General features: G+C 43.0%; 52 protein-coding genes and 8 pseudogenes (2 of these 60 cut by a window edge). 38 read left to right on the forward strand and 22 right to left on the reverse strand.

Annotated elements, in window-relative coordinates; translation table 11 throughout:
- Positions 1-479: the final stretch of an NAD(P)/FAD-dependent oxidoreductase gene (locus tag G399_RS0107315; protein ID WP_026843550.1), read on the forward strand. It extends 727 nt beyond the left edge of the window; only the last 479 of its 1,206 coding nucleotides appear in the window; its start codon lies beyond the left edge, outside the window; its stop codon occupies positions 477-479.
- A gap of 72 nt (positions 480-551) precedes the next feature.
- Complete coding sequence (locus G399_RS0107320) at positions 552-2,300, forward strand: arylsulfatase (RefSeq protein ID WP_006008694.1); 1,749 nt, start codon at positions 552-554, stop codon at positions 2,298-2,300.
- A gap of 97 nt (positions 2,301-2,397) precedes the next feature.
- Here the strand turns inward: G399_RS0107320 and G399_RS0107325 are convergent, their stop codons facing one another.
- Positions 2,398-3,282 (reverse strand): LysR substrate-binding domain-containing protein, encoded by an 885-nt coding sequence (locus G399_RS0107325; protein WP_006008696.1) that lies wholly within the window; start codon positions 3,280-3,282, stop codon positions 2,398-2,400.
- Between the two features lie 176 nt (positions 3,283-3,458).
- Between G399_RS0107325 and G399_RS0107330 the strand changes: the two genes are divergently transcribed.
- Positions 3,459-4,916 (forward strand): NAD-dependent succinate-semialdehyde dehydrogenase, encoded by a 1,458-nt coding sequence (locus G399_RS0107330; RefSeq protein ID WP_006008698.1) that lies wholly within the window; start codon positions 3,459-3,461, stop codon positions 4,914-4,916.
- Positions 4,916-6,253: a 4-aminobutyrate--2-oxoglutarate transaminase gene (gene gabT / locus G399_RS0107335; RefSeq protein WP_006008700.1), complete on the forward strand. Its 1,338-nt coding sequence runs from the start codon at positions 4,916-4,918 to the stop codon at positions 6,251-6,253. The genes G399_RS0107330 and gabT overlap by 1 nt, the downstream gene beginning before the upstream one ends.
- 59 nt (positions 6,254-6,312) lie before the next feature.
- Here gabT and G399_RS20320 read toward each other — a convergent pair whose 3' ends face one another.
- The gene (locus G399_RS20320; RefSeq protein WP_006008702.1) at positions 6,313-8,529 is read right to left on the reverse strand and encodes a sensor domain-containing protein; all 2,217 of its coding nucleotides are present in this window, start codon (positions 8,527-8,529) and stop codon (positions 6,313-6,315) included.
- Positions 8,530-9,143: 614 nt separating this feature from the next.
- On the opposite strand from G399_RS20320, the gene G399_RS21225 reads away from it, so the two are divergent.
- The 3 genes from G399_RS21225 (at position 9,144) to G399_RS0107355 (ending at position 11,599) form a co-directional block, all read left to right on the forward strand.
- Positions 9,144-9,536: a hypothetical protein gene (locus G399_RS21225; protein WP_006008704.1), complete on the forward strand. Its 393-nt coding sequence runs from the start codon at positions 9,144-9,146 to the stop codon at positions 9,534-9,536.
- Positions 9,537-10,025: 489 nt separating this feature from the next.
- Positions 10,026-10,724, forward strand: coding sequence for a hypothetical protein (locus G399_RS0107350; protein WP_006008706.1), 699 nt, complete (start codon positions 10,026-10,028; stop codon positions 10,722-10,724).
- Positions 10,725-10,837: 113 nt separating this feature from the next.
- Positions 10,838-11,599 (forward strand): DnaJ domain-containing protein, encoded by a 762-nt coding sequence (locus tag G399_RS0107355; RefSeq protein WP_006008708.1) that lies wholly within the window; start codon positions 10,838-10,840, stop codon positions 11,597-11,599.
- A gap of 388 nt (positions 11,600-11,987) precedes the next feature.
- On the opposite strand, the gene G399_RS0107365 is transcribed toward G399_RS0107355, so the two are convergent.
- Both G399_RS0107365 and G399_RS22495 read right to left on the reverse strand, forming a co-directional pair.
- Positions 11,988-12,182 carry a hypothetical protein gene (locus tag G399_RS0107365; RefSeq protein WP_006008712.1) on the reverse strand — a complete coding sequence of 65 codons (195 nt, stop codon included), beginning with the start codon at positions 12,180-12,182 and terminating at the stop codon, positions 11,988-11,990.
- 639 nt (positions 12,183-12,821) lie between these two features.
- Positions 12,822-12,944 (reverse strand): annotated as a pseudogene (locus G399_RS22495) (integrase); the annotation flags it as partial.
- Between the two features lie 46 nt (positions 12,945-12,990).
- On the opposite strand from G399_RS22495, the gene G399_RS22950 reads away from it, so the two are divergent.
- Together G399_RS22950 and G399_RS0107375 are read left to right on the forward strand one after the other, a co-directional pair.
- Positions 12,991-13,407, forward strand: a complete 417-nt coding sequence (locus tag G399_RS22950; protein ID WP_226988911.1) for a Fic/DOC family N-terminal domain-containing protein — start codon at positions 12,991-12,993, stop codon at positions 13,405-13,407.
- Positions 13,408-13,813: 406 nt separating this feature from the next.
- Positions 13,814-13,999 carry a hypothetical protein gene (locus G399_RS0107375; RefSeq protein WP_006008714.1) on the forward strand — a complete coding sequence of 62 codons (186 nt, stop codon included), beginning with the start codon at positions 13,814-13,816 and terminating at the stop codon, positions 13,997-13,999.
- A 104-nt stretch (positions 14,000-14,103) separates the two neighbouring features.
- Here the strand turns inward: G399_RS0107375 and G399_RS22750 are convergent, their stop codons facing one another.
- The gene (locus G399_RS22750; protein WP_006008715.1) at positions 14,104-14,226 is read right to left on the reverse strand and encodes a hypothetical protein; all 123 of its coding nucleotides are present in this window, start codon (positions 14,224-14,226) and stop codon (positions 14,104-14,106) included.
- 576 nt (positions 14,227-14,802) lie between these two features.
- A complete protein-coding gene (locus G399_RS0107385) occupies positions 14,803-15,195 on the reverse strand; it encodes a DUF2177 family protein (protein ID WP_006008717.1) in 393 nt (130 codons plus the stop codon).
- Positions 15,196-15,417: 222 nt separating this feature from the next.
- Here G399_RS0107385 and G399_RS22955 point away from each other — a divergent pair.
- The 8 genes and pseudogenes from G399_RS22955 to G399_RS20330 form a co-directional block, all read left to right on the forward strand.
- Positions 15,418-15,548: pseudogene (locus G399_RS22955) on the forward strand (IS110 family transposase); the annotation flags it as partial.
- 318 nt (positions 15,549-15,866) lie between these two features.
- Positions 15,867-16,283, forward strand: coding sequence for an MAPEG family protein (locus tag G399_RS0107395; RefSeq protein WP_006008721.1), 417 nt, complete (start codon positions 15,867-15,869; stop codon positions 16,281-16,283).
- Between the two features lie 28 nt (positions 16,284-16,311).
- Positions 16,312-17,196, forward strand: coding sequence for an IS982 family transposase (locus tag G399_RS0107400; protein WP_006008723.1), 885 nt, complete (start codon positions 16,312-16,314; stop codon positions 17,194-17,196).
- Positions 17,197-17,281: 85 nt separating this feature from the next.
- A complete protein-coding gene (locus G399_RS0107405; protein ID WP_026843553.1) occupies positions 17,282-17,914 on the forward strand; it encodes an SDR family oxidoreductase in 633 nt (210 codons plus the stop codon).
- Positions 17,915-17,996: 82 nt separating this feature from the next.
- The gene (locus G399_RS0107410; protein WP_006008727.1) at positions 17,997-19,379 is read left to right on the forward strand and encodes an NAD-dependent succinate-semialdehyde dehydrogenase; all 1,383 of its coding nucleotides are present in this window, start codon (positions 17,997-17,999) and stop codon (positions 19,377-19,379) included.
- 203 nt (positions 19,380-19,582) lie between these two features.
- Positions 19,583-19,753 (forward strand): transposase zinc-binding domain-containing protein, encoded by a 171-nt coding sequence (locus G399_RS22960; protein ID WP_425304072.1) that lies wholly within the window; start codon positions 19,583-19,585, stop codon positions 19,751-19,753.
- A 178-nt stretch (positions 19,754-19,931) separates the two neighbouring features.
- Positions 19,932-20,090 carry a transposase gene (locus G399_RS22965; RefSeq protein WP_006008731.1) on the forward strand — a complete coding sequence of 53 codons (159 nt, stop codon included), beginning with the start codon at positions 19,932-19,934 and terminating at the stop codon, positions 20,088-20,090.
- A 408-nt stretch (positions 20,091-20,498) separates the two neighbouring features.
- Positions 20,499-21,179 (forward strand): annotated as a pseudogene (locus tag G399_RS20330) (spermidine synthase).
- Positions 21,180-21,299: 120 nt separating this feature from the next.
- On the opposite strand, the gene G399_RS21570 reads toward G399_RS20330, so the two are convergent.
- The gene (locus tag G399_RS21570) at positions 21,300-21,434 is read right to left on the reverse strand and encodes a PEP-CTERM sorting domain-containing protein (RefSeq protein WP_006008733.1); all 135 of its coding nucleotides are present in this window, start codon (positions 21,432-21,434) and stop codon (positions 21,300-21,302) included.
- A gap of 187 nt (positions 21,435-21,621) precedes the next feature.
- Between G399_RS21570 and G399_RS20335 the strand changes: the two are divergent.
- Both G399_RS20335 and G399_RS0107435 read left to right on the forward strand, forming a co-directional pair.
- Positions 21,622-22,092, forward strand: a pseudogene (locus tag G399_RS20335) (rhomboid family intramembrane serine protease); the annotation flags it as partial.
- Between the two features lies 1 nt (position 22,093).
- Positions 22,094-22,561: an acyl-CoA thioesterase gene (locus tag G399_RS0107435; RefSeq protein ID WP_006008738.1), complete on the forward strand. Its 468-nt coding sequence runs from the start codon at positions 22,094-22,096 to the stop codon at positions 22,559-22,561.
- Here the strand turns inward: G399_RS0107435 and G399_RS20340 are convergent.
- Positions 22,555-22,758 carry a SlyX family protein gene (locus G399_RS20340; RefSeq protein ID WP_006008740.1) on the reverse strand — a complete coding sequence of 68 codons (204 nt, stop codon included), beginning with the start codon at positions 22,756-22,758 and terminating at the stop codon, positions 22,555-22,557. The two genes, G399_RS0107435 and G399_RS20340, sit on opposite strands and share 7 nt — an antisense overlap.
- Before the next feature lie 140 nt (positions 22,759-22,898).
- Here G399_RS20340 and G399_RS20345 point away from each other — a divergent pair.
- Positions 22,899-23,126, forward strand: a pseudogene (locus G399_RS20345) (transposase); the annotation flags it as partial.
- Positions 23,127-23,200: 74 nt separating this feature from the next.
- On the opposite strand, the gene G399_RS0107450 reads toward G399_RS20345, so the two are convergent.
- Positions 23,201-23,500 (reverse strand): CcdB family protein, encoded by a 300-nt coding sequence (locus G399_RS0107450; protein WP_026843554.1) that lies wholly within the window; start codon positions 23,498-23,500, stop codon positions 23,201-23,203.
- Positions 23,500-23,745, reverse strand: coding sequence for a type II toxin-antitoxin system CcdA family antitoxin (locus tag G399_RS0107455; RefSeq protein ID WP_006008745.1), 246 nt, complete (start codon positions 23,743-23,745; stop codon positions 23,500-23,502). Before G399_RS0107455 ends, G399_RS0107450 begins: the two co-directional genes overlap by 1 nt.
- A gap of 650 nt (positions 23,746-24,395) precedes the next feature.
- Between G399_RS0107455 and G399_RS22345 the strand changes: the two genes are divergently transcribed.
- From G399_RS22345 to G399_RS21580, 11 genes and pseudogenes are all read left to right on the forward strand, one after another.
- Positions 24,396-24,680: a hypothetical protein gene (locus G399_RS22345; RefSeq protein ID WP_006008748.1), complete on the forward strand. Its 285-nt coding sequence runs from the start codon at positions 24,396-24,398 to the stop codon at positions 24,678-24,680.
- Positions 24,677-24,886, forward strand: a complete 210-nt coding sequence (locus G399_RS22350) for a transposase (protein WP_211229858.1) — start codon at positions 24,677-24,679, stop codon at positions 24,884-24,886. The genes G399_RS22345 and G399_RS22350 overlap by 4 nt, the downstream gene beginning before the upstream one ends.
- Positions 24,847-24,978, forward strand: a complete 132-nt coding sequence (locus G399_RS22755) for a hypothetical protein (protein WP_264358386.1) — start codon at positions 24,847-24,849, stop codon at positions 24,976-24,978. Before G399_RS22350 ends, G399_RS22755 begins: the two co-directional genes overlap by 40 nt.
- Before the next feature lie 398 nt (positions 24,979-25,376).
- Positions 25,377-25,877 (forward strand): YybH family protein, encoded by a 501-nt coding sequence (locus G399_RS0107470; RefSeq protein WP_006008752.1) that lies wholly within the window; start codon positions 25,377-25,379, stop codon positions 25,875-25,877.
- A gap of 79 nt (positions 25,878-25,956) precedes the next feature.
- Complete coding sequence (locus G399_RS0107475; protein WP_006008754.1) at positions 25,957-26,556, forward strand: hypothetical protein; 600 nt, start codon at positions 25,957-25,959, stop codon at positions 26,554-26,556.
- Positions 26,553-27,107, forward strand: a complete 555-nt coding sequence (locus G399_RS22270) for a hypothetical protein (protein WP_006008757.1) — start codon at positions 26,553-26,555, stop codon at positions 27,105-27,107. Before G399_RS0107475 ends, G399_RS22270 begins: the two co-directional genes overlap by 4 nt.
- A 223-nt stretch (positions 27,108-27,330) precedes the next feature.
- Positions 27,331-28,219 (forward strand): annotated as a pseudogene (locus G399_RS21575) (transposase); the annotation flags it as partial.
- 617 nt (positions 28,220-28,836) lie between these two features.
- Entirely contained in the window at positions 28,837-29,412 is a 576-nt protein-coding gene (locus G399_RS0107490) for an RNA polymerase sigma factor (RefSeq protein ID WP_006008759.1), read from the forward strand.
- A 1-nt stretch (position 29,413) separates the two neighbouring features.
- On the forward strand, positions 29,414-30,076 hold the full coding sequence (locus G399_RS0107495; protein ID WP_006008761.1) for a hypothetical protein: 663 nt from the start codon (positions 29,414-29,416) through the stop codon (positions 30,074-30,076).
- A gap of 17 nt (positions 30,077-30,093) precedes the next feature.
- The gene (locus G399_RS0107500) at positions 30,094-31,038 is read left to right on the forward strand and encodes a PDZ domain-containing protein (RefSeq protein ID WP_006008763.1); all 945 of its coding nucleotides are present in this window, start codon (positions 30,094-30,096) and stop codon (positions 31,036-31,038) included.
- A 705-nt stretch (positions 31,039-31,743) separates the two neighbouring features.
- Positions 31,744-32,283, forward strand: a pseudogene (locus G399_RS21580) (transposase); the annotation flags it as partial.
- 328 nt (positions 32,284-32,611) lie between these two features.
- Here G399_RS21580 and G399_RS0107510 read toward each other — a convergent pair.
- From G399_RS0107510 to G399_RS0107525, 4 genes are all read right to left on the reverse strand, one after another.
- Positions 32,612-32,920 (reverse strand): CcdB family protein, encoded by a 309-nt coding sequence (locus tag G399_RS0107510; protein WP_026843557.1) that lies wholly within the window; start codon positions 32,918-32,920, stop codon positions 32,612-32,614.
- 16 nt (positions 32,921-32,936) lie between these two features.
- Entirely contained in the window at positions 32,937-33,161 is a 225-nt protein-coding gene (locus G399_RS0107515) for a type II toxin-antitoxin system CcdA family antitoxin (RefSeq protein WP_006008773.1), read from the reverse strand.
- Between the two features lie 287 nt (positions 33,162-33,448).
- Positions 33,449-33,766, reverse strand: a complete 318-nt coding sequence (locus tag G399_RS0107520; protein WP_026843558.1) for a CcdB family protein — start codon at positions 33,764-33,766, stop codon at positions 33,449-33,451.
- Positions 33,766-34,011, reverse strand: coding sequence for a type II toxin-antitoxin system CcdA family antitoxin (locus tag G399_RS0107525; protein WP_006008778.1), 246 nt, complete (start codon positions 34,009-34,011; stop codon positions 33,766-33,768). The genes G399_RS0107520 and G399_RS0107525 overlap by 1 nt, the downstream gene beginning before the upstream one ends.
- Before the next feature lie 486 nt (positions 34,012-34,497).
- Here G399_RS0107525 and G399_RS0107530 point away from each other — a divergent pair, with 486 nt between their 5' ends.
- Together G399_RS0107530 and G399_RS0107535 are read left to right on the forward strand one after the other, a co-directional pair.
- Entirely contained in the window at positions 34,498-35,556 is a 1,059-nt protein-coding gene (locus tag G399_RS0107530; protein ID WP_006008780.1) for a 2,3-butanediol dehydrogenase, read from the forward strand.
- Positions 35,557-36,212: 656 nt separating this feature from the next.
- A complete protein-coding gene (locus G399_RS0107535) occupies positions 36,213-38,762 on the forward strand; it encodes an excinuclease ABC subunit UvrA (RefSeq protein ID WP_006008784.1) in 2,550 nt (849 codons plus the stop codon).
- 108 nt (positions 38,763-38,870) lie between these two features.
- Here G399_RS0107535 and G399_RS0107540 read toward each other — a convergent pair whose 3' ends face one another.
- Positions 38,871-41,255: a heavy metal translocating P-type ATPase gene (locus G399_RS0107540; RefSeq protein ID WP_006008786.1), complete on the reverse strand. Its 2,385-nt coding sequence runs from the start codon at positions 41,253-41,255 to the stop codon at positions 38,871-38,873.
- A 488-nt stretch (positions 41,256-41,743) separates the two neighbouring features.
- Here G399_RS0107540 and G399_RS0107545 point away from each other — a divergent pair, with 488 nt between their 5' ends.
- Positions 41,744-44,101, forward strand: a complete 2,358-nt coding sequence (locus G399_RS0107545; protein ID WP_006008788.1) for a DUF748 domain-containing protein — start codon at positions 41,744-41,746, stop codon at positions 44,099-44,101.
- A 482-nt stretch (positions 44,102-44,583) separates the two neighbouring features.
- Here G399_RS0107545 and G399_RS21235 read toward each other — a convergent pair whose 3' ends face one another.
- The 3 genes from G399_RS21235 to G399_RS0107560 all read right to left on the reverse strand — a co-directional run bounded on the left by G399_RS21235 (position 44,584) and on the right by G399_RS0107560 (position 47,928).
- Positions 44,584-45,189: a TlpA family protein disulfide reductase gene (locus tag G399_RS21235; protein WP_006008792.1), complete on the reverse strand. Its 606-nt coding sequence runs from the start codon at positions 45,187-45,189 to the stop codon at positions 44,584-44,586.
- Positions 45,189-47,030: a phosphogluconate dehydratase gene (edd, locus tag G399_RS0107555; RefSeq protein WP_006008794.1), complete on the reverse strand. Its 1,842-nt coding sequence runs from the start codon at positions 47,028-47,030 to the stop codon at positions 45,189-45,191. The genes G399_RS21235 and edd overlap by 1 nt, the downstream gene beginning before the upstream one ends.
- 322 nt (positions 47,031-47,352) lie before the next feature.
- Positions 47,353-47,928: a MarR family winged helix-turn-helix transcriptional regulator gene (locus G399_RS0107560; RefSeq protein WP_006008796.1), complete on the reverse strand. Its 576-nt coding sequence runs from the start codon at positions 47,926-47,928 to the stop codon at positions 47,353-47,355.
- 152 nt (positions 47,929-48,080) lie between these two features.
- On the opposite strand from G399_RS0107560, the gene G399_RS20370 reads away from it, so the two are divergent.
- The 3 genes and pseudogenes from G399_RS20370 to G399_RS0107575 all read left to right on the forward strand — a co-directional run bounded on the left by G399_RS20370 (position 48,081) and on the right by G399_RS0107575 (position 50,909).
- On the forward strand, positions 48,081-49,169 hold the full coding sequence (locus tag G399_RS20370) for an aconitase family protein (RefSeq protein WP_226988908.1): 1,089 nt from the start codon (positions 48,081-48,083) through the stop codon (positions 49,167-49,169).
- A gap of 425 nt (positions 49,170-49,594) precedes the next feature.
- Positions 49,595-49,732 (forward strand): annotated as a pseudogene (locus G399_RS22505) (SDR family NAD(P)-dependent oxidoreductase); the annotation flags it as partial.
- 400 nt (positions 49,733-50,132) lie between these two features.
- Entirely contained in the window at positions 50,133-50,909 is a 777-nt protein-coding gene (locus tag G399_RS0107575) for a GNAT family N-acetyltransferase (RefSeq protein ID WP_006008806.1), read from the forward strand.
- A 137-nt stretch (positions 50,910-51,046) separates the two neighbouring features.
- Here G399_RS0107575 and G399_RS0107580 read toward each other — a convergent pair whose 3' ends face one another.
- The 3 genes from G399_RS0107580 to G399_RS0107590 form a co-directional block, all read right to left on the reverse strand.
- A complete protein-coding gene (locus G399_RS0107580; protein WP_006008808.1) occupies positions 51,047-51,763 on the reverse strand; it encodes a phytanoyl-CoA dioxygenase family protein in 717 nt (238 codons plus the stop codon).
- Positions 51,764-51,787: 24 nt separating this feature from the next.
- Positions 51,788-53,605 (reverse strand): glycoside hydrolase family 3 protein, encoded by a 1,818-nt coding sequence (locus G399_RS0107585; RefSeq protein ID WP_006008811.1) that lies wholly within the window; start codon positions 53,603-53,605, stop codon positions 51,788-51,790.
- 196 nt (positions 53,606-53,801) lie between these two features.
- Entirely contained in the window at positions 53,802-54,677 is an 876-nt protein-coding gene (locus tag G399_RS0107590; RefSeq protein ID WP_148277341.1) for a hypothetical protein, read from the reverse strand.
- A 344-nt stretch (positions 54,678-55,021) separates the two neighbouring features.
- On the opposite strand from G399_RS0107590, the gene G399_RS0107595 reads away from it, so the two are divergent.
- A complete protein-coding gene (locus G399_RS0107595) occupies positions 55,022-55,978 on the forward strand; it encodes an alpha/beta fold hydrolase (protein ID WP_006008815.1) in 957 nt (318 codons plus the stop codon).
- A 78-nt stretch (positions 55,979-56,056) separates the two neighbouring features.
- Here the strand turns inward: G399_RS0107595 and G399_RS0107600 are convergent, their stop codons facing one another.
- Positions 56,057-57,671 carry the end of a DEAD/DEAH box helicase gene (locus tag G399_RS0107600; RefSeq protein ID WP_006008817.1) on the reverse strand. It continues 2,681 nt past the right edge of the window, so 1,615 of the gene's 4,296 nt are visible here — the last part of the coding sequence; its start codon lies off the right edge, out of view; the stop codon is at positions 56,057-56,059.

Raw genomic sequence — 57,671 nt, forward strand, 5'->3', positions numbered from 1 at the left:
CAGGCTTAGCTGAAGCAGCTGGATTAGAATGCGACAATGGGATTGTAGTAAATGAGCATACGCTCACTTCAGATCCCACTATTTATGCGATTGGCGATGTCAGTAACCACCCCAATGAGTTTTACGCACGAAACATTCGATTAGAGTCGGTGCCCAGCGCAATGGAACAAGCAAAGGTCGCGGCTGCAAACATTTGCGGCAAGCCTAAAATCCATAATTCATTTCCGTGGTTTTGGTCAGATCAATATGACGTTAAACTGCAAACGGCGGGTTTATCTCAGGGTTATGATGAAACCGTTGTTCGTGGTGATATGACACAGAAAAAATTCGCCTTATTTTATCTCAAAAAAGGCAAGATAATTGCCGTGGATGCGATCAATTCGCCAAAAGACTTTATGAAAGCCAAAGCGCTCATTCCGCAAGGCCTAACCGTATCTAAGGACAAGCTAGCGGATATTACAAAAAATTGGTTTGATTGACTGATTGATTGACCGATTGACCGATTGACCGATTGATTGCTGGTGGAGTGAGTAAGACACAGGAAGCCTATTTTGAAGATAATTAAACCTAAGTTGAAGACCACTAGAACCAAAGCTAGTAAAGCTGATATCGATAAATTCGATTATCTTTTTATGCTCAGAAATCTGTTTGTGAGCATGCTCATGGTGACACTTTTTGGTTGCTCACAAATGCATGAAGAAAACCAATCTTCTGAAAAGCCTAATGTATTGCTGATTGTGGTAGACGACATGGGCATGGCAGATTTAGGTCGTTTGGGAGGTGAGATACCCACCCCGAATATAGATAAACTTGCTAATCAAGGTGTATTATTTACCAATTTTCACACATCCCCTGTTTGTTCTTCTACACGCGCAATGCTCCTAACCGGTGTCGATAATCATAAAGCTGGGTTGGGCAATATGGCCGAAGAATTAGCCCCTAATCAAGTTGGTCAGCCGGGCTATGAAGGCCAGTTAAATGACAGTGTAGTGACGATTGCCTCGTTACTTAGAGACGAGGGATATAGCACATTTATGACTGGTAAATGGCATTTAGGCATGTCGTTAGAGGCGAGTCCCTGGGCAAAAGGTTTTGACAAATCTTTTAGCATGTTGGCTGGTGGTGCCAGTCACTTTAGTGATATGAAGCCCGCTTATCACCCGGAGCCAAACGGTCAAGCGCCGTATCGCCAAGACCAGCAAATAGTAAATAAATTGCCTGATAATTTTGCGTTTTCTTCGCAATTTTTCACCGACCAAATGATTAGCTACCTGCAACAAAGGGATGCTCATAAACCATTTTTTGCCTATCTTTCATTTACCGCTCCACATTGGCCAATACAAGCTCCTCAATACATAATTGACAAATATAAGGGCAAGTATGACATTGGTTATGATGTCGTCCGTGAGCAGCGTTTACAAAAGCAAATATCCCTAGGCATCGTGCCGCCACAAACTAAAAGTATTGCAGCTACAACGGCATGGGAAAATCTTTCTGCTATTGAAAAGCAAACTGAAGCTCGCACAATGGAAGTCTATGCGGCCATGATTGACGACCTTGACCAGCACATTGGTCGTTTGATTACGTGGCTTGACGACCAACAACAGCTTGAAAAAACAGTGATTATTTTTATGTCTGACAATGGTGCGGAAGGCCACACTATTGATCAAACTTGGCCTCGCGCGCAGTTTCCAAAAATTCGAAAGAATATTGATGAGCGCCACGATTTTAGTTTTGCAAATATTGGCAAAGTAGGTAGTTACGCTTTTATCGGTCCTAATTGGGCTCAAGCTAGCTCACCCGCCTTTAGATTGTATAAAGGCTTTCCTACCGAAGGCGGAACAAGAGTTCCCGCATTTATAACGTATCCTGCATTTGCAAATAGCAAAACAACAGATGAATTTTTTTCAGTGCAAGACATCTTACCTACACTACTTGAAATAACCAAAATCAAGCACCCTGCTCCTATATACAATGGCATACAAATAGAAGCACCAAGCGGATTTTCAATGCTCGATATTTTAAGCGATACCGAGTCGCCACACATCACTGCAACTCGAGTAAAAGGCGGCGAAATATTGGGTAAGTACATGATTCGAAAAGGAGCATACAAAGCGGTAAATATCCCACCACCTCATGGCAACGGCAATTGGCAGCTTTATGATGTATCGACTGACCTTGCTGAAGCTAAGGACCTTTCCGACGAGTATCCCATTAAACTAGCGGAACTTATTGTCGAATGGGAAAAGTATAGTCAAGAAAATGGCGTCATATTGCCAAGCCATGTCAGCGGTTACTAAAGCATGAAACTGCGCTGATCAGACTCATCAGCATCGTATTTCTGAGGCCATAGCAGGCTAATTACGAGTTGGCTGCTAACTATGGATGGGATGCTAACTATGAGTCGCAGGCGTTAATAATCCACTCAGCAAAAATAGTGGATTTTATTGTGTTATTTTTAATTGAAGGCGAAATAAGATAATAAGAATGTGCTTCGTTTATCGGTTTATTAAGTAGGCGCATTAATTGACCATCTTTTATAAACTGCTGGGTCTCAAGGGTATTTGCTAATGCCACGCCAGCACCAAGAACAGCCGCTCGAAGCGCTTGGCTAGCATTTGGGAAATAAATATTTGAATGCATTTGACTTGATTCTACACCGTGCTTTTCCATCCAGCGTTGCCAGGACACTTGCCCATCATGGATAAAGGTCAATTGAGACATATTGTTAAGGTGTATTCGCTGTTTTTCAGCGTTTAATAGTGCAGGACTGCAAACGGGGTAAAGAACTGGGGCGCCGATTTTGGTCATCACCCTATCATCAATGTTAGGAGCGCCATAACAAATAGCAATGTCGATATCTCGCGGGATCTCACGCTGCTGAGATTCAATTTCACGAACCGTGATCGTGATGTCTGGGTATTTCTCGTAGAAAGAGCAGATATGTTGTGCTGCCCAACTAGCTGCGATTGATTGCGTGCACCCCACAATAAGTGAGCCGCTGACCGTCTCAGGATCAAGATTTCGTGCGCCGTCAATGATCAGGTCCAATCCTTGTGATACAGACATCAATAAACGCGAACCTGCAGGTGTTAACGAGAGCGTATTGTGCGCGCGTGAAAACAAGGCGACGCCTAACCTTTCCTCCAACTGCCTTACTTGATGAGAGATAGCACCTTGCGTGACACCCAATTCGGCTCCAGCTCTCCCCATGTGTAAGTTAATGGCGGCAGATTCAAAAGCCCGCAAACTAGATAGGGGCATAGTTCTTCGATCAATCATAGTCTCAACTCTTTATAAGTGCGTTAAAAAAGTGCGTTAAAAAAGTGCGTTAAAAAACTGCATGTAGTGAATTATTGCGATGAATAATACTAATGAGGATAGCTAATATTATTCGTTTGTGTGCAATATCTTTATTTAATACCTTATCTGCATTGAATTTCCAAGGATTATATTAAATGTCGATGTTATCAGACCAAGAATTACTTAAATCGAATGCATATATAAACGGCGAATTTGTGTCTGCAGAAAACGGCACTACATTTGAGGTTAAAAACCCATCGACAGGTGAGATTGTTGCTAACGTCGCCAAATGCGGTGCCAAAGAAACCCGCAAGGCAATTGAGTTTGCAAAGATTGCAATGACTAGCTGGGCAAAAATGCCTTCAAAGCAACGTGCATCTATACTGATGGCTTGGCATGACCAAATTATTGCTAACAAGTTGGATCTAGCTCGAATATTATCATCTGAGCAAGGTAAACCTGTAGCTGAGGCTGAGGGTGAGATCTTATATGGAGCGAGTTATATTCAGTGGTTTGCCGAGGAAGCCAAGCGCATTTATGGTGATATTATTCCACAGCAAAGCGACGACGCTAGGCTTCTATGTATTAAACAACCGGTTGGGGTTGTTGCTTGCATCACGCCTTGGAATTTTCCTAATGCGATGCTAACCCGAAAAATTGCTCCTGCTTTGGCGGCAGGTTGTACGGTAGTTTGCAAACCTGCTAACGAAACGCCGTTGTCAGCACTTGCACTGGGTGAGTTAGCAACCCGTGCTGGTATTCCTCCCGGTGTTATCAATATTTTAGCCGGTACTACCGCTGAGATTGGGCATGAAATGACGTCTAATCCAATTGTCCGCAAACTCACCTTCACAGGGTCAACTGAAGTGGGTAAAAAGCTAACTGTTGATTGTGCGCAAACACTCAAGCGTACGTCAATGGAGTTAGGTGGTAACGCCCCATTTATAGTTTTTGAAAGTGCGGATCTTGACTTAGCCGTTAAAGGTCTTATTGCTAATAAGTTCCGTAACGCTGGCCAAACATGCGTATGCACTAATCGGGTTATCGTGCAGTCGTCGATAGTTGGGAAATTCACAGACAAGCTCAAAGTAGCGGTTGCTAAGCTGAAAGTAGGCGATGGGTTTGAGTCGGGTGTAGACGTTGGCCCGATGATCAATCAGTCGGCGGTTAACAAAGTTAATGAATTAGTCGAAAACGCACGTCAATTAGGCGCCCAAGTAATTACAACTGACTCGAATATGGATGGTAAGGGCAATTTTATGGCACCCAAAATAATCACGGGTGCTACCAAAGATATGGCTCTGTTCTCTGAAGAAATATTTGGTCCCGTCGCTGCTATTTTTACTTTTGATGAGGAGCGTGAAGCAATTGAACTGGCTAATGATTCTCCATTTGGACTTGCGGCATATTTCTATTCCAACGACATGAGTCAAATGTGGCGTGTTGGCGAAGCTATAGAAGCTGGCATGGTGGGTATTAACGATGCGGCGCTATCGAACGAAATGATCCCATTTGGAGGGGTTAAAGAATCTGGACAGGGTCGAGAGGGTTCGAAATACGGCTTAGATGACTACCTGGAAATCAAACATCTTAAAATGGGAGGATTGAACTAATGAATAAAATTGCTTATTTAAAAGCTGATGTAAACGCCGATGTGAACGCGAGCACTACCAATGCGCAGTGGCAAGCTCGGAAAGACCAAGCTATCGCGATCGGAGAAGCAAACCTTGCACCTATTTATATTGAAAAAGGTAAAAACGCACTATTGTGGGATGTTGAAGGGAATCGTTATGTTGACTTCGCAAGCGGCATCGCAGTAACTAATACGGGCCATTCACACCCACGTATTGTGGCTGCGGTTAAAGAGCAAGTTGAGAGATTTTCACATACATGCGTTATGGTGACCCCTTACAATAGCGCTGTTGTGCTCGCGGAAAAACTGAATGAATTGGCCCCAGGTAACAGTCCGAAAAAAAGCATGTTTGTGACCACTGGCGCTGAAGCCGTAGAAAATGCGATTAAAATTGCGCGCGCGCATACTCGCCGTCGTGCTGTTATCGCATTCAATGGTGGTTATCATGGGCGAACTAACTTTACACTTGGGCTGACTGGTAAGAACGCACCATACAAAACATTATTTGGCCCCTTTCCAGCAGACATATATCGAGCACCTTTCCCAATCCCATATCATGGTGTTACTGAAGAGCAGTCAATTGAAGCGCTGCATAATTTATTTAACTGCGATATTACGCCTGAAGAAGTGGCCGCGATTATTATCGAACCAGTGCAAGGCGAGGGTGGCTTCTACCCAGCATCAAATTCCTTCCTAAAAGCATTGAGAGAGATATGCACTGAGCACGGCATCGTAATGATTGCGGATGAAATTCAAACTGGTTTTGGTAGAACGGGTAAATTATTCGCGTCAGAACATGCTGATATAGAACCTGACTTGATAACGGTAGCTAAAGGCATGGCTGGTGGATTTCCGATTGCTGCTGTTATTGGCAAAACTGAAATAATGGATGCTGCATCAGCTGGAGGACTAGGTGGAACCTATGCGGGTTCTCCAATAAGTTGTGCTGCAGCGTTAGCTGTTTTGGACATTATTGAGGATGAGAAGCTGGTTGCAAGGTCACATCAAATAGGTATCGTTTTTTCTACTCACTTGAAAGAATTACAAAAGCAATATCCAGATTTGATTGGAGAAGTCAGAGCCGACCGAGGCGCCATGATAGCTCTTGAGCTGGTCAAAAATGGCGACCCTTCTCAGCCTAATTCTGAATTGTTGGGCGCTTTGATTAAAGAAGCCCTCAATAACGGATTGATATTACTGAAATGTGGGATTAGAAATAACGTTGTCCGATTCTTGCCGCCGCTTACTATCGAAGATGAAGTAGTAGAGGAAGGATTGAATTTATTCAAAAAGAGCTTTGAGTCTGTCGCTAAATAGCTTAGCGACAGCAGCAAATAATCCCGTCAGTAGTCAAGTGAGGTCGCCTCAATACGGCCTCAAGCCTGCCAATAATCATCAGCTTTCCAGTTAGATACCCATTCATGAATATCACCGGCAGGCATGGGACGAGCTATGCCATAGCCCTGAGCTAACTCACAACCCATTTGCAACAGTTCTCTTCCATGATGCATTGTTTCTACTCCCTCAGCTATCACGTCACGCCGGAATGATTTAGCTAGTCCTATTATACCTTCAACTATCGCGCAATCTTCGGCATCCTCTAGCATGTCGCGCACGAAACTCTGGTCGATTTTAATCAATTGCGCGGGTAGGCGTCTGAGATAGGTAAGTGATGAGTACCCGGTGCCGAAGTCATCTAAAGCAAAGCGCACGCCAAGCATATTGCATGCACTCATAGTTGCAAACACTTTGTTGATGTCATTTAACGCACTAGTCTCCAGTATTTCCAATTCTAAACAATACGGGTTCACTTCAGGATGTGCCGATAACAATGCTGCTAAGCGAGTTGCAAAGTTATCTTGTTGTAATTGATATGCACTGATGTTGACACTGATAGGTAGGTTCAGACCTGCGCTTTGCCACTGACTTATTTGAGTTAATGCGTTTTCAATCACACGTTCACCTAATTCTAGACTAATGGCCTTGCCTTCTATCACAGGTAAGAAATCTAAAGGTGGGATTAAACCACGAACAGGATGCTGCCAACGGATTAACGCTTCTACCCCGATCACCTCGCCAGTCTGCATATTCACCTTTGGTTGATAAAAGAGAACAAACTCACGCTTTTCCAATGCTAAAACAATATCCTCTATACTTTCTAGTTGAACCTTTACCGCATTATGTTGTTGAGTATCAAAAAGGCAATAACGATTTTTGCCTGCTTGCTTAGCATTATACATGGCTTGGTTAGCGTGACGAATTAGTGGGTCCGCTTCTATGCCGTCTTGTGGATAAAATGCGACACCAATGCTAGCTGAAACTTGCATTTCAGTATCACCCGAGATAACAGTATCAGCAGTGGCCTTTAGTAGACGCTTTAATACAGTCTCGCTGTCCTCGTTTTTTTCTAAATTGACCATAACTGCGATAAATTCATCACCGCCATAACGTGCCAGCGTATCACCTTCGCGCAAAGCGGCTTTCATACGTTGCGACACGGCAATGAGTAGTTCATCGCCCACTTGATGTCCATGGTTCTCATTGACCTCTTTGAAGCCATCTAAATCCATAAAAGCAATAGCTAGTGTCCGATTATTAAGTTTGCATTGTTCCTTGCCTTGACTTAGGCGGTCTGCCAGTAATACACGGTTAGGCAAATTGGTTAGTGCGTCGAAATGAGCAAGGTGTTTCAGTTGTCCTTGAAGCGCCTTCATTGATGAAATATCAGTGGATAATGAAACGTAATGGTCAACAACACCATCAGCATTCTTCATGGCGGTAATGGTTGTCTGAGCGGGATAGATATCACCATTTTTACGGCGGTACCATATCTCGCCATGCCAGTGGCCTTTCGATAACAGCGTGTCCCACATTTCGGCCAAAAATGCTGACGACTCGTCCCCAGATTTGAGCATTCTTGAATTTTTTCCTATCACATCTTTAGAGTCGTAACCTGTTATCTGATTGAAACTACTGTTGACCTCAGTAATAGTGGCATCACCATCGGTTATCATGATGCTCTGATGTGAATGGTTGAAAATAGTAGCAGCGCGTTTTATCTTTTGTAGCAGACGTTTTCTCTCTGTGCCGACATTAACTAATTCATCCGCTAGCTTATCTTTCTCTTGGTTAGCAATGACTAATTCATCTGCTAGCTTGTCTTTATCTTGGTTGACAATGACTAATTCATCTGCCTGCTTGTCTTTTTCTTCGTTTGCAATAACTAATTTATCGGCTCGCTCGGTGACGTCCTCCATGGACAATAAAATAATAAGTTGTTTACCTTCCTCTTTTTCAATTTCTCGGGCATTCAACAGCATGATCCGGCGACCGATGTTGGCAAAATCGTATTCAACTAGATAGTCATTAAAACTGGTCTTCTGCGGCAAGATGCTTTCTAGTAGTTCTCGCAGTGCGGGAATATCCCATTGCTTATTGTTCAACTCATAGATAAGGAATCCGACTGTATTTTCAGGTTTGACCTTAAAAAATGTATAAAAGGAATGGTTTCCATTGACTACCCTTAAATCCTTATCCAGCGTGATTAGGGGCGCGCGCATCGCGTTTAATACTCTATTAGAATACTGGGTCATATTTTGATTGGTTCCGTGCACTTTTAAAACAAAGAATAGTTCCAGTGTGAGTTACTTATTGCTTCACTGTTAATCCATTGTTGAGAAAACGGCGCTGATTTAATAAGGACCAATCGCCCACTTTTTTCACTAAAATAATCGGTTAAATGAACACCTTAGTAAATCGTAACACAAATCACAATTGAGAATATATAAATCAACTGCACCAGAAACAGACTTATCTATCGTGTTTGTCACCGCATATTCTTATACAAAGAGTACATAATCACAATTGATTGTTGTGGTTGAATGACTGGGTATAGTGCTGTATTTAGGACGTTAAATATCTAAGCTAGTAAATGCGATCCAATTATCAACGATCCGTCCGTATTGGCGATTAGAGATGTGTTCTGATGAGTGGATCCTAGACTAAAATAAGTAAGTACAAGAACTCAGGCCTGATTTCTCTATATGAGTAGACAACCAATCTCTGGTATTTTTTGTTATTTCAAACTGAACATGGATTCCCGTCTTTTGTTGCGCAATAAATTGGTCTTATTTTCACTCGTATAAACTCAACAACTGTTGATATGATGATGCCTCAAGCCCAAAATATCAGGGCCATATATGCAAATATGAGTAGTAAGCAATTAGCAGCGCAAACCCAACAAGGAGTATTTATTCAAGCCACATCAGCCAAACACCAAGCCAAAATTGTTGATATGGCTAAGCAGTCGAACCCAGTGACGGCAGGCAATGCTATATTTGATGCAATAACCACCGATATGCGTAAATCTTTAACGCATTCAAATACGCATATTTTGATGCTTGGCGCGTCTGGAGGCTTTACGCAGGAGGCTCAACATAAACAGATTAGTGCATTATACTTACAGCAATTTGAAAAGGTTAATAACGCAAAAGTTGTTATGAATACTAAGGTTCGCCACTTTATTTTTCTCGATGACCTTGATTGGGTTAGTCAGCAAATTACGCCGTTTTTAGGGGAAGAGCAATGGAGCACTCAATAGAGCAGTCGAGTCTTTTGGTGAAAGACGTATTGCTGGCTCAAAACGGCGATATGCAAGCCTACGAGCGCCTTATAAAACACTGCCAAAAGTGAGCCTAAGACGAAGGTTGATCGACTTGTTCCTTATGGCACGGAGTCGGGAGCGAGCGATCAACTGTCCTAGCTCAAACCGTATATCTTGACCACTTTTTTGAGATTTGTTAATGCTACCGGTTGTTATTCTAATGGCAGGTGATCCGACAAAGAAGACATACTGTAAATATAAAGTGTAGTATTATCCTACTCCTCATTAGTTGTTACGTCTTTCGCCAAATAGTGTACTGGTTTTTTACTTTAGTCAGTGACCGGCATTTTCGTTTTTTAAGTATCCACCAAACACTTTTGTCTTTGGGTAATTTATTTCTATTATCAATAACGTCAATAAAAAAGCGTAATGCTGTGAATTTAGATTACTTTTTTACTTTAGGTTTACTATAAACGGGGAAACAACATGACCTCAAATCTTCCTGATAAAAAGTCGAGCGCTCAAGATATTCAGGCATTTCTTGGAAAAGTCAAAAATACTCCGCTAATAACTGGCGCGGGCAAGGGCAGACTAATATTTGCAATGGATGCAACAGCAAGTCGTGAGCAGTGCTGGGATATGGCTAGTCAACAGCACGCGGCGATGTTTGCTGAGGCAGACAAGGTAAGTGAACTCAGCGTGCAGCTTTGTTATTACCGCGGAATGGGAGACTTTACAGCACTTCCTTGGACACGCGGCGCGGGTGAAATTAAACAAGCCTTACTTTCGGTACGCTGTCTAGCTGGACAAACTCAAATTGCCAAAGTGTTAGCGCATGCATTGAGTGAAACTCGCATAAGCAAAGTAAATGCATTGGTGTTTGTTGGTGACTGTGTTGAAGAAAATCCCGATTCACTGGGAGCCTTGGCAGGTCAATTGGGAATACTCAATCTACCTTTATTTGTTTTTCAGGAAGGAAAAAATGCAAAGGTTGGGAGTATCTTCTCACAGCTAGCGACATTGAGTGGCGGGGCGCATTGCCAGTTTGATCAAGGCAGTGCCAGACAATTAGGGCAGCTGTTATCCGCCGTTGCGGTTTATGCAGCGGGGGGTAAACCTGCTTTGGAAAGTCATTTGTTGAGTCAGGATGTGAGCGTGCGACGGTTATTGCAGCAGTTAAAGTAACCTTTATTAGATGGCCGCCAGTAATCCAATTGTTCGCACTGAAATAACAGCACTGTAAAATAGAGAATGATTGGCTTTGTGGCTTAAACAATACCCAAATAAGTGAAAACTCTATGTTAGGACTTGTCGTTTTAATAGCGATTATTATCATCGGCTATATCGCAGTGGGATATATTCGACCCCTGAAACTGAAACAAAGCAAGAAAGTTGGTGCGACAGTCGGCGTGGTCGCGTTCATCACTACGCTACTGTTGCTAACGATCACTGGGAAACTTTATATTTTGGCCGCCTTGGGAACAGGTTTAGTTGTATTTGCTAAGCGCTTTTTTCCATTCCTACGTTATTTTCCGTTTTTAAAAGGGCTTTACCAGAAGGCTAAAGGTAAACAAAATTCGGGTTCATCTCAGTATTCGACGGTTGAAACCAGCTTGCTCAGAATGACTCTAGATCATGAAAGTGGAAACGTAGATGGTGAATTACTGGCTACTGACAGCAAGGGCAAATATTTGTCTGAATTAAGTCTGCCAGAATTAACATCTCTCTATGGCCTAGCAGATAAGCAATATCCGGATTCGATTGAAGTTTTGGCTGCCTATCTTGATCGCAAGCATGGTTCTGACTGGCGCGAAGCTGCTAATGCCGGAAACTATTCAGGAGAGAGTGAACAAAACTCCAGCGAGAGCAATAGCGATGAGATGACTGCAATTGAAGCCTATCAAGTCCTCGGCCTTGATCATAACGCAACGGAGGAAGAGATTATCGCAGTTCACCGCAAACTAATGCTAAAACTCCATCCAGATCGAGGAGGCAGTAATTATCTTGCAACAAAAATAAACCAGGCGAAGGATTTACTTTTGGGCCTCAAGGACAAGTAAAAGCGGGATTCTTAAGCAGTTTTTTTTGACTTCCACCTCTACGTAAAAAATATAAAAACTGCCGTTAGTGTTTGTATGTCTTAACCGTTAAGTTGAAAACCAATGACCTTTCTAAATCCTGACAATTGTTTGAGTCAGATTTATTCCTGTTATCCCTATTTGGTGCTTATATTATTCACAAAATAGGAAATGATTACGATTTTACTAAATCATATTTATGTCTTCATGTTGGTCATAATACTGCCTGCCATCTTGCTTTACTCAGATAAAAAAGAACTGAAACGCGTTGCGCAAGGTAAACCCGCTGAGCGCACAAAAGAGTATTGGCAAATCATAATTTTATGCATAACGCCGTGTTTTTAGTCCTGCTTTAATGACTTGTTATGTTTTAACTATCAGATGATTCCTGATTTTCTTGTTTTTTAATTAATAAACTAATGAGCTGAATTTGAGAATTTGCTATGGATTTTTGAGACCCTGCAATATCTGTAATACGGTTAAGTAATTTAACAGCGTAGACGATAATCCCAACTATAATTCCAAGTTGAACAATAATGGCTAAAAGAGCTACTTCTGTGAACATATATGATCCTTATATAATGAATAAAACATAACACACTTAGTGTTTTTTCAGCATGCTGTTTATGCCAAATAAACTCGTGTTGAACGGTTTGCATACCGTCTCTCTAATTTTTAGTTTGATATATGCTATAGGAATTTATAAATTTCTCAACGTTGGGATGAGCGACTAATTGGTGATAGAGGAGTCGACGGTGGACATTAACATTGCTAACGCTCACTGAAGATAGCGATTGTTGTAATAAAAAATTAGATAAAATTAGCCTCTACGACCTATTTATCTATGGCTGTAATGAATGTCAATTTGTTTACCTTTACATCGGTCAAGAGAAAAAACTAACATCATACGTTGCAAATCACAGCAAGAGTATTGAGTTAAAGTTCAACAAAATTAGTAACGTACAAGTGTAAGGAGTCGTAGGGCTTACCCCTACATTAGCTCGAGATATAGAAGAAGAATCAACAGCTGTTGCGCACCATGGTCTCGCTATGATCCTTATGAGGAGAAAATTAAGTGTATTACACGCAATAAACTTTGATGAAAAGTTGAATTTTAATCCGCCTATTTTTGAATCTAGTCGTGTATCGTATAACAAAAACAGCGCTTATAGCTTTAAACCGAGTCGCTCCAAAATTAATAGGCTCAGGTGGACGCTTCTATTCCTAAATATCTGACCGTGCTTTCAAGCTTTTGATGGCCTAATAATAGTTGGCCGGCCCTTAAGTTCTTTGTTCTCTTATATATCAGCGAAGGTGTGGCTCTGCGAATCGTGTGATTGACTGATCTTGCTGTGAGCGATCAGCCATTCAATGTGCCATTGCTGCCTCCCCTGCATGAAACGGAGTCGCTGGCTATTCTGAAAAAACTGACGCCAGCGGCACGCTCCCTCAGTGCGCTAAATCAGGTGGCTAGACTTTTAGTCGATCAGAAGCTGCTGATTAATCTAATACCTATACTGGAATCGAAATCGAGTTCTGAAATCGAAAATATTGTTACCACTACCGATGAGCTGTTCCGGTATGCGGGTGACGAGGACAACGCGACTCCGGCAGTCAAAGAAACTTGGGATCCCGAGAGTCTGGTAAGGAAGTACTGTTTTTGCACAAACGCTTGCATTTTCTTATGGCAAATGATGTCAACGACTACGAACCTCTGGGAGAATAGTAGGGAGCAGCACTCGCGATTAATGAGGTATAAGCAAAACCAAACTAACTACCACTTTATATAGATTTCCTAATAATAAAGAGTTTTAGTTGGTTTTGAGAAACTGTGTAGAGAGTCAAGCCATTAAATATGAACATCGGTTTTCTCACCAATGGCCCTGATAGCTAAAATTTTTTTCGGCGGAAATGTGCTATGAGTTCAACTAGAGTGACGCTTAATGGCACCGATTCGATAGTCGGCATCTAGCGAGGTCTAGACGCTAAATTTTTCCTTAAGATCAATAAAGCAAGATGGTCTCCAGAAAACTCGACTCCTTAATCACGCCGACCACCAAGAAAAAGAATAAAAACGGCCTAAATCAGTTATTGAAATCATTCTTATGGTATATTTTAACTTGCAGCACTACGAGATATTAATCGTTGCTGTGCAGGATTTAGTGTTCTAAGTGATTACCCAAAAGGAATATCAGAATGACAGATGTACAAAATATAGAAATCGAGCGTTATCACGAGAAGATCGTTGACGATTTACGTCATATAGTAGAAAAATATCGTGAAATTATGTCGTGGGACGTCCCTGAAAATGATCCAGTAGAGGCTGACAGGCTAATATTTCAAGCGATTCATGCCGCACTTGCAGAGATCGATAAGGATTGAAATATAGAGTGATAAATTGGAAAAAGCAGCTAAAAAAATAGCAAATACACCTACACTTTTCCACCATTCTGATGGCTGATTTTATCGAATTTTTATTAGTGAAGTTATTTCAAGTTTACTCTTGACTTCATAGGAAGCTCGATACCTTCGATCTCTATATCTGGGTCAAAATCTTTAATCAAGGTATTCATGTGTAGTATTCGATCTAATGCCACAACTACCATCATCAGTATTTTTCCCTCTTCAATATCTTTCTAGATGCTTTTTAGGCGTGAATTAGGAAAAGCCGAGCCGTCCACGCCCGTTAGCAAGCCACCAACGCTAGCGACTGTTGAGCCTATTAGTAACATATCGCCGCCAGCCACAACAAGCCCAGTAGTAGCAAGTAATTACGTATAAATGCCGTTGATTTTCGTATATTTAATGCGTTTTTTATTTCTTATAATTAGTCATAATAGAGCACTGCTGTCCCGTTAAGAAGAGATAAAGAAGGTCTGATCCCGCCCAAACTGATACAACGAGATTGTTAATGAAACACTGCACTAATGAGCAAATCGGGCCATGGAACATTGTAATACGATCCTCTCACAAATACTAAATTTTGTTCCGAGACATGAATTTGAGACTCTTGCCAGGCTCCAGTTGCAAGGCGTCCATCCGTACTCGTTCTGTCAGCTATCGCGTCGCTATGGAGTTTTTCCTTCCTGCCAAAACTTAGAACCCGGCGTGCCGCGAAATAGTTCGGGCGACATTTGCGGCGAGGTCTTCGTGGTGGAAACAACTTCCTACGGATCCTTTGCGCCTCAGCTTTGAAAACGCAGCAACAACCAGACAGCAGCCCATGCAGAAAATCCTGTCAACATCGCGCCCCACGTTGTGTCGGTCACAACCATCACCCACGACCAGTCTTTCATGATCGACATGGACGTGAATTCGTAGGTCCCGTAAGCCATCGCGCCGATAACCGCGCCATGCAAACCCGCGCGGGCTGGATCCGCGTCACGCAACGCCGGTATTGAAACAAGAAAAACCAATCCGGCAACATAAGCGAGATAAAATAGTCCAGCCGGGGCCAGCATCAGACCATCTCGCATTGAATCGCCAAGATGTTGCGTAAAAAGCGGCTTCATCACAAAGGTAAGCATTATGGCGTCCAATGCGAGAAATATTAAGGCGGTAAGGAAATATAAGGTCATAATGTCCACTCCGAGGATTTTTATCCAAAGACGTAACGCAGAATTTTATCACTGAGAATCAGCGGAACGTCGCATTTTTAATTAGTTCACCCAGCTTTGATGATGCAACCGTCCCCCCAGCAGCACCGATGTGCCGAAGTGGGTCTGCACTGATCCACAAAAAGGAGCGCGATCTTGTTGAACGTTATCACAGTCGGACTCGATTTGGCGAAAAATGTATTCCAAGTGCATAGTGCTGCCATGGTTTTCCTAGTCCGGGAGTTACTGATCCGACATCGCACTCAAGCGATCAATGCGCTGCACGACCACCTGACGGAATTCACCGAGATTATATACCACGGGGGGCAGCTAACAATTTGTCCTACACTCAATTAATCCATTTGTGATCATTTTGTGGCTGCTATTTTGCGGCTGGATGTGGGGGCTAATAGGGGCACTTATTGCCGTGCCGCTCATTGTGTGTATTAAGCTTATGTTGAATCAGTTTGATGGCGCGAAAAAGTGGGTGGCGCTTTTGACCACCTAGCATGTAGTAAACTTTATATTCGGCTGTGTACTTATTACATAGCTTCTCTCTTTTATATTTTTAATACCTATAAATATCAGTAGCTTAACTTAGGCATATATATTGCTTTAGTAATTACACATGTTGTGATGAAAGGCAAAAAATAATGACCGACCTAGCGTATTCAGCTTATTTAGCATTTTACCTCTACCTAATTATGGTGCTAATACAGTGGGCAGTGGCGACTGCTAGCAAAGCCAAGCAGCCCAATGCAACCCCTGGTAAATTAGACGACAGCTTATCTCACGGCAGTTTTGTATTTAGAACCCACCGCACATTCCAAAACACGCTTGAAAATAGCCTTCTTTTTGTAGGCACCGTTTTATTAGCATTTGTGATTAGTTATCAAAGCACCATTTTTGCTGTGTGTATGTGGGTATATTTGGCTGCAAGAGTTGTTCATATGGTGCTTTACTACGCGATCGCAACAGAGAAAAACCCTAGTCCAAGAAGTTATTTTTTCTTAATTGGTGTGCTTGCCAACCTCGTTATGTTGGTACTTTTAGGACTGAGATTAATGTAATTAACCCGAATCCTGCTTAAAAAATTGAATGAATAAATTAGTCGAGTTGCACTGCGATGTCGATGATTTTTGCAAAATGTCTATCCCCCAGTGGCAAAAGCAATTACTGGAAGATGGCAATCAGAAGCGCCAGCGAAATGGCTGGATGACAACGGGTGAAATTATGACAATTGTGGTGAGGTTTCATATGTCACATTATCGTGACTTCAAAAATTATTATCCTGGGTATGTATCTGTCATGTACAAAAAAGAATGCCCTAATTTACTCAGCTACACCCAGTTTCTTGCAGTAATGCCCAGAGTGATTGTGCCCTTTTTTGCATACTTCACTTCACTTAAGGGAAAGCCTACAGGCATCGAATTCATTGATCCTACGTGCATAAAAGTCTGCCGCAATATTCGTATTCCAAGGCATAAAACCTTCGACGGTATTGCTCAACGAGGAAAAGGCACTATGGGCTGGTTCTACGCTTTCAAACTTCACTTGATCGTGAATTACCATGGCGAGATTGTGGCTGTAAAAGTGACAACAGGCAATGTCCATGACACTCAGCTAGTAGAAGAATTAGCTCAGGGTTTAACGGACAAATTGTATGGCGATAAAGGGTATTTGAGTAAAGCGTTGGCAGCAAACTTATTCGAGGAGGGCGTGACTCTAATAACAACGGTACGTAAAAATATGAAGGCAAAAGCCATCTCTTTGTGGGATAGAGCGATGCTCTGGAAACGGTTTATTATTGAAACAATAAATGATCAATTGAAGAACATTCCGTACATAGAGCACTCAAGACATCGCAGCATGAACGGCTTTACGCTCAATCTACTCGCTGGATTGGTGGTTTATTGCTTAAAGGAAAACAAGCTAAGCCTCAATTTGACTGACGTAGAGCGTAACGCCATGGTTGTTGCTTAAGCAGATCTCAGGTTAATTATTAATCAAGAGGTCCAACACCTTCACTTAAAACTCGAGATAAAAAGACTATAAGGAAACAATGAAAATGAAAAACACCTTAATTATTGGCGCAAGTGGCCAAATTGGCAAACAACTAACCAAACTTATGCTGAACGACGGGCAGAAAGTGTCAGCACTTGTCCGAGATAAAAGCAAACTTTCCGACATTAAGGATGAAAACTTAAGCATTGTCGAAGAAGATTTAACCAATGACTTTAGCCACGCGCTCACAGACTGTACCAATGTGGTTTTTGCTGCAGGATCGGGTGGCGGTACAGGCGCCGAAAAAACACTTCTCATTGATTTATGGTCAGCATGCAAAGCGGCTGATTATGCGAAAGCACATAAGATAAAGCATTTTGTTATGGTCAGTTCAATAGGAGCCGATGCGCCAGATGAAGGCCCGCAAGAGATGCAGCCTTATCTGATTGCTAAGCACATGGCAGATGAGCATTTGATGCGCAGTGGTTTGCACTACAGCATAATTCGCCCTGGTGCATTAACTGACGACGAGGCAACCGGCCGCTTCACAAGCCAGCGTCCTGAAAATGATGACGATGCTAAAATTACCCGTGCCGATGTTGCACACGCGCTGATGTATTGTGTCAATAACCCACCTCATGAAAATTCAGTTACTGAGCTTTTCAACGGCGATAAAAAAATAGCTGAGGCTTTTTAATGTCCGTTGAGTTCGTATAAAGACTAACACTTTACACTGTTATGCACGACTGCATGACGCAAAAAAAAAGGTAAAAATACCGATGAGCAATACAAGACAAACAATTAACCCCTACACCGAAGAAACCCTTAAAGAATACACCTTATTGTCTCAACAAGAGGCTGAAAACGCTATTGAAAACGCAAACAACTGTTTTGCAAACTGGAAATTAGTGCCGGTAGAAGAACGCGCTAAACTGGCATTGGCACTGGCCGATGAGTTTGAAAAAAACCAAGAAGACATTATTGAGTTAATGATTGACGAAATGGGGAAAGTGAAGGCCCAAGGCAAGCAAGAAATAGAACTGTGTATTGGCATTTGCAAATACACCGCCAAGATTGCACAAGAGCAATTAGCCAATGAAGAACGAGATTATGAACCCGGTCGTGCAATTGTTAGCTACCAGCCCATAGGCGTAATTTTAGGTATTCAGCCTTGGAATTTCCCGTTGTATCAGGTAATACGATACAGCATTTCAAACTTAGTGGCGGGTAATACCACTGTTATGAAACACGCGTCAAACGTATTTGGCATGGCTCATAAAATCCAAGAGATGTATGAAAATGCTGGGTTTCCACAATACGCCTATCAGTCGTTAATAATAGACGGTGAAACTGCCAGTAAGCTAATAAGCCATGAAAATATAGTGGGCGTCACCTTCACCGGCAGCGATGAAATTGGCAAATCGGTGGCACAAGAAGCTGCCAAATATAGCAAAAAAACCGTGCTGGAATTAGGCAGTAATGACGCTTACCTCGTTTTAGACGACGCCGATATTCCTCTTGCAATAGAAGCTTGTGTGAAAGGGCGCATCATAAATAATGGTGAAACCTGCGTGTCAGCAAAGCGCTTTGTGGTCACTAAAAAGAACTATGACGAGTTTAGGGAAGGCTTCAAAAAAGCGATGGAAGCAATAAACTTTGGCGATCCTCGCGCTGATGACACCGACCTGGGGCCTATGGCGCGAAAAGACCTGCGTGAAAAACTTCACGATCAGGTTAGTGAGTCAATCAGCGCAGGCGCAAAAATAGTATGCGGCTGTGAAATACCAGAAGGTAAGGGTTATTTTTACCCCGCTTCTATTTTAGAACATGTTGCCCCCAATATGCCGGCATATGACGATGAATTATTTGGCCCAGTAGCATCACTAATTATGGCTCAAGACGATGATGATGCAATGAGAATTGCAAATGATTCACGCTACGGTTTAGGCGGCGGCATTTTCTCTAAGGATGAAGATAAAGCGGTTGAGCTTGCGCTTACACATTTCAACACCGGTATGATCAACGTAAATGGTTATGGCTTGGCGCATCCAAACTTACCGTTTGGTGGTGTAAAAAGCAGCGGATATGGCCGCGAACACGGTGGTTTTGGCATAAAAGAGTTTGTTAATATTAAGGCTGTCATGATTACAGACACTAAATAGAGTGTTGGTATACTGTAACGCTTAGATCTAGAGTGCTCTCTTCTGTAAGCGAATAATAAAATTAGCCTCAAAAAGTATATTAAATTTGGTATCGATGACCTGATTTGCTTTAAATAATCAATGAGCCATCTACTGAACTTTACTCAGAGTTGGCATACCGACAAAGCGGTTATTGTAAAGTCAAAACAGTATATCGCTCCTTTTTGCGATGTGGTCGCTCGGAGTATGGGTTCTTAAGGGTAGTATGCGGCGACTGCAAACACGAAAAGCTCGTCGCATTTAGCTGCAAGCGCAGAGGTTTCTGTCCTAGCTGCGGTGCTAGACGAATGGCTGAAAGTGCTGCGCTACTGGTTGGTGACGTATTACACCGGTAACCGGAGTAGGAATACCCAATTCGTCAGTGGGTTTTGAGCCTGCCTATTCCCTTGAGATTGCTATTGGCTAGATATCCAAGTGAATTGAGTAAAGTCATGGGCATAATTCACCGCGTCATATCTACGCATATTGTTCGTCGAGCAGGCTTTTTCTAATAAACAGGCCAAGACGGGAGTTGTGACTATCATCCAGCGATTTGGTAGTGCTCTGAACTTAAATATTCACTTCCATATGCTATTGCTCGAAGGCGCAATAAGTGAAAATTCATGGGGTGGCAACACCTTCACTCGCATCAAAGCCGCATCCGATTACCGGCTAGCACACACGTATTTTTAATCCAATTGATTTTATTGGTAAATTGGCAGCTCTTATTCCACCACCAAGACTCAATCTCACTCGACAGATTACATGTTAGTCGACTTACCCGCTAGTTTGGGGTATTCGCGCCAAACAGTAATCTTAGAGCACAAGTGACGGCATCGCAACGCGGGAAAAATAGTCTAAAACTCGTCAATGAAGAAGATAATCAGTCTGATAACTAGCCTACAGGATTGCTAATCAAGCGTTCAGCGGTGCACTGAGCCAAAATTTACTCAAAGTAAAAAACAAATCAATAAAAAGTGATTCCGAGCCTCAGCATTTGGAACTGGAAACACGATTGTTCGTTAGAGGCAGTTGCCCTGAGTAGGTACCGCTTAGATCGGTCGTCACTTCAGCTAATCTAGTAGTTTATTAAGGCATACTATGATCCCATGGATACAGCTCGGCAAAGCACAAATTTCCAATAATGGCGGCGAGTTAACCTTTTCTCAACGTGATAAAGAATTTTCTATTCGCTTGTCTGGTATTCGCGGTGAGTTGATGAACAGTCGTGTTTATAATTCAGAGAAAGAACTTTCACAGATGGGATGTGCGTACCTAAAGTCGACAGACGTTGGACACGTATTGGTCGGCGGTTTAGGTATAGGGTTCACACTATCAGAAGCCCTCCGAATGGTCGGTAACAAATCTCAGGTCACGGTAGCAGAATTAATTCCTGAGGTTGTTGAATGGAATAGAGGTTCGTTAGGCAATTGCGCTAACAATCCGCTGCATGATCTGCGCACAAAGATCCATATGGGGGATGTAAGAGACTTACTCACAACTCCTCAGCCCACGTTCGATGCTATATTGTTGGATGTTGATAATGGCCCAGAGCGTTTAACGCATTCTGACAATAACTGAATATATTCTCTAGTAGGCCTGCAGGATATCTATAAAGTATTGCGACCTAAAGGCATGTTAGCAATATGGTCAGCAGGACCAGACTATTTGTTTGCTACGCGCCTTAAAAAAGCGGGATATGAGGTGACCACTCGGATTGCCAGAGCCCGCAAGGGAAAAGGTAGTAAGCACACCATCTTCCTTGCAAAAAAACGAGCTTAGCGAATTTATGGTTAAATAATTACAGGACGTATTTACGCTAGATATAAAAAAACACTTATTTAGCCTTTTACAGCGATAAATAAGTGCTTGTTCTTGTTCTTTGTAATAACAAGTGCAAACTTACTGTCTAAAACGTCTCGATGCTAACATCAATAAACCGAATCCAAGTAACGCGACGGCTGCTGGTTCAGAAACTTCAATTTGACCTGTTCTGCTTCCGCTTACCGCGCTGAGATTTGCAAAAGATTGCAACATTGCGCCCGCTTCATTAAAGAAACTAACATTGTATATATCTCTTGATGAGCAACATCCTGTTCTTCCGAATATTTCAAACCAACTGATTTTACTGACCGAAGATAACGTTATCGTTAATACGGAAGAGCCAATCGAAGAACCACCATGATAAATATTCGACCAACCCGTTGGGCCAACTCCATCTAACTTATTATTGTATGGGTACCCTAAAAGTCGTTGGCGAGTTTTAGCAACCGTATGGCTGCTGTCTGGTATTGGTGTCTGGATATTTGGCCGCGAAAGTTATCATATTGGCGCAAGTGGATTAACACACGGTGTATTCTTTTACATATTAGCGGTTAGTATTTTCCGGCGCGTCAAACGCTCGGCCGCAATCATGATGATCGCATTCTTTTTGTATGGTGGTATGACAATGACTATTTTCCCGAGAGATGAAGGTATATCATTCGAATATTACCTCTTCGGCGCGCTTGCTGGAGTTCTGTCGGCGGTTCTTTGGCATTCTCTTGATCCCAAACCACAAAGGAAGACTTACGACTGGGAAAACCAATCTGAAGCAGACAACCCGATCATTGGCGATGCATGGCAGATGGATGAGCAAGTTATACAGCCTGCTCATGACCAAGACACTCAATCCATTAATAAGGAAAAACCATAATATGGACATAAATAGCTCGCCACCTTTTGAATTACTATTGCGAGTTCGCTATTCAGAGTGTGATGCTCAAGAGGTAGTATTCAATGCACGTTATGCTGATTATGCCGATTTAGCTGCAACCGAATTTATGCGTGCGCTAGTGGGTGGTTATCAAAATTTGGTAGCCCAAGGACTCGATAATCAAGTTGTAAATTTAAACATTGGCTGGCAAAACTCGGCTAAATTTGACGATATACTGTGTTTATCTGTGCATGTCAGTCATGTTGGCAATACCTCATTTAGCATGCAAATCACCATGATTAATTGGCTCACTAAGCAAGCCATAGCATCTGCCGAAATCGTTTATGTGATGCTAGATATCGCAAGTTTTACAAAAATAGCCATCTCTCAAGGAATGAGAGACAAACTATTAAAAGGGGCCAACGGAAAGCGCATAAACATGTCGGGAATTGAAATTAGTACTCAATAATGAGGTGGTAAGTCATCACCTTGTTCGGTGTGAGTATCTGCAACTTGCATCGTTTTAATTTTATCTACTAAACCGGTTAGAAGATGAGTTTGGCGGTCAATCGTATACTGTTGGTTGGTGACTATTTCATTAATTTGCTCAAAATTATCTTCTTGATAAGCTATTTGAAATTCAAATTGTTCAATTGCTGCTTTCATTTACTCAATGCTATCGTCTGCTGTGTTTCTCACTTCTCTATCCGTCACCGTATACTCTCATTCAGTCTATTTGTTATTGACATGGTCTAATTGATTCGGACACACCAGTTAAGAGATAATACTCAAAACTGGAGTGCATTATGAATGCTAGAAAGAAATATTCAAAAGAATTTAAATTAGACGCCATCAGCTTGGTACTTGAACAACAATATACCAGAGTTGGAGCAGCAAGAAGTTTGGAGATAAATCCAAATATGATTACTCGCTGGATCAAAGAGTACGAACAAGATAATGATGGTCATGCGTTTCGCGGTAATGGCAAGCTCACGCCAGAACAAGAAGAAATCCGTCAACTAAAGGCAAAGGTATGTTGTGGTTGCACGTGCAAAGGACTTTTGGCAAACTTGAAGATAACCAAATAGCAGAAGATTTTTTAAATTAGCTAAAAGCCAGAGAAAATCATGTCGAGCGCAGAACTAATTTCATGATGAAACTCACCAAGGTTACCTGTTTGATTGGTTAACTCTGATTCGGGTATTGCCGCGATAAATTGAGTCATCATAGCAACTTCTTCACCTTTGACATTAAACGTTGGATTTAGATATTTCGCTAATTTTGGTGAATCAGATACGCCCATCAATGGAACAACAACCCTAGTGTTTAATCCTGATAACAGGTCAGTTTGTACATCAAGAATATATCCAGTTCCAAATTTGTTTTTGTAGACGTCATATCTTTTCATCAAAAATTCCGGAATTTTTCAAGAGGTAGACCATTTCTGACAACATAATCATTTGAACTAGTAATCGCCTCTTTATTATCCTCTAACCACAACAATCTCTTACGCTCTATAAGTGCATGTTTTATTCCAGACTCAGCTGAGCTAGATATATTGATACCCAATTCTTTAGCTTCATTTAGCAATATTTCATTTATTGATAAATTAGTACGCTTTTTCAATGAGGCAGTGGCATTTGCTCGTGACATATTTCATCCAAATTCTAAGTAGGTTAAATCGTAGTATACACACACTTATTGTGTATGACTGTTATTTAACCTACTTAGAATTTTGATAAAATAAATGACTAATCAACTTTTGATGAATGTTGCAGCACTTTGTTCGGTGTTGCGCTTAGTAAAACTTGGCCTATTGACTAGTCTTCTTAGACCGAGGAGCGGACAGTATGGATTCTTAAGGGTGGTATGCGGCGACTGCAAACACGAAAAGCTCGTCGCGTTTAGCTGCAAGCGCTGAGGTTTCTGTCCTAGCTGCGGCGCTAGGCGAATGGCGATAAGTGCGGCGCATCTGGTGGATGACGTATTACACCGGTAACCGGAGTAGGATTACCCAATTCGTCAGTGGGTTTTGAGCCTGCCTATTCCTTTGCGATTGCTATTAGCTAGATACCCAAGTGAATTGAGCAAGGTAATGGGGATTATTCACCGGGCCATATCCACACATGTTGTTAGCCGTGCAGGGTTTTCAAATAAACAAGCCAAGACTGGGGCGATGGCGTTTTGGCAGTGCCTGAGAATCTAAGCATCCACTTTCACATGTTTTTTTAGAAGGTGCTATTAACGAAAATTCTTGGGGTGGGAGGACTTTTACCCGCATCAACGCGCCATCTCATAGCGACATGGTCGAACTAGTACACACCATCAGCCTTCGCATTGCCCGATATTTAGAGAAAGTCGGCTTAGTGTTACGTGACATGGAAAACAGCTACCTGAATTTGCCAGTAGATGATGAAGATAGTCTGCTCCAGTTGCAAGGTGCCTCCGCTAGCTACCGCATCGCTATCGGGCCGCAAAAAGGTCAGAAGGTGTTTACCTTGCAAACGTTGCCTACTAGCACCGAGGATGAATATGGTCAGTTGGCTAATACCGTTGGATTTTCTTTGCATGCTGGCACGTTCGTGTGAAGTTGTTCGCGAACGCTGATGAGCCTGAAAAACTAGAGCGACTTTGCTGTTACATCAGTCGCCCAGCTATTAGCGAGCAGCGTTTAAGTATTACCAAGCAAGTACAAGTGCGTTATGAATTGAAGACGCCATATAGGGATGGTACGACCGGTAGCCGGCGCGACAGATGTGTTTTTTTAATCCCATCGACTTTATTGGCAAATTAGCTGCACTCATTCCGCCGCCAATGCGCGCGCCGCCCAATGAGCAATGCATCAAAGACGCCACCATTCAACACGACTTCAGCTTTGGGGCATAGACTACCTAGTGGGCACGATACTAAAAAATATATTATTTTATGGTAGGAGGGCCGGCTAGCAACTCCCAAAGTTACTGTACCAAAGGACTACCGATACAAGCAAATGACGGCTGGCATATCAATGACAACCTGCATTATTTCCCCTTAGTCAACCTCAACCCACTCAAAAAGCCAACTGTAACGAAGGGTAGTACATAGCGTTAATTCGTCTTACACTCTTTGCGTCGGGCTACATTGCCACATTTTATGAAAGCCTTGGGCCTACCATGTTTTCCTTATTGAACGTTGCCTTACCCGCAAGTGCATGCTTGTTTATACTTTTATTTGGGCGCATTCTAAGGTGAGCGTTTGACGCCAATCAATCATAAAACTCACATTTATATTAAAAGAATAACGCTATGAAAAAAGATATCCTAAAACTATTAAATTTGGCTGCCGTATTGGTTACCTTGACCGTTCCCACACAAGCGGCAATGGGTAATGAGCGCAGCATTATAGAGTTGTCTTCACAAAAATGGGTTGATACATACAACAGCAATGACTGGCATGCACTAGCTGAGCTATTTACACCAGACGCTACTATGATGCCCCCCAATAGCCAACTGGTTCAAGGGCGCGAGGCCATCGCTAATTGGCAAGCAAAGAATGAAAGTGGATTTCGAATTGCTTTTGATATACGAGACATTCACCTTAGTGGCAATATTGCGTATGTTAGAGGTAGATCTTGTGTATTTATCCCCCTTGGCGATGGTGAATATGGCGTTGATGTGGGGAAATTTTTAGAAGTACGCAAAAAACAAGCGAATGGAGAATGGTTGATACATGCTGATATTTTTAATTCTGATGGTGCTGTTGGTAGTGATTTACTGCCAATGTGTCCTTTTTTTAGCTTTGAATAGTGCGAATGGTAAAATGTTACTGACCCATCCATAGATGACAAAGCAGGTTCAAATTGACGCTGCTACTCAGGAAAATACAATGAGCCTACGTCGACTCTCTAAAGCTTTCCGTAAACAAGACTGGTTCACTGTTTTTGTAGAAACACTGATAGTCGTATTTGGGGTTTTCATTGGCTTGCAAGTCAATAATTGGAATAATGAGAACACCTTACGCTTTGCTGAGCGTCAACTATTGTTACAACTTCAAAACGATGTTCAAGCGGCGGTGATCTTAAAAACTGAATGGTTAGCGGAAACACAGGTACATCGTACGTCCCTTATTGAAGCTATCAATGTTATCCAAAATATACCCGAGCAGGAAACAACTAGCAGTGAACAATGCCGCGCGATGTGGTCGTCACATCTCCTTTTCTATCCGGTAACGCCGCTAGGGACTTTAAATGAAGTGCTCTTAAAGGGTAATCTATTTACGGCAAGAGGTAAGGTATTGCGACCCTCTTTATTGAAATACAGGGATCAACATACGGTGATTGATCAACTCAATACTACCCTCTCGGACTTAGCTAATTTGGGCGACAAATATAGCGATGCATTCCCGCGCCACTTGACCCAATTACCTAAACTTGAGCTTGCAACATTAGAAAAAATACATTCACAACTAATAGAGTTTGCGCCATGATATTACGTCGCCTTTCTAAGCACATAAAAGAACAAAACTGGTTCGCCGTTGTTCTTGATTTTTTAATTGTTGTGCTGGGCGTGTTTATGGCTTTGCAAGTTCAAGAATGGGCTGCTCATCGAGCCAAAGCAGGTGAAACGCAGGAATACTTTACGCGTCTTGGTAAAGAGTATACCGAGCTTAGTATTGCGCAACGTGAAGCGAGTAATAAATACGATATCTATTATCGCAATGGGATTAATTTTATCGCCTTATTGGTGAATAGTGAAAATAATGACAAACGTGATGGAGATGATAAAGATGATAACGCAACTTTATCAACACTAGTAGGTGAAACGTTTTATGTAGTGATCCCTCAGCAAATTCCCGCCGTGCTACAAGAGATGATTTCTGCAGGTAACAAAGTCGTCGATGGCTTCTGGGAAGAGTGTAGATTGGTGCCTTGCTTGGCCTGTAATATGGTGAGACATCTCATATTTTCTCTGGTTTGGCTTACCATTAATTATACTAAACTTGGTTTCAAAATTGGAGCGCCGGCTAAGACTGTTTGATCATAAGTAACTTGTGCTTAGACCAAAAGGTGATCAATAGTTTTTACACAGTCTGGGCACATGGCCGTCTATCACCTCTGCCTTTAATTTCAATCCATCAACGAAACATTTTGACGAGGGAAGCGACTGGCTCTTGTGAGCGATCACCGGCCGTCCAAGCAATCCGTATATTTCTCGCTTTTTTGACGTTATCGGTTGGTAACCTAATGACGGGTGATCCGACTATCCTGCCGTCATGCTCAAACTTTACATTTATGGTTACCTCAACCGTATTCAGTCTTCGCGCCGCTTAGAAAAAGAAAGCCATCGTAATGTTGAATTGATGTGGCTGCTGACACGTTTATCGCCGGACTTCAAAACCATTGCTGACTTCAGAAAGGATAATGGCAAAGCTATAAAAGCCGTATGCCGTCAGGTTGTTCAGATGTGCCGCAAGATGAACATGTTCGCCGAGTCACTCTTTGCCATCGACGGCAGTAAATTCAAGGCGGTCAACAGCAAAAACAACAACTATATGACGAGTAATGAGAAGTACCGAATTAACAAGATTGAAAAAAGTATTGAAGAATATCTCGCTAAGATGGACACCCAAGTTTGCTACAACGTACAAACGGCGGTGGACACCAAGCACCATCTTATCATCGCCCACGACATAGGCATTACCGCTAATGTGCCTCAAACTGATACCTCTGGCTTGGCCAAAAAAGGGATATTTAACAAATCTCTATTTATATACGATAAAGATAAGGATGTATTTACTTGCCCTGTGGGCGAGGAATTACCGCATAAACGCAACGCGACTGATAAAGGTATTGAGCAGAAGGTTTACGTGAATGGTAAAGCCTGCCGAGATTGTAAAATACGGGATAAGTGCACAACATCAACAACGGAAGCAAGGAAAATGAGGCGCGTGGATAAACGAACCGATTATTGACGCTATGCAAAAACGCCTTGATGACAATCGCAACATTCCGGTGCTCAGGAAGCAAACTGTTGAACATCCGTTCGGCACCATCAAAATGTGGATGGGCGCGCAGCACTTCTTAATGACGCGCAAACATAATGTGTTAACCGAAATGAGTATCCATGTGCTGGCATACAATCTGAAATGAAGGATGTCGATAATGGGGGTAACCGGATTGATATCGGCCATGACGACCTAGGGGATCTATATCCCTTTAAAATCAGGTATAAAGCCCTATAAACAGGCGTTATTACCATATAAAAGTCTATCAACGCACTAATTTCACATTTCCCATAAATAACCAAGGCATCAACCCTTACGCTAAGAATGCGGCTGAAGCTGTATTAAATTGGCATTCAAAATAGTTTTCACACGGGCTGGGTCGAAACTCGTCAAAATCACCTTGCAAGGCTAATGAAAGCAAAGTCCCCCGAAACTGTCTTAACGATTAACTCATTTTACTCGTATTATTCAACCATGCAAACGTATTAGTATCGCTAGCTTCTTACCTGAGAGTGAAAAGCGACATTGGTTTAGGCGCATTGAAGCTGGGGTGGCCTCTTAACGAGAGGCTGCACATGCAACATTCTCCTTCGCGCCAGCTTATTTGATGTCAGAAGTCTATCTTATCGCCAACGTTTTATTGCGTAAGTCTCCTAACCTTTACTTCACGCTTTTACTTTCATTTAAGTATACTCACAAATAAATGTAACCTTTTCGCCTCAATGATTATCTTAATAGGTAAGCACATTTAAATTTGATCTAATGACTGAATACTCTGGTTTTGCCAAACAACTGCCAAACGCAATAATTGAAGATGCTCAGTCTGGCGACAGGGCAGCGATGGAGGCGATATACAGGCAATATGCTAACCCATGCTTTAGCTTGGCTAATCGCATAACCGGCAATAAAGAGGCCGCTCAAGATATCGTGCATATAGTGTTTGTAAAGGTGATGAAGAATATAGGAAAATTTGATTATTCCGGCAGTTTTGCTGGTTGGTTTCGACAAATCGCCGTAAACGAATCGATTGCTTACTTAAAAAGTCATCATAAATATATAGATGATACTGAGTTTGAAGAGGATTTAGTTATGTATGAACAGCATTTAAATGCGAATAGTCAGTTTGAAACTAGGTGGTGGGAGGCCTGCAAAGATTTAAGTACCTTAACGCAAAAGCTAAGTGAGCAGGCGCGAGCTGTTTTAATCTTGCATGAAATTGAAGGCTATTCACATCAAGAAATTGCAGCGCTATTTGGCAAGTCTGAGAGTTTTTCAAAACAATCGTTAGCAAGAACATTGCAGCGGTTGAAAAGACTCAGCAGCATAAAGGAATTATAGAGTGCACCTTACCGACCAACAATTAAATGAAGCCGACTTACTTCAAGTGAACTTTGATGCAGCTAAGTATATCGACTACAATTTCGACGCTTCTGCAGACAATTCTCACGAGAGCGCGAAGTACGCGCAGATAAAAGCACATTTGGTGTCGTGTGCAATTTGCCAAAGCAGACTCCTCAACTTGCAAAATTTTAGACAGCAACTAGCCCAAGATACCGAAGTTTGCATGCCAAGCTTGCAATGGCAGAAAATTGAAAGCGAAGTTGACGCAGAAAATAGTAAAACACAAGTACTTAACTTGAACCAAAAAGTTAAGCGCTTACAAAAAGCCGTGTTGGCACTGGCCGCGTCGGTTCTTATTTTTTTGATTTACCCAAACATTTTTAACAATTCAACAAATGAGTTAGACCTAAAAATTGCCGCAATCATCAGTGAGAATAACAAATTACAGACTGACTTCTCCAAGTTTATACAGACTAACTATATGCAACTTGTGGCCCATGAAACCACACAATTTAGACTGCAACAAATTGATCAAGAAATTCAACTGGCGTATTTGAATCAGATGAGTACTGAACAAAAAATAGAGCTGTGGGATGAACGAAAGCAATTACTTATCCAATCGCTTAACGATGTGCCCAAACGGCGCGCTTTAACAATCTAATGTTTACAGGTGAAAAAATGAAATCAAAGCAATCCAGTATTTCCCAAGCATTTACCTTTTTAATTGGACTATGCTTGCTCCCCAGTACCACTCAAGCCGTACAAACAAGTCCGGAATCTGAGATGCTTATTGAAAACCTTGTTAAGCAAATTACCTCAACGATGGCGGCAGTTGCCGAGGCTGAAAAAAGAGCGGGCAACGATGTCAGCAATTTATCCTTAGTACTCGATCTCCCAGGCAAGCAATCATCTAATTTAGGCTTAGTGCTGGATACTGACGACAAGCAAGGCTTTAGGGTGCTATCAGTTTCGCCTGGCAGTCTGGCCGACAATTTAAACTTTCAACAAGGCGATCTTATTGCGTCAATAAACGGGATTGAAACAATCTTTAAAGGCGAACCATCGGCCTTTGCAGAGTTAGAAAATACCGTTCCAGGAGATACACTCAGGATTGGGCTAAACAAACAAGGAAAGCTTAGCGTAATTGAAACAATTGTTACTGGGCAATATACGCCGCCAATTAAAATTGAGGTTGGCTCTGAGTCATTTGATAATGCAGCGCCTGATGCAGCAATGACTGCTCGCGCGGATGATCAGAGTGAAATTGACAATCTCGCTTGTGGCTCGGTATCTGTATTTTTTAGCCCTCCCCTTACTAAACGTTTTTATAACGCCTATGTGATTAAAATTGGCGAACGCGTTGTATCGCCAAACCGCTCTAGCTTTAGATTGCCGCCAGGAAAACATACCTTTTATGTGCATGAGTTAATTAACGACTCTTTTTTTACAAGGCGCTCGCGCGTGTCACAAAGACCAAAGACAATTGAAATAGATGTCGCTGCAAACACCACTTATTATTTAGCCGCCAAGTTTAACAGCGACAAAAGCACCCGAGAAAGAGACGGTGAATATTGGGATCCGATTGTTTGGAAAGTAAGAGAGGATCTACCTTGCCAACTTTAGCCAAAGTCTTTGTTAGCCAAAAATCTCTTGAAGCGCCTATACATGGGCATTGTATAACGCATGCCCTTGAATCAACATAAATTACAATGCGCGCTCATTCAGACTTTATAAGTACTAAAACTTGTAGCGACGGTATCAAGTATTGCGCACCGTCTCTCGTGATATGCACCATTTCTTCTTCCAACATGGTTTTGGGTTGGCCGTAGGCTGTCCCTCTAACTATCTGCGCATTTCCTGATGTTGCGCATATTATACTAAGATGGATTTTGGACTCATCATCTAATTTATAAAACAAAAGAAGTAATTGTTTACGACAATCTTTTGGGCGTAAAAATTGATATCGCTAATTTACCGAACAAGGCTCAGAATCTGCTTTTAAGTAACTTTGAGATTGCAGATAACTTTATAACGCCTCAAGATATTATTTTGCATATCAGAGTGACAGACAAACGATGAGAAAGATTATTGCGATGCTTGTTTATCAATTTGAGCAATACAGAAATTTTATACTCCGAAGAGTGGACAGAATGTGAAGAGAACAAAACTCTCAGGTAGACCACGAAGCTGCTTTCCTAATTTTCGAGGTTCATAAGGTCGCGTTGAAAATATTATTTAACCCGGATCCTGCTTAAGAAATTGAACTAAATGCTGGTTCCAAGATCTGATCTTTCGACCAAGAACGATTCAATCTAACAACGAACCAGCATGAATAAATTAGTCGAGTTATACTGCGATGTCGATGATTTTTGCAAAATATTTATCCCTCAGTGGCAACAGCAGCTACTCCAGGACGGTACTCAGAACGTCAACGAAATGGGCACATGACAACCAGCGAACTGATGACCATTGTCGTTGGTTTCCATATGTCGCATTACCGCGATTTCAAAAATTATTACCTGGGATATGTCTCTGTCATGTATAAAAAAGAATTCCCGAATTTACTCAGTTACACCCGCTTCCTTGCGGTCATGCCTAGGGTGATTAAAAGCACGATGGGTTGGTTCTATGGTTTTAAGATCCACTTGATCGTCAATTATCAAGGTGAGATTGTGGCTGCAAAAGTGACAACAGGAAATGTCCATGACGCTCAGCCAGTTGAAGCATTGGCACAAGGATTAACGGGTAAATTGTATGGCGATAAAGGCTATTTGAGTAAGGCCTTGGAGGCAAATCTATTCGACAAGGGTGTTGCTCTGATAACAACTGTTCGTAAACATGAAGGCTAAAGCCATCTCGTTGTGGGACTTTCTTTAGACTTGTTGATTTGGTATTCTAATGGCAGGTGATCCGACAAAGAAGACATAAGATAGCCTAATCATTTATAGTAGTTTAGGTTGATTTATAGGTGTTGGGTATCGGCAAGCCTGATGCGAAGTATAGATCCATAGTGCCCATTAGCTGTTGTCTATTGACGAGCAAGTATGTGCTCCATAACGGCTTTGAGAAACTGCTGCTATGAAGGGTTAAGTTAAGGTAGACGTTTTCCCCAAGATGGTTACGGCTGGTATCTTGAATTCGAAGGATGTGAAGACAAAAAATAAAGCCCGCGAGTGTGAGGCATTGAATTCAACCTCTATATCCCAGTGAATAACGCATCGTGGGCGGCTAACAGCGACTCTCGATTATCAGATATATTCTCAACGAATTCTTGTAATCTACTTTCTTCGATTGTTGCTATAACGTTTAAACAAACGAAATTTTTCTTGGACGAAATTGTTATTGGGACGCTTATTTTGTCGAATGCAATTGATTCATCACTGCAAACAAATGCGACTATTCGAGAAGTTAAACCATCAAATAATTTATTCTGTAGTGAACAAACGTAAGGATAACGTTTTCTGCCTTTAACTACGGGATTCACATAGATATCGAACTGGTTCACTTATCGCTTTCCCAAATTAAATGCATAGATCGCAGTCATCAAATGGCAGACCATCAGAAGCAATATACTGATTATATGTCTCTGTTTTCTGTTTATTACGCTCTTTCCATTTAGTCTCTAGCTCTGACTTCAGCGCAATTTCTAAGCTGTTGCTGAGATTTATACCGAGGCGTTTTGCGTCCTCTGTCACAGTCTTATCTAAATATACGTTTACTCTAACTTTTTCTTTGGCAGTACCCATGACTTATCTCTACGTAAATTACTATGCGTACAGTATAATGCGCACAAACATTTTATCAACTATAAACCAAACTTTTCTTATACGTTCGCTACAGGCTTGTTCACTCTGAATTAACTTATCACGCAATTTAGCGATTAATGACCGCCGGTCAAGTTTAAGTGATCGTATGGTTATTTTTAGCTCAATATAGCCTATTGTTCAAATCCTCTTACGTCGGCTTTAGGTCGAAAACTTACCAAAAGCTAGTTGCACGGCTAACGGAAGCAAAGCCCCCTAAATAAGCAGATTTAAATACCGGTGAAAGCAAAATCCAATGCATCGATAATATGGTGCCTTTGCAGTTCAATGGTTCCTAACGGCTGCTTTAGAAGCCGTTTTGGCATTGATGTTAGCTGAGGTGTAACTAGTAAGTATTGCCTATCATTGTATTCAATTAACGGCGTCAACTTTTTCATTGCTTGATTAGACATAACTTCAGCATTTGCTAGGGGAATTATTAGTCTAGTGGCTAAGTCGTTTATTATTGAATGTTGGATATCGACGATATAAGGGAAAGCCTCTTTAGTTTTCTGAGATGGGTTTCTATAGATTTCAAATTGAGCCATTAAAGTTCTCTGTATTCGTCACTGAAACAACCATTTGCTTCTATATATTTGTTGTAAGCCGAGATGGCGGTTTTGTTCTCCGCTTTCCATCTCTCACTTTCAAATATGGCTAATTTCTCATTTAGCGCGTGTTCAAGCGTAGCAGAAAGATTAACGTTTAATTTTTTCGAGCGTTGTAATAAATCGCTATTAACCGATAAATTAGTTGGTTTTTTAGGGGCGTTGATATCGTAAAGATGACTCATAAGTTTTTCCTTGTTGTTCAGCCCACCATTATGCGCATTTCGATGCGCATTGTACAGAGTGAGGTTTAAGCGGTTAGTTGGAGCAAAATCTGGGCAATAAGCTCTGGTTACTAGTTAGGCCAAGCAAATTTTCGTTGTGGCGCTAAACGAGCTATTAAGTCAATCACTATCGGCCGTATTTTTGTCGTTCCATAGTAGCTCAACGGGAGGACTATAGTTTTTACAACATCCGCTCATCTCCAATGGTGATCCTTAGACAGATTCACATCGACTGGTCCCTTTGAGCACCGAGCCGCCAGTCCACAGGAAGCGGTCTTTCAGGTGATTTCTATAAAAAATAAAGTATATATTCAAGGCGAACTTAATTTTCTTTGCCATTAAGCTGACTAAAAAATTAGTCAAATCACCTAAACACCAATGAAATCCATCTCTGTTGCATGGATCAGGTATGTGGTTTATGATAAAAATCCTCATAAGGAGATTCAAATGAAAGCTGCTCGTTTTTACGACAAAGGTGATATTCGGATCGAAGACATCCCCGAACCGACCATAGAATCAGGAACTGTTGGCATAGATGTAGCCTGGTGCGGTATCTGTGGTACCGATTTGCATGAATTCATGGAGGGGCCAATCTTTATTCCTCCGTGTGGCCACCCCCACCCGGTGTCCGGAGAATCTGCGCCGATAACAATGGGACATGAGTTTTCAGGTGTGGTTTATGCTGTTGGTGACGGTGTAGACGATATTGAAATCGGTCAGCACGTTGTGGTTGAACCTTATATTATTGCGGATGATGTAGACACGGGCCCGGGTGAGAGTTATCAGTTGTCCAAAAACATGAACTTTATTGGCCTTGGTGGCCACGGCGGTGGCTTATCCGAAAAAATAGCAGTCAAACGTCGCTGGGTGCATCCGATTTCCGACGCCATTCCCCTCGATCAAGCTGCTTTGATTGAACCGCTTACTGTTGGCTATCATGCGTTTGTTCGCAGTGGCGCCAAAGCCGGCGATATTGCTCTGGTTGGCGGTGGAGGACCCATTGGCCTGTTACTGGCGGCTGTATTAAAGGCCAAGGGTATAACCGTTATCCTCACGGAATTGAGCGCAAAGCGTAAGGAGAAAGCGGTAGAAACCGGCGTTTCGGATTATGTTTTAGATCCCTCTGAAGTAAACGTAACCGAAGAGGTTATGCGGATTACTAAGGATCGTGGTGTGGATGTTGCTTTCGAATGCACCAGTGTCAATGAAGTACTGGATATGCTGGTAGAGACGACAAAACCCGGTGGGACCGTTGTGATAGTGTCTATATGGAGCCATCCGGCAACGGTGAATGTTCATAGCGTCGTGATGAAAGAACTGGACGTTCGCGGAACGATTGCTTATGCAAATAACCATGAAGAAACTATCAAGCTGGTGGAGGAAGGCAAAGTTAATTTGGAACCTTTCATTACCCAGCGAATTAAACTCGATGATTTGGTTGCTGAAGGTTTCGAGAGGCTTATCCACAACAATGAGTCAGCTGTAAAGATAATTGTTCATATATAACAGACGTCGGTATATAAGAAATTAAGAGTAATTTGAGGCTGTATGTCTCTAGCCTGCGATGTGTTCGCCACTGTTGTCCTTTTAGCTACGCAAGCTCATAACAGCTTTCGGTCTAAACAGGTTTTCAACAGTTTGGTTTAACCAAGTATTATCGCTTTCATTTTGTATAGCGCTTAAAAACTCTCTATTTGTTATTAATTATCTAATCTTGCCGGCTACTTATTGTTTAATGGCAAGCGCTACACTGCTTGGTTTTATATCCGTTCACCTTCTCTACTAATGACGCAGACTTGAACAACATTTTTTGCTAAATTGATATCTATTACGGTGCACTTTTGCATTGCATGGATCCTTTTGTTTTAGTCGACTTACCACCTTAGCTAAATAGGGTGGGGGATCTACACATCGATTTCTGCACAAATTCGCGTAAAAAATTTAAGTGTCAATGACGGCTTGTGGTAACGAGCCGATAATCGGCAGCGAGCGAAGAGCGCAAGTTCAAGCAACGTGTGATTTTTTAGATTTGTTGATATTTTTGGTTGGCATCCTAACGTCAAGCGATTCGACATTAGATAATCCCTAATCAAAAAATTCATGAACGCCACCAAAGCGGCGACAGAAGTTAGCAGTCACAACATCCAAGGAATACAAGTTCTATGACGAAAGTAAGTGAAAATGCTACAAGCGTTCAAATGAAAGCCAAGAATGTTGCCTGTGATCCTGACCACTGTATTCAGGTGCGGGGTGCACGCGTTCATAATTTGAAGAATATCGATGTGGACCTGCCTCGCAACGCACTTGTGGTTTTTACTGGCATATCTGGTTCGGGAAAGTCGTCGCTTGCCTTTGGGACGTTGTTTGCGGAATCACAACGTCGCTTTCTTGATTCAGTCTCACCCTATGCCCGTCGATTGATTGACCAAGTTGATGAACCCGACGTTGATACAATAGACGGCCTGCCGCCAGCGGTCGCCCTGCAACAGCAACGAGGCACACCATCAGTTCGATCATTTGTTGGCAGTGTCACGAGGATTTCGACTGCCCTGCGCATGCTCTATTCTCGTGCTGGGAAATATCCCCGCGGTCAAAACATACTTTACGCGGACGCTTTCTCTGCCAATACACCACAAGGCGCGTGTAATAAATGTCATGGTATTGGGCGTGTGTTTGAAGTAACTGAAAAGTTGCTAGTTCCCGACGATACAAAGACGATCCGAGAGCGGGCAATTGCCGCGTGGCCACCTGCTTGGCAGGGGCAAAATCTTAGCCGCATACTTGTTTCACTCGGGTACGACATCGACAAACCATGGAAAACGCTTCCGAAAAAAACACGAGATTGGATCCTATTTACTGACGAGACACCTGTTGTACCGGTTTACCCAGAATACAATTTTGCACGAATTAGCGAGGCAATCGAAAAAGGTGAAGAACCCCATTACATGGGCAAGTTTTCGAGCGCCAGACGTTTCATCCTGCAATCCTTTGCCACGACCCAAAGCCCGAGGACAAAAAAACGCGTTTCCCAGTTCATGCAGATTTCTAAGTGCCCAGATTGCAATGGCAAAAAACTAAAACGAGAATCACTTTCGGTGAAGTTTGCGGGACTCGATATTGGTGAGTTGTCTCGGTTGACGCTAACGGAACTGGCTCGATTGCTGGGTGATGCTGCCAATGTAAATCCAGCAGACAGTGATCTGCATCCAGAAAAAGCCATCGTCGCTCAACGGATTGCCCGTGATATTCTCGTCCGTGTCAAAGCACTCACCAGACTTGGATTAGGATACCTGTCGCTCGAACGCAGCACACCAACCTTGTCCCCTGGTGAGCTGCAACGTTTGCGTCTGGCAACACAGATCCACTCGCAACTGTTCGGCGTTGTTTATGTTCTCGACGAACCGTCGGCAGGTTTGCACCCTGCCGACACGCAAGCATTATTAGGTGCGCTGGATGAACTGATACTAGCGGGCAATTCCTTATTCGTTGTTGAGCATGATGTTAGCGTTATTCGACATGCTGACTGGATTGTAGATGTTGGGCCAGACGCAGGAACTCATGGTGGTGAAGTTATATATAGCGGTCCGATAGACGGTTTGCGCAAAGTCACTAAATCGCATACCCGTCGATTTCTTTTTACAGCCGATGCTGCAGCGAAACCACTGCCGCGCCAACCAACCGGTTGGCTGAAATTAGCGGGTATTGAAAGAAATAACCTTCAAGGGCTCAATGTCGAGTTTCCGCTGGGCGTGATGACGACCGTTACCGGCGTGTCAGGTTCGGGCAAGTCTAGCCTCGTGAGTCAGGCACTTGTGGAACTCGTCTACGATGCACTGGGACAGAAAAAAACTATCGAGGTCCCAAATAGCGAGGTCGAGTTACTGGAACGGGAGATTGAGACCTCTACGGGCGGTCGGATTGTTGATGGGATGCAACATTTACGACGAATGGTGACGGTTGATCAGAAGGCGATCGGTCGCACTCCCCGTTCAAACCTTGCTACCTACACCAGTTTGTTTGACCACGTGCGCAAGTTATTCGCGTCGACTCGCAAATCGAAAGTACGGCGTTACGATGTCGGACGTTTTTCATTTAACGTTGTAAAGGGCCGCTGCTCGAATTGCGAAGGAGTCGGTTTTGTGAGTGTCGAACTGCTGTTTCTTCCCAGCGTATATTCACCTTGTCCGGTATGCCGAGGTCAGCGTTACAACGACAAGACACTTGAAGTCACTTACCGTGGTAAAAATATCGCTGAAGTTCTCGAGTTGACCGTCGAGTCGGCGCATGATTTTTTTGAAAATGAACCTCCAATATTACGGGCATTAGACGCGTTACTGCAAGTTGGGCTCGGCTATCTGCGACTCGGACAGCCCGCAACTGAACTGTCTGGTGGAGAAGCCCAACGAATTAAACTCGCAACCGAACTCCAGCGAACACAACGCGGCGATACCCTTTACGTTCTCGATGAACCAACCAACGGCTTGCATCCAGCAGACGTGTCGATGTTGATGTCGCAATTGAATGAACTGGTTGACGCAGGCAACACCGTCATCATGGTCGAACATGATATGCAGGCTGCCAGCAGTAGTGACTGGGTTATCGACATCGGCCCTGGTGCAGGGGATGAAGGCGGACTTGTTGTTGCCCAAGGTTCACCTGCGAAAGTAGCCAAATCGAAGACTAGCCGAACAGCTCCTTTTTTACTGACGTAGTGTAAATCGTCAGGTAATATGACTGTAAGGACTGGATCAAAATATTGACGATTTTGCAGCTAAACCGCCTACATTCTCTCATCTATCTTTTTATGCTTTGCATATTTATTAATTTATTGATTGTGTTTTCAACCGTAGTGCATTTGCAATTACAGAAACTGAGCTAAAGCTCATAGCAAGTGCTGCAATCATAGGCGATAATAATATTCCAAAAAATGGGTATAATAAACCGGCTGCTATAGGGATCCCGAGGGAATTGTAAATTAAAGCAAAAAACAGATTCTGTTTAATGTTACCCATCACGGCGTGACTTAAATTCGTAGCTTTTACAATGCCCTGCAAATCTCCTCGAACGAGTGTTATCATTGCGCTCTCAATGGCTACATCAGTTCCCGTACCCATGGCAATGCCAACATCACTTTTTGCTAGTGCTGGAGCGTCGTTTATACCATCACCAGCCATTGCGACAACTTTTCCTTGTTGCTGTAATTTTGTTACTTCCTTGAGTTTGTCTTCTGGTAACATACCCGCTTTAAAATCGGCAAGATTGAGTTCAGTGGCCACCGCCTGAGCGGTGTCGTAATTGTCGCCGGTGAGCATTATCACAGTAATGCCTTTATCTTGTAGTTCCTTTATAGCTTTAGCACTTGTTGCTTTAACTTTATCACCAATAACTACATACCCAGCTACGCTGCCACTTATGGCTAAATAAGAAACGGTCTTGCCTTGTTTCTGAAAAGATTGTACTTCGGCTTCCATTTCTGAAGAAACAGTAGCGTTTGCGTACTCCATCATTTTGACGTTTCCTAAATCTAGCTTTTTGCCATCAACGGTTCCTTCCACCCCTTTTCCGGCTACTGCACTAAAGTTTTCAGTTTTTGAAATGTCGACTTTCTGTTGCTTGCCATATTTTACGGTAGCTACTGCAAGCGGATGCTCGCTCGAACTATTTAGCGATGCAATAAAATGTAGAACTTCGCTTTCGCTGAAATTGGAAGCAAATACACCGATTTTCTCAACGGTTGGTTTTCCTTCAGTAATCGTGCCTGTTTTATCTACAATAAGCGTGTCTACTTTGTCTAATTTCTCAAGCGCTTCGGCATTTTTAATCAAAACTCCATTTTGAGCGCCTTTACCAACGCCAACCATCACAGACATAGGCGTTGCTAAGCCCAATGCGCAAGGACAAGCAATAATCAATACAGCGATAGCATTTACCAAGGCAAATACATAAGCGGGTTCTGGTCCCCAAATTGCCCAAACTGCAAACGTGATCAAAGAAATTGTCACAACCACCGGAACGAAATATCCGGCAACGGTATCTGCTAATTTTTGGATAGGAGCACGGCTGCGACTGGCGTCGTTTACCATATGTATGATTTGAGAAAGTAAGGTCTCGCTCCCCACTTTTTCGGCTTTCATTAAAAAAGATTGATTGCCATTTATAGTGCCACTGATTACTTTATCGTCCTGTACTTTATCTATGGGAATAGGTTCGCCTGAAATCATAGATTCATCAACGGTGGTTTTACCTTCGGTAATTACACCGTCGACAGGAATTTTTTCACCGGGTTTAACGCGTAAAACATCGCCTTTCTCAATCTTGTCAATGGAAACTTCTTCTTCAGTGCCATTCACGACAAGGACTGCTTTGTTGGGTGCAATTTTCAGCAGTTTTTTTACTGCGGAATTCGTTTTGCTGTGGGCTCCTGCTTCTAAAACCTGCCCCATCAACACTAATGTAAGAATTACCGTGGCGGCTTCAAAGTAAACGTGCACGGCGCCAGATCCGGTTTTAAATTGGGCTGGGAAGAAGTCTGGAAATAATATTCCGAAAACACTAAATAGCCACGCCACGCTGGCCCCAATGCCAATAAGTGTGAACATGTTAAGATTCCATGTTTTGATGCTTTTATAGGCGCGCTCAAAGAACATCCACGTGGCATAAAATACAACGGGGATTGACAGTGTAAACTGGATCCAATTCCACCACTTTTGTTCCATGATATCGTACAGTGGATTATTAGGGATCATCTCGCTCATCGCAATCAAGAAAATCGGTAAAGTAAATCCTAATGCTATCCAGAATTTCTGTAAGAGCTTTTTATAGGTCTTATCTTCAGAAGAAGCATCTGCTTGCAAAGGCACCAAATCCATACCGCATACGGGACAATCGCCAGATTTGTCGTAGGTTTTGTCGCCCTCACAGTGCATGGGACAATAAAATATTCCAGTTCCTTTAGCTTTTTCCTTTTTTACTTTTGGCGTTTTAGGCTGTTCTCCCAGTTTATGAATGCTGTAGGAGGCGCCGTCGTCGTTCATCGCTTTTTGAAAGGTTTCAATAGGAATGTGAGATGCCATCTCGATAGTTGCCTGTGCTTTTTCTAAATCGACTGACGCATTGGTCACACCTTCCACTTTAGAAAGTGTTTGCGCTACGCGATCACGACAACCGTTGCCGGTCAATCCTTGTATGTGGTAGGCGTGTTTCATTTTATTTCCTTTTTCAATAGGGTGCATATGATAGTTACTAATTTTTTGCGGTAGTGCTTAATCAAAAGCTTCTATTTAGTATAAGAAAGATAATACACATACCAGTTCTATTCAACAGCTTGCAATTTTACTGGTTCCAAGCCTTTCGAACTGATTGTTTGTAAAGATTGGTAGTAGGTCAAAATATGGTTCAGCTTACATTAATCTGCGTTCGTGCATCTAATCGTCAAAACTAGTCTCAACAAGCGTGCAGAGTCTCACTTGCTTATCTTTGCGTGTACGCGGTGATGATTCTGACGCACCCTCACGCTATACAAATTTTGGTAATTATTTCCCTTGCTCAGACAAGGTCTCTTTCAGATAGTGCAGCAATCGATAATATTGGTAGTGCCAGAGCAATTTATATATGCGCAATGGACGCAAATGTGACGCGGAGTATAGAAACGTCTACGCTGTACAGTATGACTACATCCAATAAAGGCTGATTTATGCAGCGTAGCTTACTACGATGGTTCGGCGGCTATCTGAGAATAAACTGGATCTCACCGCGCCGAATTCGGTTTTGGCTGCTCATGCTGGTCACGATTTACACCTTACTGGGTTTTTTCGGCGTGCCTTGGATAGTCCAATACATCGCTGTGAATACCGCACAAGACGACTTTGGTCGCGAACTCCGCATTGAATCAGTTCAGGCTAATCCCTTCACACTGACGCTCCGGATCGACGGTGTCGCACTTGACGACATCGACAAGCGCCTGCTGCTGGGCTGTAATCGACTCTTAATCGACCTTGCCTGGTCGAGCATCATCAACAGAGTCTGGACCGTCGAAATAATCAAAATAGACAAACCGATCATTCAGGAAGAACGATTCGCCTCGGGCGAAACTCGCTTCTCTCGACTGTTCACCCTGCCACTTAAAAAAGAATCGGCCAAAGATGGACCGCTGCCACCACTTGCTTTGCGGATCAACGAACTGCGCTTGGATGGCGGTGTTCTGCGCTTCGCTGACAATCTGCGGAACGCGACGGCTGCTGACACTGTAAAACCGAAGCACGTGTCTCTGGCACTGGAAGATGTTGGGCTGTCTGTAAAGGATTTCACGCTGCATAAAAGTGCACGCTTTACGCTGCGTCTGGAGGGCCAGCTTGCACAAGGGGGCATGCTCTCTTTCGACGGAACGGTTCAACTGTTACCAACTCACGCGCTAGAGGGCAGTGCGATTGTCGATGAACTGGCGTTGATTCAGGCCGGACCCTATCTGCAGCAGTTCGCCGACGTGCGTCTTGGTAGCGGAACACTGACCTTGAGCGGCCAAATTCACGCAGATGAACAACAACCATTGACATTCAAGGGCCCGGTAGACATTGATATGCTAAGCATCAGCGAGGGATCTAGTGACGACGTACTTATCGGGTGGCAAACACTACACACCGAACAGCTTCATTTGCGACTTAAGGAAAGACAGATTGAAACCGACACCATCGCCGTCAAGGGTCTATCCGGTCGAGTAGTCATCCGTGAGGATAGAACTACTAACTTCGGGCAAATTTTGAGCAAGCCCTCGGCCGCTGCAGACAATAACGCCGCGCGCCAGCGTGTGGATGAAAAGCCCAGTCCGTTCACTTTTACCATCGAAAGTGTTCAGCTAAACGACGGCGCACTGCGGTTTTCAGATTACTCATTGCCTTTGCCCTTTTCAACCAACATACATAAATTGAACGGGGAAATATCGACGTTAAGCTCAACCTCAACTGAGCCGGCAAGGGTGAAGCTCGAAGGCCAAGTCGCAGAATTTGGCTCAGCCTATGTTGAAGGTGCAGTCCACGCATGGCATCCCACGCGCCAGACCAATGTTAATCTGAGGTTTCGCAATCTTCAGGTTCCGAAATATTCTCCTTATACCGTGGACTTTGCTGGCCGCAAAATTGCGGGGGGTACAATGGACCTTGATCTCGACTATACGGTCAAGGACAAGCAACTCGACGGAAAAAACAAGTTGGTGCTTCAGGATTTAAAACTGGGTAAAAAAATGGCTTCAAGTGACGCTATGGACCTTCCATTGGACTTAGCCATAGCCCTACTTCAGGACAGCGATGGCGTCATTGCTCTCTCTCTACCAGTGACTGGGGATGTTAACGATCCAAAATTCGACTTCAACAAGATCATCCAACAAGCATTGGGAAGCGCCATTACTTCTGTCATTACAGCACCCTTCAGTTTTCTGGCGAGTCTCGTCGGCGCAGACTCGGCTGATCTTAGTCAGGTGGAGTTCCTAGAGGGCAGTGCCGATCTACTCCCGCCGCAGCGCGAACGCATCGCCAAGCTCCGCAAGGCACTCAATCAGCGCCCTGCTCTGGTCATAGAGCTCGCCGGACCCTTCAACCGGACTTTCGATAGCCCGGCCCTGCGACGCAAGAAAGCCATCGACGTTCTGCGTCACAGCCTAGCTGAAATGGGCCGAGAAGTTATAGAGCCAAGCCTGACAAACGAGTCTAATCAAGATATTCTCGAGGAGTTGCTTAACGTATATTACCCAGAGGTAAATTTGGAGCTGGTCCAAGCGCGATTCACTGAAAAACAGAATATGTCATCTGATGCAACCAAACTGGACGCCCTAGCTTATCGCAGCCATCTGGCCAAACGGATCATTGCTGCACAATTAATTACAAACGCTGACCTCAAAGCCATCGCCAACGCTCGTGCATCAGCGGCAGGGGACGCATTAATCACTCCAAATGAGGATGACCGCATAGCAGGTAATCGAGTGCGTATCGTGGCGCCTAAAGAGCTTGATTTAGTGGGCGGCGAGCGCATTGCCATGGAGGCTGCCATAACTGTAGACTGAGGCGACTGGCGCAAGCCAAACATCAACGCCACCGCAAGCATGGAATTTAATTTCTTAAGGGACCAAAGCGGGCCATAGGATTGACTTTCTGGCGGCTAAATTTATGCTCGTAATTATTAGAAAATGCTATTAATTCTAATTCACACAGCTTGCACTGAGCCGACGGTGGGCATCAACATTGCTAATGCTCACTGAAAATCTTGGCCGTGTGAAAATTAAAAAAAGCTTTATGTTTTTTGAACATCATAATTATTATTTAAACGATAGTATTATTTGCACTCACCTTTCACCTCTATATACGTTTCATCAAACAGCCAACGATTACTAGGACGTTTCTTTTTTAGATGAAGGGTTTTTTGGCAACTGTTTAGCTTAAATAATATACACGGTACCGGTCCTACTGCTTTTAAAGGCTATCCAATAGTGTTCATTATTGAAACACGTGCGTGTATTTTCAACGCTGTTAAGCGATATAAACTCAACTAAAAATACTGTTCAATATTTTGTTGTAAGCTGGTTGTGGACATGTCTCCTGCATGGCTGTGTACTAATTCTCCGTTAGTATTAAAGAACAGTGTGACCGGCAAACTAAAGAGACCCTTGTTAGTCGCTATTTCTCCTTTACTATCTAATAGCACGTGCTCAAATTTGAATCCTTCTCGCTGCAAAAACGCCTGCACGACTTCGCTCGATTCACGTTGATTTAGTGAAATAAACGTCACGTCACTATAGCGCAGCTCCGCCTGCTCTAGCACTGGCATTAACTGCAGGCAAGGCGAGCATGAACTAGCCCAGAGATTAACGACGGTTGGCTGCTGCTGACTAATGTCGGTTATTTTTACCTCTTTACCATCCAGTTGCATAAAGTTGCTATCTGGCAGTCCAGTATGCGAGCGGGCTAAAGCAATAACTAAGCTAAACACTCCGTACACGCCTACTGCGGTTAACCCGCCAGAAAGTGTGGCCTTAAACACGCGCCCCTTATTTTTTATTATGGCTATAAGCGATACTAGTAAGCCAATAAAAACACTAATTAAGAGCAATACTGGCGATACAGATAAAGCAAAAAAGCCAAGGTCAATAGACATCAAAGTGTTCCAGAATCAAGACGATCCTGTTCAACAAACAAAGAACAAGCTCCCTGTTCGGCTCCGGTCAAAGTGGAGCGCATACCAGCAAAAAGCTCTCGCCCCATGCCTTGATGACTTAGCGTTAAGTCTATTTTAGCTTGTATACGGTTGGCTAATTCAGCCTCACTAACATGCAGCGTGAGCTCACCGCTAACAGTATCAATTTCCACCATGTCGCCATTCTGTATTTTGCCAATAACACCGCCTTTAAAAGCTTCTGGTGTTAGGTGAATAGCCGCTGGTACCCTACCAGACGCACCCGACATTCTGCCATCGGTCACCAAAGCCACTTTAAAACCCTCGTCTTGCAGAATACCCAAGGGGGGCGTTAATCGATGTAACTCAGGCATTCCCAGTGCAGCAGGCCCTTGGAAGCGGACAACCACAATACAATCTTTACTGAGCTCGCCAGATTGAAACGCAGCATCGAAAGAATATTGGTCTTCAAACACCACCGCAGGTGCTTTCATTTTACAATAGGGTGTACTTAGCGCCGATGTCTTCATTATTGCACGACCTAAGTTACCCGAGAGCACAGCCAAACCACCAGTCGGTTGAAACGGCTTATTAATATCGGCCACTACCTCTGTGTCAAACGACTCGGTAACACCTTCAACCCATTTAAGCTCACCATCTATTATGCGCGGCTCTTGCGTATATCGCTCGAGGCCAAAGCCACATATTGTGTTAACGTCATTATGTAACAAGCCTTTATCGAGTAGTTGCTTAAACAATAACGACATACCACCTGCGGCAGTGAAGTGATTGATATCTGCTGAACCGTTCGGATATATGCGGGTAATTAAAGGTGTTGCACTCGATAAGTCAGCAAAATCGTCCCAATTTACAATGAAGCCAGCTGCGCGCGCAACGGCCACTAAATGCATAGTGTGATTTGTTGATCCACCCGTGGCTAATAAACCAATAAGACCGTTAACCATCGTCTTGGCATCTACTACATGACCAATAGGCATATAATTGTCGCCTAAATCGGTTATTCGGGTGATTTGTCTTGCGGCGGCGTTGGTTAATTCCTCTCTTAATTCAGTTCCTGGATTCACAAAAGATGCCCCCGGTAGGTGCAGCCCCATTACTTCAACTACAAGCTGATTACTGTTCGCTGTGCCATAAAAAGTACATGTACCTGCAGAGTGGTACGACTGTGATTCAGCATCTAGCAGTTCTTCGCGGCCCACTTTACCTTGAGCAAACTCCTGGCGGATACGCGCTTTTTCTTTATTTGGTAAGCCAGATGGCATTGGACCCGCTGGCACAAAAATAGTCGGTAAATGACCAAAACTCAAGCCCGCTAATAACAAGCCCGGTACAATTTTGTCGCAAATACCCAGCATTAATGCGCCGTCAAACATATTATGCGACAAGCCAATGGCAGCACCCATTGCTATGTTATCTCTGCTCATTAAACTTAATTCCATGCCGGGATTACCCTGAGTTACCCCATCGCACATGGCGGGAACACCACCAGCAAATTGCGCTACACTGCCCACTTCAGAGATCGCTTTCTTCAGCTTTTGTGGGTAGTCTTCATAAGGCTGGTGGGCACTAAGCATATCGTTATATGACGATACAATGGCGATGTTAGCTTTGACCATGCTGCGCAGATCAGCTTTATCTTCTTTACCACACGCTGCAAAACCATGTGCAAGGTTGCCGCAAGAAAGCTCGCCTCGCAGAGGACCTTGCTTGCGCGCTCGTTCAATTTTGGCTAAATAGGCTGCCCTAGATACTTTACTGCGATCAATAATTCGATCCGTCACTTCTTGTATAATAGTGTTCAAATTAAATCCTTAATGTGCGCATATCAAATCAGACGGAGTATAAATACACGTCGAATTTTACGGACTTTTCTAATTCTGTTACTTTTTAGTAACCGGGTAAGTTAAAGAATAATAATAGAACTAATAATCTTACTCAGCGGCGTGCAATGAATCGCTTCCGATCCTTACAACTCGAGATGTTTTATGTGACTACTCTATTAATATAATTTAACGTTATGGCGTTCGATGTTAATAAGATAAGCCTAAAAATAGATTTTGATAAGTCGTTATTTACGTGGCTGTTGCTCAGTTTTATTGTGGTGTGACTCCGGTGATAGAGTCTTCACTGCAAGGGCTTGCCTAGGACGAAGTTGAAGCAGATCTCGTCGAGTTCTTCTAGTAATAGCGGCTCGCTGGCGAACCCGCAGGCATAAGTCGTCTGTTCATCTCGATTGCAGCCATCACCTTCTAGGTGTTGGCACGAGGTGCAGGAGCCGAAAGTCAGTTTGCCTCGCTCGCCTGCCACATCACCTAGCATGCGCTGCAAGGCATTGGCGAAGTGGCCTTGCATATTTTGTGGTAGGGAGTCGGCAGCACGAACAAGAGATTCAAAGGGATCATTCGCAAGAATATCCCTGGCTTTTTCGGTCAGAACCAGCTGGATACTGCGTCTGTCGCTATCAGAGCGTATGCGCGTCAGATAGCCTTTTTTTTCAAGGCTTTTGATTGTCTGTGAAGCTGTACCTCGAGTTGTAGCATGGAATGCCGCGAAAGCGGATGGTGTCCGTGAGAATCGGTTGGCGAGCGCGAAGTATCTGAGCACTGCCCACTGAGCTGTCGTTAGCTTCTCAACCAGCCTGTCGCCAGAGGCCATACGGCCCAAGTGAAAGACCAGTTCCGCAATAGTGCGACTATTCATTTTCAACCCCTATAATATCTTAAGATGATAGCGTTTAAAAACCATGTTGACAATAATATAGTTTTGAACCGATACTTGTTAGACCGTGTTAAATATTATACGTCTCGACATGGAGTGGGTATCGCAACCTTATCGAACTTGGGAGCATGAACATGAACGTCACACAGAAACTGATCCAGTCGCATCTGATGCATGGAGATATGAAGCCAAACGAGGAAATTGGTATCCGCATTGACCAGACTCTGACGCAGGATGCTACTGGCACGCTAGTTATGCTGGAGCTGGAGGCGATGGGTCTGGACCGAGTGAAGACTGAAGTGAGCGTCCAGTATGTTGATCACAACATCATTCAAGAGGACTTCAAGAACCCTGACGACCACCTTTTTCTGCGTAGCGCCTGCCAGAGGTTCGGCGTCTGGTACTCGCGGCCTGGAAACGGAGTGAGTCATCCTTGCCATCAGGAAAATTTTGGTAAGCCAGGCAAGACGCTTCTTGGCTCTGACAGTCACACCCCGGCGGCAGGTGCCATTGGCATGCTTTCTATCGGCGCTGGCGGGCTAGAAGTGGCGCTGGCAATGGCGGGCGAACCGTTCTTTACACGTATGCCTTTGGTCTGGGGCGTGAAGCTCACCGGCAGCCTGCCAGACTGGGTGAGCGCCAAAGATGTGATCCTAGAGATGTTACGCCGCCACGGCGTGGAAGGGGCACTTGGCCGGATCATCGAATATTATGGACCAGGGCTAGACACATTAAGTGCAATGGATCGGCACGTGATCGCCAACATGGGTGCCGAGCTTGGCGCGACCAGTACGGTTTTCCCTTCCGATCAGGAGGTGCGTCGTTTCCTGCGTGCCTGGCAGCGCGAAGAGGATTGGATCGAATTGATTGCCGATAAGGGCGCGACCTACGACGTATACGAAGAGATCGATCTGGCCAGCCTAGTACCGCTGATCGCTATGCCGTCCAGCCCAGGCAACGTGCGTCCCGTCAGCGAAGTGGCGGGTGAACGGATCTACCAAACATACATTGGCTCGTCGGCCAATCCCGGCTATCGTGACTTAGCGGTTCCCGCCATGATGGTGCAGGGTCGGCAAGTGAATGACAGAGTTTCGTTCGATATTAACCCCACGTCCCGAGCGCAGCTTGAAACATTGAAACGTCACCCAGCAGCACACGTTTCAGGTGCGTCACGACATGTCACCGCGGCAAGTAAAGTTCTTGCTTCGCGGGGGATTAATTAGCTGGATGAAAGAGCGCCTCTCAGGGCAATAGGCAATACGGAACTTGGCCATGGTTGGCGACACTTAAACGCTGCTAACTAGGTCAACTTTTGATTAAAATCATCGCAATATTATCTGTACTATTATTTGTAACTGGGTGTGCAAGCAACAGTCAGTTAGCCAAAGACAGTAATTACTGTCGCGATGTAGCCGATAAAGTTGAAAAATTCTGGCGTTGCTGCAATTGAAGCTTATAACACTTGTTTAGATATAAAAGAGTCTGAAAGGCTGAGAGGACTATCTGTTGGAGAAAAAGCAGTAGATCTTGGTGTTAAGTTAGTTTTGAACTAAACAGTGACCGTAATACTTGCAGTGTAGGGCATTTTTTGTTGTCAAAAATTAGTGTAACCGTGTTCTTCGCGCCTTGAGACGTTCGGTCAAATAAAATGAAACCTCTACTAGGCAAAGTTGCGCTTGTCACGGGAGCAAGTCGTGGTGTGGGAAAAGGGATTGCCCTTAGCTTGGGTGAAGCTGGCGCAACAGTCTACATCACAGGAAGAACAATAAAAGAAGGTAAATCAGCAGCATGCCTCTCGGGAACGATATAGATGGCAAGCAACCGAGTCCTTTAAGTGCCTTAGATATTTAATGCTTTGCAATGTGGGCTAAAGAAAACATCGGGTATTGGTTGATGCTTGCGTCCGAGTTGTCGGATCTGCTGACATTAGAGTAGCAACTGGCAACTCGAATACTAGCCAGTGTCAGCTTCAGTCGCATCAACAGTATCAGCATTACCTTCTTCTATAGCGCGCAATTCTGCTGCTACAAGTCAGACTTGCTTAATATTGATAAATAGCCTTAATCGAAGTACATTATTATCAATAGATCAAGAATACTGTAATTTATTTGATTGATTCTCAAGACCATAATAATTGTAAGTTTGTAAAATAACTTTTGAATGCTAACGATAAAGGAAAGCTTGATATGACTAAGGCGACAGAAACTCTGATTGAACTTGGTAAAGACGTTATCTTATTTTGTCAAAACGGTCCAAACGCTCATTGTGTGATGCATAGCGGTGCATGGATTGCTTTTTCTGGTGTGCAGAAAGTTGCCGACCTCAACATGATCGGGATTACTGCTTCTGCGAGTAATAGTAAGTTTGATGAATTATTAAAAGAAGCAGAAAAACGAAATATTGATGCTGTTCTTTTTGTAGCTGCGGATGCAGTAAATGCCCTTAAATGGGCTGCTGAAAAAGGACTGGCGGCGGCTGGACAAGCTCCATTTATGGAGAAAATTATGACCTCATCGCCTGTAATAACCAGTAATGAAATAAAGGCCGAACTGTGTGATAGCAGTGAGGTTACTCTGGGTAACAGTCTGGCTGAGAAGGCTTTTAGTTTTCCTGAAGATAGCGTCAAACAAGCCATTCCTTTAAAAACTTATGATGATCCTGCTGTAGACCTTTGGATGGCTAAAACAGAAGATAATCAGCCCTTGGGCTGTGGCTCATTTGTTAGTGATGTTGATGGTGAACGTGTGGGTATTTATGCTATGGCAACGCCACCTAACGGTCAACGCCGTGGTGGCGGACGTGCCGTCATTGAAAATGCAATGAAATACTATCAAGCTAAAGGCGTTAAACGTTTTACCCTTGCTGCCACAGAGGTTGGTTTTCCTTTATATCAAAAGCTAGGATTTGAAGTTGTTGCCGAGCCTTATGTCTTCATTTTAGGGTCTTCAACTCAGTTTCCTTAAACCGCGCTATTAAGATAATAGTAAAATAATGCCTATTGTGAACTGTGATCTTTGCCGACATAGCAGAATCAAGGCAATGTGCACTTTCCTTTCTTTCAGACATGCACTCAGTCTTTGTATAGCTCAACAGCCTGTTTTTAACCCACGATTTTGGCCGTTGAAAACTGATATCTCATATTCCGATAAACACAAATATCAGTAATGCTGTCAGCCGCCTGACGCGGTGCAGCTCGATAGTTTGTAGACACTCTATATTTGCCTTTAAGTTCACCTATACGGTGCCAACAATGACCATGCAGTAGCACTAAAGTGCCTTGTTTTGGTGACAACACAATTTGGTCATCGAAATCTTCAAACAATGGTCCTTGCGTTAATGCGCCTAGGCGATGAGAACCGGGACGAATGTATACTTGCCCTCCCAATTCATGGTCTACATCCATCGAGTAAACCAAACGGTTGAGATTAAACTGTGTGCTGTTTTCTGGCGGACAGTCTTGGTGCCAAGCTTGCCCTTTACTTCCTTCTTTGGAAAACATCACCATGCAATATTGATTTTTCCAGGCTTCGCCCAAAATCTGGCTGGTTAATTTTTTTAAGCGCATGTCATTTTCAAGCTTATCAAAAAGTTCATGACCTTGATTTTGCGGAAACCATGGGATCACCTCGGTTTTTGATAAATCAATAAAACGCTGGTCGTGCTCGTAGGCAGGCGAATCACCAAAATGAGACATAATAGAAGATTGTGTTTCAGACATTAACTTGGCGTCAAAAAAGCCTTCAATAACAATGAACCCTTGTTCCCAGAACAAGTTCGCCAATGCATCATAGTCAAGATTATTTGGAGTTGTAGTCATTTATTTTTCTCTTTAGTCAAAGGTTCAATAATCCTGCAGTCCATAGCCAAACTTAAATAAAGCATGCTCGGCGTAGGGTGCAATAGGAATATCAGCAAACTCAACTGGCCATGAATAAGGTGATTTTCCAGTTGGCTTGAATCCATCTATGGCAAATAGGAAATCCGCTATACCGCCGCCTTCAGAACCAGGTAACCAAGCTGCAATAAACGCATCACTATTGTTTAAGTCCTGGTTAATCACCAAAACTCGACCAGAAATCAATATCACGATTACTTTCTTATTGAGATTTTTACACCCTGTTATAAGTGCCTTGTGCTCATCACTTAACCATAATTCATCGCTGTCACCAACGCCTTCGGCATATGGATTTTCACCTACAACAACAACTGCTTTTTGAGCTTGCATGCCCGCATAACATCCTTTTTCGGCGTATTCAACATTTGAGCTGACGGAATTTATACCCTCAAGGATCGTGGTGGCTCCCGCATAACTGTGTGTTTGCCCTTGCCAGTTAATAGACCAACCACCGCTTTGCAAACCACTATTGTTGGCGTGAGTACCGACAACCGCGATGGGTTCGGAGGCATCTAATGGTAATGCTTGATTGTCATTTTTGAGCAATACCAACGATTCTCTTACGGCCTGACGGGCCACTGCTCGGTGTGCTTTTGAGCCAACACTGAGACTCAATTCTCTTTTTGCAAAGGGCTCAGAGAAAAGCCCTAAACTAAATTTCATCGCTAAAATTCGCTGCACTGCATCATCAATTCGACTCATAGGTACGGTTTGGTCGATAATAGAAAGTTTTAATTTGCTCATGAACTCTTCATGATTGCCCGGTTGCATAGCCATATCAATACCGGCATTGATAACCTTGTGAGGCTCACCAAAACGCAATCCTCCATTCCAGTCAGTAAGCACCACTCCCTGAAAGCCTAACTCATTTTTCAACACATCGGTAACCAAATGCGTATGTTGATGCATATTCAGGCCGTTATATGAATTAAATCCAACCATGATCGCAGCAACCCCCTGATCCACTGCGGCAGCATAAGGAGGCAAATAGCGTTCTCGCATTAACTCGTCGGTCATGACTGCATTGCCACCTTCAACACCACCCTCGGTTGCACCGTCACCAATGAAGTGTTTTGCTGTTGCGGCAATGGTATTTCGGTTTGCTAAATTACTGCCTTGATGTCCGCGAACTGAAGCAATAACGGCTGCTGTGGTAAGATCTCTATCTTCTGTAAAACCTTCATATACCCTTCCCCAATGCTCATGTTGTGGCATCGCAATACAAGGTGAAAATGTCCAATTAAAACCGGTGCCAGCAACTTCTGAAGCGGTAATTTGCGCAGCCTGTTTAATCAGTCCAAGGTTCCTAGTGGCGGCCATACCGATATTGTGTGGGAATATCACAGCTCCTTCAAAGGTATTTTGTCCGTGCACGGCATCCACCGCAATTAGCAAAGGAATACCTAAACGGGTTTGCAATGCACTGGATTGAAATTCATCAAATTTATTCACCCAGTCTATAGCGTTAGGACCCGGAGTAGGACCTTGTGTATGAATGATAGAACCGATATTTTTAGCACGGATAACCTCAGGGGAGACATTGTTATGCCAGACTGATTGGGTCATCTGACCAATTTTTTCATCCAAGGTCATTTCGGCTATTAACGCTTCAATCATATCGTCATAAGACTTGAACTGACACAAATCAAATTTTTGAGTACCCCATTCACAGATGACATCTACCTCAGATTCAGTTTTATTTGAGCGTAGATTAGTGCAGCCAGCTATCATTAATAGCAAGGTTAGTATTAGTGCTGTTCTCATGCATTTTCCAGTGTTAATTTTTATTCAATAAAACGACTCAATAAAAGCAGTTAATAGAAGCTGTCAATAGAAGCTGTCAATAGAAGCTGTCAATAAAAGCGGTCAATAAAAGCGGTCAATAAAAGCGGTCAATAAAAGCGGTCAATAAAAGCGGTCAATTCGAGTACGCAAAGCATAAAATCAGCGAATTGCTTACCTAGTCGCTCGTCAATATATCGAATTTGAGTTGATTAATCGCATTTAGTACTAATATTTTTTCTTGAGAACTAATTTTAAAGGTATTTGCTTTTATAAACTCAGGTGACTCATATAATTCAACCAGTACAGCGTTGAACTTGTCTAACCAAGCTTTACTTGCGTCAGTCTTGTTACACATTAAATGCCCAGTAGATATGGGCTCAGTGCCATCAATTCTATACGATAATAAATCAAAGGGTTGCATTTCGCTTTCGAATTCGGCAACTTCAGATGGAAATAAAATAGCATAGTTGGTTCTGCCTCGTTCAATCATTTTCGCTGAGCTTCCGTGTGACGTTAGTCCCTTAATAATGATCTTATTTTTGCTCGGTATCTTCCTTAAGGCAGCATCAACTAACTCACCATAACTGATGTCTTGCCAAAGCAATATGGTGTTTTGATTGTCATTGAACAATGAGGTTATATTTTTTATCTCACCGTCTTCATTTAGCAGGTCAACAGAAAGAGCTTGCATTCCTGGTCGCAAATAAAGTCGATTTGTCGACAAAAAACTGATCGGTAATGAAAAATAATAGTTATCTAAACGTTCGGCTGTCTTAAGTTTGAACAAGGCACACTTCGATTGTTCTGTGTCGATATCTAATTCAGCTAAGAGTCGGATAGTAGGGAGAAACTTAAGAGCAGCGTGACGCGTAATATTTTGCATGAACAAAAGGGTGGTCGCTGACACTGCGTTTTTAGCTTGTTGAGTTTCGTAGGTTTTAACAAAGGGAAGATAATCAAAGTAAATAGTCGGTTTATTTTCTGCATTTATGGTCGAGGCGGATGCATTACTTATGAAAACAAACAAAAGTAATGGGAAAAGCTTTATCAAGCCCATCTTTTATCAAAACTCAAATTAAACAAATTAATCACTCTCCGTATCCTTCATGAATAATACCTATATGACAATTTTGTAATGACCCATTTACGCTGCCTTTACCCAGTTTACGTGGCACCTTCGGATTTTACAATCAACAATATATGGTGAGTTTTCAATCAACAATATATGGTGAGTTTTCAATCAACACAAGCTGCTATTCAAGGTTAATATAAGTAGGCTGCTAAGATAAAGATAGACTCATATGCATTTTTGTTCTAGCGTTTAGTTTAGCTCAATTAATACCGTAACGGGTTTCAATTATATTGAAAAAATAATAAAAAATAAGGGTTCACAAAGTGTCTAGATTTTTAAAGTATTGTCTGTATCTGTTTTTAATACTAGCAGCTTGCCTTGCCGCGTATATTTATATTAACAGTGCCCCCGACAAGTCTGTAGAAGAACTCAGCCAACGATGGGCTCAAGAGCCTTCGCAATTTGTAAATATTGCGGGTATGAACATTCACTTAAGAGACGAAGGCCCCAAAAATGATCAAGACCCTATTGTTTTAATACATGGCACAAGTGCGTCATTGCATACTTGGGATGGTTGGGTTGAGGCATTAAAAGAGGATCGCCGAGTTATTCGTTTTGATTTACCTGGATTTGGTTTAACCGGGCCAGATCCAAAAAATAATTACAAAATTGAGCATTATGCTGATGTGGTTGTCGCTGTACTAGACCAATTAAACGTTAAAAAATGTGTGTTAGCTGGTAATTCTTTAGGTGGTTATGTTGCTTGGGCAACGGCGGTTCTGCATTCTGAAAGAGTATCTTCATTGGTCTTAGTCGATGCCAGTGGATATCCCTTTAAGCCTGAATCGATTCCACTTGCCTTTAGATTGTCACAAAATCCGATAACCAGTGTGTTGTTAAAAAACGTTCTACCTAAATCACTGGTCGCGCAAAGTGTTAAGAATGTTTATGGAAATCCAGATTTGGTAAGCGATGAATTAGTTGATCGATACTACGATCTATCTCTTCGAGAGGGCAACCGTGATGCGTTGCAAGCGCGTTTTAAACAATCGTTCCCCGGGCTTTTAGTTGATAAGATTACAACGATTAATGTACCAACGCTGATCATATGGGGAGGGATGGACCGATTGATCCCGCCAAAGTGGGGGAAAAGATTCAATCAAGACATAGCAGACAGCCAATTGATTGTCTTTGATGAGTTAGGCCATGTACCTCATGAAGAAGATCCTCAATCAACCGTATTGGCGGTAAAACGTTTTTTGGAAGATATTAAGTATTGACCTATGTTACAGGTACCGACAGGATGATAAACCAGACCAAGGCGTCATAGCACAAGCGACACAATTAGTTGCTCAAGCTTAAAACGTCTGTTTGAGTAAATTCAACATATCATCTACCGATAGCTTAGTAACTGCCTCGTTCCCCGACAAAAGCTTGTCTGCTAAGTCTCGTTTATGTTTGTGCAAGGCGACAATTTTCTCTTCAATCGTATTTTTGGCTATTAATCTGTAAATGGTAACGGGTCGTTTTTGCCCTATACGGTGGGCCCGGTCAGAAGCTTGCTCCTCCACCGCAGGGTTCCACCAAGGGTCCATGTGTATAACGTAGTCAGCGGCGGTTAAGTTTAAGCCTGACCCGCCTGCTTTTAGGCTAATTAAAAATATATCTCCTTCACCACTTTGAAATGCATTAACGCGTTTTTGTCTGTCTTTTTGTGGGGTTGAACCATCTAAGTATTGGTAGCTAAATCCTTTAGCCTCAATGTGTTTTTTTATCAATTGTAAGTGCCCAACGAACTGACTAAAAATAAGTGCTTTGTGATTGTTGACCTTGAGTTCATCTAATAATTCACTAAGCGCTGCTAATTTGGCGCTGGGTATGTCGGTTTCGGCCATGACTAATTTAGGGTTGCAGCAAGCTTGACGCAGTTTCACTAACTCGGCGAGCATTCGAATACGCTGTTCTCCGGGGTTGGCTTGCTGCCCACTTTGGCTAATGTTGTCTATCGCGTTGAGTCGCAATGCTTCATAAAAATCGCGCTCTTTGGGGCTCATTTCTACTTGAATATTAATCTCTGTACGCGGCGGCAATTCAGTTAATACTTGGTTTTTCATTCGGCGTAAAATGAAGGGTTGAATCAAGGTTTTTAGCCCTTGGCTAGCTTTGCGCGCGGCCAATTTGTCTTCTTTTGCGTTTTCAATAGGGCTTGAGAAGCGTTCACCAAAGCGTTTTAGGTTGCCGAGTAAACCCGGGTTAATAAAGCGAAACAAGCTCCACAGTTCGGTTAGGTCGTTTTCAATCGGCGTGCCGGTGGTAATCATCTTAAACTCGCCTTTTAATGCCATAGCGGCTTTAGTGCGTTTGGTTAATGGGTTTTTTAGCGCTTGGGCTTCGTCGGCCACGATGGTGTGCCATTGTACTGTTTTGAGTATGTTAGTTTCGCGTTGTAATAATCCATAACTGATGATTACGCAGTCGAATGGGTTTAAATCGTTTAATAAACCCATTCTTTGCTCAGTATTAGTTGAGTCTGCAAATAATTTTATGTTCAGTGTGGGGGTAAATTTGATGGCTTCTTGGTGCCAGTTAAAGCAGACTGATGTCGGTGCAATAACTAAACTCGGCCCTTGGCCAGCCCGAGATAATAAAACCGCAAGCGCTTGTAAAGTTTTACCCAAGCCCATATCGTCGGCTAAACAGGCGCCTGCCCCCCAGTGCGCTAAACGTGATGCCCAGTCGAACCCCTCTAATTGGTAGTCGCGCAATTGAGCTTGAAAGGTTGAAGGAATTTTCGGTTCAATGGTATTTGCTTGACGCATTTTTCGAGTTTGCTGATCCCAAGCATGAATCGTTTTCATGCGCATGCCAGCAGTGGCTTCTTCTATTTGCAAGCTGGCGAGTGGGTGAAATTTACCGTCGTCGGTAAGTTGATTGATTTGATCGAGTTTATGGCGTAAATCGTCAGACAAAGCG

Source organism: Brumicola pallidula DSM 14239 = ACAM 615, from assembly GCF_000428905.1.
In the GTDB taxonomy this organism is placed as follows: domain Bacteria; phylum Pseudomonadota; class Gammaproteobacteria; order Enterobacterales; family Alteromonadaceae; genus Glaciecola; species Glaciecola pallidula.

Coding starts and splice junctions, on each gene's coding strand:
- G399_RS0107325 (WP_006008696.1), bottom strand. CDS start 3,282: ATGATTGATCGAAGAACTATGCCCCTATCTAGTTTGCGGGCTTTTGAA.
- G399_RS0107330 (WP_006008698.1), top strand. CDS start 3,459: ATGTCGATGTTATCAGACCAAGAATTACTTAAATCGAATGCATATATA.
- gabT (WP_006008700.1), top strand. CDS start 4,916: ATGAATAAAATTGCTTATTTAAAAGCTGATGTAAACGCCGATGTGAAC.
- G399_RS20320 (WP_006008702.1), bottom strand. CDS start 8,529: ATGACCCAGTATTCTAATAGAGTATTAAACGCGATGCGCGCGCCCCTA.
- G399_RS21225 (WP_006008704.1), top strand. CDS start 9,144: ATGAGTAGTAAGCAATTAGCAGCGCAAACCCAACAAGGAGTATTTATT.
- G399_RS0107350 (WP_006008706.1), top strand. CDS start 10,026: ATGACCTCAAATCTTCCTGATAAAAAGTCGAGCGCTCAAGATATTCAG.
- G399_RS0107355 (WP_006008708.1), top strand. CDS start 10,838: ATGTTAGGACTTGTCGTTTTAATAGCGATTATTATCATCGGCTATATC.
- G399_RS0107365 (WP_006008712.1), bottom strand. CDS start 12,182: ATGTTCACAGAAGTAGCTCTTTTAGCCATTATTGTTCAACTTGGAATT.
- G399_RS0107375 (WP_006008714.1), top strand. CDS start 13,814: ATGACAGATGTACAAAATATAGAAATCGAGCGTTATCACGAGAAGATC.
- G399_RS22750 (WP_006008715.1), bottom strand. CDS start 14,226: ATGATGGTAGTTGTGGCATTAGATCGAATACTACACATGAATACCTTG.
- G399_RS0107385 (WP_006008717.1), bottom strand. CDS start 15,195: ATGACCTTATATTTCCTTACCGCCTTAATATTTCTCGCATTGGACGCC.
- G399_RS0107395 (WP_006008721.1), top strand. CDS start 15,867: ATGACCGACCTAGCGTATTCAGCTTATTTAGCATTTTACCTCTACCTA.
- G399_RS0107400 (WP_006008723.1), top strand. CDS start 16,312: ATGAATAAATTAGTCGAGTTGCACTGCGATGTCGATGATTTTTGCAAA.
- G399_RS0107405 (WP_026843553.1), top strand. CDS start 17,282: ATGAAAAACACCTTAATTATTGGCGCAAGTGGCCAAATTGGCAAACAA.
- G399_RS0107410 (WP_006008727.1), top strand. CDS start 17,997: ATGAGCAATACAAGACAAACAATTAACCCCTACACCGAAGAAACCCTT.
- G399_RS21570 (WP_006008733.1), bottom strand. CDS start 21,434: ATGTTGCAATCTTTTGCAAATCTCAGCGCGGTAAGCGGAAGCAGAACA.
- G399_RS0107435 (WP_006008738.1), top strand. CDS start 22,094: ATGGACATAAATAGCTCGCCACCTTTTGAATTACTATTGCGAGTTCGC.
- G399_RS20340 (WP_006008740.1), bottom strand. CDS start 22,758: ATGAAAGCAGCAATTGAACAATTTGAATTTCAAATAGCTTATCAAGAA.
- G399_RS0107450 (WP_026843554.1), bottom strand. CDS start 23,500: ATGAAAAGATATGACGTCTACAAAAACAAATTTGGAACTGGATATATT.
- G399_RS0107455 (WP_006008745.1), bottom strand. CDS start 23,745: ATGTCACGAGCAAATGCCACTGCCTCATTGAAAAAGCGTACTAATTTA.
- G399_RS22345 (WP_006008748.1), top strand. CDS start 24,396: ATGGTCGAACTAGTACACACCATCAGCCTTCGCATTGCCCGATATTTA.
- G399_RS22755 (WP_264358386.1), top strand. CDS start 24,847: ATGTGTTTTTTTAATCCCATCGACTTTATTGGCAAATTAGCTGCACTC.
- G399_RS0107470 (WP_006008752.1), top strand. CDS start 25,377: ATGAAAAAAGATATCCTAAAACTATTAAATTTGGCTGCCGTATTGGTT.
- G399_RS0107475 (WP_006008754.1), top strand. CDS start 25,957: ATGAGCCTACGTCGACTCTCTAAAGCTTTCCGTAAACAAGACTGGTTC.
- G399_RS22270 (WP_006008757.1), top strand. CDS start 26,553: ATGATATTACGTCGCCTTTCTAAGCACATAAAAGAACAAAACTGGTTC.
- G399_RS0107490 (WP_006008759.1), top strand. CDS start 28,837: ATGACTGAATACTCTGGTTTTGCCAAACAACTGCCAAACGCAATAATT.
- G399_RS0107500 (WP_006008763.1), top strand. CDS start 30,094: ATGAAATCAAAGCAATCCAGTATTTCCCAAGCATTTACCTTTTTAATT.
- G399_RS0107515 (WP_006008773.1), bottom strand. CDS start 33,161: ATGGGTACTGCCAAAGAAAAAGTTAGAGTAAACGTATATTTAGATAAG.
- G399_RS0107520 (WP_026843558.1), bottom strand. CDS start 33,766: ATGGCTCAATTTGAAATCTATAGAAACCCATCTCAGAAAACTAAAGAG.
- G399_RS0107525 (WP_006008778.1), bottom strand. CDS start 34,011: ATGAGTCATCTTTACGATATCAACGCCCCTAAAAAACCAACTAATTTA.
- G399_RS0107530 (WP_006008780.1), top strand. CDS start 34,498: ATGAAAGCTGCTCGTTTTTACGACAAAGGTGATATTCGGATCGAAGAC.
- G399_RS0107535 (WP_006008784.1), top strand. CDS start 36,213: ATGACGAAAGTAAGTGAAAATGCTACAAGCGTTCAAATGAAAGCCAAG.
- G399_RS0107540 (WP_006008786.1), bottom strand. CDS start 41,255: ATGAAACACGCCTACCACATACAAGGATTGACCGGCAACGGTTGTCGT.
- G399_RS0107545 (WP_006008788.1), top strand. CDS start 41,744: ATGCAGCGTAGCTTACTACGATGGTTCGGCGGCTATCTGAGAATAAAC.
- G399_RS21235 (WP_006008792.1), bottom strand. CDS start 45,189: ATGTCTATTGACCTTGGCTTTTTTGCTTTATCTGTATCGCCAGTATTG.
- G399_RS0107560 (WP_006008796.1), bottom strand. CDS start 47,928: ATGAATAGTCGCACTATTGCGGAACTGGTCTTTCACTTGGGCCGTATG.
- G399_RS20370 (WP_226988908.1), top strand. CDS start 48,081: ATGAACGTCACACAGAAACTGATCCAGTCGCATCTGATGCATGGAGAT.
- G399_RS0107575 (WP_006008806.1), top strand. CDS start 50,133: ATGACTAAGGCGACAGAAACTCTGATTGAACTTGGTAAAGACGTTATC.
- G399_RS0107580 (WP_006008808.1), bottom strand. CDS start 51,763: ATGACTACAACTCCAAATAATCTTGACTATGATGCATTGGCGAACTTG.
- G399_RS0107585 (WP_006008811.1), bottom strand. CDS start 53,605: ATGAGAACAGCACTAATACTAACCTTGCTATTAATGATAGCTGGCTGC.